Source organism: Staphylococcus caeli (genome assembly GCF_051413795.1).
Classification (GTDB): Bacteria; Bacillota; Bacilli; order Staphylococcales; family Staphylococcaceae; genus Staphylococcus; species Staphylococcus caeli_A.
Genome location: NZ_JBOIRQ010000001.1, coordinates 57,672 through 115,342, shown reverse-complemented (window position 1 = coordinate 115,342; position 57,671 = coordinate 57,672). Strand labels below are relative to the sequence as shown.

The window sequence follows — 57,671 nt, the reverse complement described above, 5'->3', positions numbered from 1 at the left end:
ACGATGAATGACAACTGGTCTATGTTGTTCACCGTCATTACCAATATAAGTTAACTCAAATTTTTGAGGCAATAAGAAATCAAGTTGTGCTGTAGATAATGTCTCTTCTTTGCCCATAGCAGTTTGAACTTGAACATCTAATTTAGGACCATAAAACGCCGCTTCGCCAATCGCTTCTTCGTATTCTAAGCCAAGTTCATCCACCGCTTCTTTTAACATACTTTCTGCTTTAATCCACATGTCATCATCATCGAAATACTTCTCTTTATCTTCTGGGTCTCTATAGCTTAAACGGAAACTATAATTTTCAAAATTAAAATCATTATAAACATCGATGATTAAATTAACTACACGCTTGAATTCCTCTTTAATTTGATCAGGACGAACGAAAATATGCGCATCATTTAAAGTCATACCACGGACACGTTGTAATCCTGATACAGCACCACTTGCTTCATAACGGTGCATTGTACCTAATTCGGCAATTCTAATTGGCAATTCACGATACGAGTGTGGTTTGTTTGCGTATATCATCATATGGTGTGGACAGTTCATAGGTCTTAACACCATTTCTTCATATTCGTCTAATTTCATAGTTGGGAACATATCTTCTTGATAATGGTCCCAGTGACCAGATGTTTTATACAAATCCACATTGGCCATCACTGGTGTATATACATGATCATAGCCCATGCTCACTTCTTTATCCACGATATAACGTTCAATTTCACGACGAATTGTTGCACCATTTGGCAACCAAAGCGGCAAACCTGCACCTACTAATTGATTGTTCGCAAATAATTCTAAATCTTTACCAATTCTGCGGTGATCACGTTCTTTTCTTTCTTCTAACATTTGTAGATGTGCTTTTAAATCTTTTTTATCAAAGAATGCTGTGCCATAGATACGTTGCAACATTTTATTATTACTATCCCCACGCCAATAAGCTCCTGCAGTTGATAGTAACTTAAACTCTTTAATCTTAGAAGTTGATGGTACATGAACACCACGACATAAATCAGTAAACTCACCTTGCGTATATAAAGTCACATTTTCATCTTCTGGAATTGCATCTATCAATTCTTGTTTGTAAGGATCATCTGCGAAAAACGCCTTAGCTTCATCACGCGAAACAACTTTACGTTCAACCGGATGATTTTCATTTACGATTTGCTTCATTGTTTTTTCTATATTTTCAAAGTCATCAGAAGAAATGCTTTCTTCCATATCAAAATCATAATAAAAGCCGCCATCAATCACTGGGCCTACACCAAAATGGACATTGCCATAAATACGTTTTAGTGCTTGCGCCATTAAATGCGCTGTTGAATGACGTAATACTTCCAATGCTTCTTCGCTACCAGGTGTCACAATTTCAATTTCCCCATCATGCTCGATAGGTCTAGTTAAATCAATAAGTTGACCATTCAATTTACCAGCTACAGCTTTCTTTCTTAAACCAGGGCTAATTGAATGTGCAATCTCTTCAGTTGTTGTCCCTTTATAAAACGCTTTCGAATTACCATCCGGAAATTTAATATTAATTTGATCCATGTAACATTCCTCCTATTTAATCAAGCCTTAAATCATAGCAAACGGATTCGTTATCTTATATAAAATAATACAAAAAGACCCCATCCCTAAAAGGGACGAGGTCTTCGTGGTACCACCCTATATTAAAGTGAATTTATAATCATATAAATTCACTTCACTCTACATAAGATAACGGTCTTGAGCCGGATGTTCATTACAACATCATTTATGAAGGAGTAATAAATAAATATACTTACCAATTCTCAACCTACATTGGCTCTCTGTGAAATAGTGATTTATTCGTCTTATCTTCATTTCATTTCGTATGATTTAGATTTATTTATATTATACAACATTCATCTTAAATTTCAATCATTCCTATAATTTTTTCCTTCTAAATAATAAGGAATAGATAATGTTTTAATGCGTTCCATAATACGTGCTGCCTTAGTTTTTTCTGTGCCATCACGTGTAACAGATAGATGATGCTCTAATTCTTCAAAACTCAGATTTGAACTAAAGAACGTAGGTAATTCTTGTACCATTCTATAATGTAATAATGGACCAATCACTTCATCTCTTGCCCATGGTGTAATCTCCTCAGCACCAATGTCATCCAACATCAATATATTAGCTTCGCGGACACGGGCAAGTTTGCTTTCAAAACTACCATCTTTAAATCCACCTTTAAGTGCACGAATAAATTCTGGTAAATACACAATTGTTGAAGGTATTTTTTCAGTTTTCAATTGATTGGCGATGGCACCTAAAATAAATGACTTGCCTGTACCAAATGGGCCATGCAGATATAGTCCTTTGATTTGCTTATCTTGGTTCGTAATTTTTTCACATATTTGATTTGCTGCCATTGCTACGTCTAAACGATCTCTTCTGTCCATATAGATATCTTCTAATTTTGCATCTAAGGTATCTCGTTGCATATGATGCGAAGTGATTAAATGCGCATTAAATCTCTCTTCATCATGCTTTATCTTACATGGACATGGTAAATAACGTATCTTTATATGCTGATTCTCAACATAAAGCTCTGGTACATGCCCCTTCACAAAATTAGGACAATCTTTAAAAGCATGACCATCATAATGTTTATTCTGATCTTTATATTCTTGTAAAATATTCAAATCTTCGTCAATCATTGCATTTGTTAGTTCTGATTGATGAGATTCTAAAAATTGTTTAACATCAGGATCGCTTACAACATCTTTCTTTATTTTTTCAATCCGTTTTGCCAAATCATTAGACTCACCCATAATGTGGTTAAAAGATTTCAATTATTTATCCTCCTTCCATCTATTTTTCAATTGATTTAAAAATTGTTCTCTATCATTTTTCAGTGTTTCATCGTCTTCTGCTGTCTCAGATGAAGCATCTGCAGATTTATTATCTCGTTCTTCTAACCATTTCGGTGTCATTTCCCTCGATGCTAGTTGTCTCTGTTTATAGTATGGTTTATGTTCATTAGTTTGTTTCTTAGGTTGACTTACCTTCATAGCGTATTCATAAGCTTGCTCCGCTGTTTTTATCCCTTTCTTTTTCCAATTTGATGCAATTTCAAATATGTAAGTTTTAGGTAACTTCATATCTTCTTTTAGCATAACAAACTGTAATAGGATATTGATAACACCAAATGATAGATGCTCTCGTTCAACTAATTCTTCTATCATAAATTTTTGCTGTGTCGTAGGTTCAGATTCTGACCAAGATGCAAGCATATCAATAGGACTAGTCTGTTCTAATTGTTGCAACCAATTATCCTCTTGGTTCACTTGCTCTTGTCCTTTATCTTTCACTGTAGGTTGTGCATCAGTTGATTTAACATTCAATGTAGGTAATTGTTGTTCATGTTCCATTAAATAATAAGTTCTTGCATGTTTCCGCAATTCTTCAAATGAAAGTTCTTGCGCACTCGTAATCGATTTTAAAATAATTCGCTTCATCGACTCGGGTGTTAAGCCATAGAGCGTTGCAATTTGTGTAATCAATGACTTTGCTTCTTTATCGATAATTTTTGTACTAATAAAGTGATTTTGTAATAGATCATACAATGTTTCAAAATCAAAATGAACTTGGCTTAAATCCAAGCCATCGTATGTCGCCTCATCTTGAATAGCATTTGTATTTTCAGTTATAGCTTGATTGGGTACTTTAAAGACATCAGTAAACGTACGCGTCACATCTTGATACTGTGTTAAATCTATATCAACTTTTGTTTCAAAATGGCGTTTTAGCTGTTGATAGCGTTGTTTGCTAACCTCACTATATAAATAAACAGATAACATTGGATCATTGAAAAATTGCTTTGCTGAAGGTGGCTGTATCAATTGATACATAAAATATGAGTGCTGTGCATCATGATTCACATATGTTTTTACTAAGCCAATGCCTTCCAGTAAATCCATAGATTTTCTGAATTCTAACAAATTGATTTTCAGTTCACTCATAATAATATAATGTGTTAACACAACGTCTGTATTCAGCTCTACAAATTGATTTAAATAGTGGTAGAGTCCAGTAGCATTTGCACCAATCATTGGTGTGAATAATCTATTGAGTATTTCTAAATGATTATTATTCAAATAAAAATTACGCACAACATTAAAATTATCATGTGGTCTCAATCCATAATCAGATGATTGTAAACCCATCTATGCATCACTCCGTTTATTTTCTGCTAAAATACCTTGCATTGACTGCAATAGTTGGTCTACATCTTTAAATTCTTTATATACTGATGCAAATCTAACATATGAAACTTGATCGACGTGCATGAGAAGATTCATGACATGTTCTCCAATTTCTCTAGATGATATTTCTGCACGACCTTCATCACGCAATTGCCATTCAACATTATTCGTAATTTCTTCTAATTGCTCATATCTAACCGGTCTTTTTTCACAAGAACGTACAAGACCATTCAATATTTTCTCACGTAAAAATTGTTCGCGTGTGCCATCTTTTTTCACAACGATTAACGGCCTTTTTTCAATGTGTTCAAACGTTGTAAACCTTGTTCCACAATTTTCACATTCTCTTCTACGACGAATCGCATTAACCTCATCTGCATGTCGAGAGTCTACCACACGAGAATGGGTCGAATTACATTTCGGGCATTTCATAAAATAACCACCCTCCCAATTTGATTATCTTTCATTATACTATAAATGCGAGTGTCACAAAAGAATCGCTATTACACTTCAAAAAATTTTCTAATAAATATAAAATTTGGGATTTTTACCTTGTCTATAAATAAAAAAACTTCTTACCAATTCATATCACATGTGATCAATGAACTAGCAAGAAGTTTGAACGTTTAACTATTTAATATATTTTTAGTTATTATGATTTAAGACTGTGCTACTGCTGCAACATTATTTTTTAATAATTCTCCAATTTCAACTGCAACATCTACAACTCGATTTGAATAACCCCATTCATTATCATACCAAGCTACGACTTTCACTTTATTTTCTCCCATAACCATTGTACTTTGTGTATCTATAATGGCTGAATGAGGATTAGTGTTAAAGTCCATTGAAACAAGTGGTGCATCTTCTGTTGAAATAACTCCTTGTAAATCATGATTTTTAAATGCTTGATTTACTTGTTCAGCTGTTACTTTAGTATTTAAATCTACAACTAAGTCAACTAATGAAACATTTTTAGTTGGTACACGTAATGCCATACCATGTAATTTACCTTCCAATTCAGGCAAAACTTCTTTTAATGCTTTAGCTGCTCCAGTAGAAGTAGGAATAATGCTTTCGTTACATGAACGTGCACGTCTTAAATCTTTATGTGGATTATCAATATTATTCTGATCATTAGTAATAGCATGAACTGTAGTCATCAATCCATTTTCAATTCCAAATTGATCATTTAACACTTTGGCAACTGGACCAATACAATTTGTAGTACATGATGCATTACTGAAGATGTCGAATTGCTCGATATCTAATTGATCGTTATTCACACCTTTTACAATCATTTGAACGTCTCCACCCTTAGATGGACCAGTTAACAATACTTTTTTTGCGCCGGCATGTATATGTGCAATTGCCTTATCACCGTGATTAAATTTCCCTGTCGCTTCAATTGCGATATCGACATTTAATTTATGCCATGGTAAATTTTCTGGGTTTCTGTCAGAAACTAATAGTATTTCATGATCATCTACTTTAATACCAGATTCTGTTGGCTCAACTTTTAAATCATATGCACCATGTGTTGTATCATAGTTAATAAGATGTGCAATTGTTTCAGCTGGATAGCTAGCATTTATCGCTACTACGTTTAAATCGCTATTTTTTAGCGCGATTCTTAACACCATTCTACCTATTCTACCCATTCCGTTAATTGCAATATTTGTCGTCATTCGAAGCACCCCTCGTCGTTAGTGTTATACTTTATGGAAATAGTATAACATAAATATTTTTGTAAGAAAGCGTTTTCTTAAATAAAAATAAATATTTTCGAATTACTTTGGTTAAAGTTGCTTATATACGTCGTATAACTCATAAATAATGCTGACAAAACAAAAAACATCACCTATCAAAATAAACACATTTTGATGGTGATGTTTAATCAACTAATTATAGAAAAGTATCATCTGAACTATCTTCAATATAACCTTGTTCGAGAAGTAAATTCTCTAGATTTTGTTTTAATTCTAATTTAGTATCACGGTTATCAATTTCATGATCTGCCATACGGCGTTTTTTATCGATAGAGATTTGACTATATACACGTGCTTTAGCATCTTCAACTGATAAATTATTTCGTTCCATTAATCTATCAATTTGAATACTTTCAGATGTATAAACTAACCAAACTTCATCCACCGTATCTTGCAATTCATTTTCGAACAACAATGGAATATCCATAATAACATTATATCCAGCTTTTAAATATTCATCTTTTTCCGCTTCCATAATATCATGTACGATTGGATGAACAATTTCATTCAACTCTAATCTTTTTTCCGGATGATTAAATACAACTTCACCTACGTAAGCTCTATTCATCTCACCGTTTTCATCAATTGCTTCTTCACCAAACGCGGCTTTTACACGCGCTAAACCTTCTGTACCTTTTGCGACTGCTTTTCTAGATGCAACATCTGCATCAACAACTTTGAAACCATGTGCAGTTAACAATTCTGATACGGTTGATTTACCTGATGCGATACCACCAGTTAATCCTATAACTTTGGGCATAATCTCACTCTTTCTTTATTTTTGACAAGTTGGGCAGAAATGACTATTTCTAGTTGCAATGACTTGTGTTTCTATGTCATTTCCACACACTTGACATACTTTTTGTTTGTATACTTTAAGGTGTTGTTGCATTGTTCCAGTACTACCATCTGCATGTCGATAGTTTGAAATACTTGTCCCACCATATTTTATACCCAATTCTAAGACTTCTCGAACATAATAAAACACAATATTTCGTTCTTGATTCGTTAAATTTTTGGATAATTTAGCTGGATGAATACCTGCTCTGAATAGCGCTTCACAAGCGTAGATATTACCACAACCAGAAATCACACGATGATCTAATATCATTTGTTTAATAGGCTTATTTTGATAAAGTTTTTTATCAAACCAAGATAGATAATGCGGTAAAGCTTCCTTATCAAAAGGTTCAGGCGCAATTTGTAAAAATGATGGATACGCTTCAAACGATGCCACATTTCTAATTTCTCCAAACCTTCTAATATCTGAGTAAACTAATAATTTACCATTATCTAATTTAAAAATAACATGCCAATGCTTACGATAATTACTCACGTGAATATCTTCTAATTTATCTACGACAAAAAATCCACCAGCCATACCTAAATGACTAATCAACTTTCTTTCTTCGCCATCTTTTTCTATATGGAATACAATATACTTACTTCTACGTTCTATATGGGCAATTGTAAATTGTTGTGTGAATTTTTGAAAAGTATCAAGTTCCATACCTTTGATGATTGTTTCACGGCTGCTTGCTTTACCCTCTTTAACTTTATCCGAAAAAATCACACTTTCAATTTTTTGCCCGTTTGCAAACGGCTTAATTCCTCTTTTTACATGTTCTACTTCAGGTAGTTCAGGCATTCAAATACCTTCTTTCTATTTTGCATCATACCATGTTGCACCGTAACTAGATTCAACTTTCAAAGGAACATCTAGTTCAAGTGCATTGTCCATAATATCTTCTATAAATTCACCAAATGCTTCAACTTCTTCTTTAGGTAATTCAAAAATCAATTCATCGTGTACTTGAAGTAATAATTTCGCGTGGAAATTCGTTTTCTTAACTTCATTAGCAAAATGAACCATCGCTAATTTTATAATATCTGCAGCACTACCTTGTATCGGTGTATTCATGGCAGTTCTTTCTGCAAATCCACGTAAATTGAAATTTCTACTTGTAATGTCTGGAATGTAACGACGACGATGTAACAACGTTTCCACATATCCCTGAGCTTTACAGTCTTTAACAATATCTTCCATATATTGTTTAACACCTGGGAAACTATCTAGATAGTCATCAATAAACTGTTTAGCTTGTTTACGTGTGATACCCAAACTTTGACTCAATCCATAATCACTGATACCATAAACAATTCCGAAGTTAACAGCTTTCGCCTGTCTTCTCATTATACTATCTACTTCATCTGGTCCAACATTAAACACTTTCATCGCTGTTGCAGTATGGATATCTTCATTATTAATAAATGCTTGTTTCATACTTTCGTCTTGAGTAATATGTGCAAGTACGCGTAATTCAATTTGTGAATAATCTGCCGCAAAAATCACATTATTTTCATCACTTGATTTAAAGGCTTTTCTAATTCTTCTACCTTCTTCAAGTCTAACAGGAATATTTTGTAAGTTAGGGTCAATAGATGAGAGTCTACCCGTTTGTGCTAATGTTTGATTAAAACGCGTATGAATTCTATTATCATCGCTAATCACTTTTTGCAGACCTTCTACATATGTCGATTGTAATTTGGACAATGTTCTATATTCTAAAATATAGTCAATGATAGGATGCTGACCTTGTAATTGTTCTAACACATCCACAGCGGTCGAATAACCTGTCTTCGTTTTCTTAATAACAGGTAGTTCTAACGTTTCAAACAATACAACGCCTAATTGCTTAGGTGAATTAATATTGAATGGTTCGCCTGCTGCTTCATAGATATTTTCAATTAAAACATCTAGCTTAGCTTGTATTTCTTTTTCCATTTCTTGTAAATCGCCTGCAACAGTATAGATACCAGTTTCTTCCATCTTGCTTAAAATACGTGCCAGTGGCAGCTCTAAATCATCTAATAAATCCGTTTGATTATATTCCTCAAGTTGCGCTTGTAATTCAGGTTTCGCTTTACTTATCGCTTCAATAATAGTTGCGACATGCTGATTTAATACTGCTTCTTCAGGTAAATGTCTCTTTTTACCTTTACCATATATTTCAACACTTGTTTTCACATAATGTTGCCCATAATGTGTCACTACTGAATTCACATCATCAATCGTTCGAGATGGATCAATAATATAATTCGCTAACATTACATCAAATACAATGTGCGCTATTGCAATATTTAATCTGTGAGCCACAATATATGATTTTTTAGCATCATATACCGTTTTCTCTGTTTGGTCATTTTCTAACCATGCCACAAGTTCAGGATATTCATGTATTTTATCGGCATCAATGACAATGTGATGTTCATCATTATAGAAACCGAATTTTAAAATATCATCTTTTAAATAATTAGTACCATCTAATTCGAAATGAATTGTCGCTTTTTTCAAGGACTTAAAGTCTATATTATCAAAATGATGTTCCACATTAAGTTCAATTGCTTCACTGTCATCACTTATGCCATCAACATCTACTTGTTCAAGTAACTGTTTAAATTCAAGTTTTTTAAATAACTCTACTTTAGCAGTCATATCCGGATCATCTGGTAATTTCGTATCTTTTAGTGAGACTTCTAATGGACTCTCGCAATTAATCGTTGCTAATTCCTTACTCATTAGTGCATCATCTTTACTATTTTCAAGTTTTTCTTTTAATTTTTTACCTGAAACTTCATCTAGATGGTTATAAACATTTTCAACTGTATTGAACTGTTTCAATAATTTAATTGCTGTTTTTTCACCAACACCTGCAACACCAGGAATATTATCGGAAGCATCTCCCATAAGCCCCTTCATATCAATAATTTGATTTGGTGTTAAACCATCATATTTCTCTGCAATAAATTCAGGTGTATAACGATCCACATCAGTAACACCTTTTTTTGTATAGTATATTGTAACATCATCAGTTGCTAATTGTGTTAAGTCTCGATCACCAGTTACAATAATCGTTTCAAATTGAGCAGCATTTGCTTCTTTGCTCAACGTACCTATAATATCATCCGCTTCATAATTTTCTAATTCATAACGTTTAATTTTATACGCATCTAATAATTGTCTAACATAAGGAAACTGTTCACTTAATTCTGGTGGTGTCTTCTGACGACCACCTTTATATTCACTATATTTATCATGTCTAAATGTAGTTTTCCCAGCATCAAATGCAACAAGGAAATGTGTCGGCTTTTCTTCTTTAATTATCTTTTCGAGTAGCATTGCAAAACCATATACGGCATTTGTATGTATACCCGCCTTATTTTGTAAAAGTGGCAATGCATAAAAAGCTCTAAAGCTTAGACTATTACCATCAATTAAAATTAATTTACTCAATATTTTAACCTCCAACACATATTTACTTTATATTTTATCATAAAGAACCCTCATATCTATATTGAAACGACACGCTGTTTTGATAAAACTATACAATTCAAAAATAAGCGCGACAAAATTCTAATTCCTCTAAAAAGGTTTCGTAATCTCGCTGTGTAAAGTAAAACTTAGCTTTACAATAATAGAAGCTGAGACATTAAATACGCCTCAGCTTCATAGTTTGATTTTTCTTCTCTTTTTCTATTCAAAGAACGTTACTCTAAAAGTTGAACCCTCATTTGGTTTACTAAGCACATTAATACGTCCATTATGCGCTTCCATAATATGTTTCGTTATGGATAATCCTAAACCTGTACCACCAGAATCTCTACTCCTAGCTTTATCTACACGATAAAATCTTTCGAAAATGTGTTTCTGATCTTCTTTACTTATACCAATACCAAAATCTTGAACTTCCATAATCCGTCTGTTCGCTTCTTTATACACACGAACAATAACTTCACTTGATTCCTTAGAATAACTAACTGCATTCGATAAAAGGTTTAATGCCACTTGTGCAACTTTATCTTTATTGGCATCTATAACGATATCCGGGTCGATTTCATTGACAATAGTTATATTTTTATCTTCAGCTATAGTTTGCATATTCTTTACAGTATTCTCTGCCACTTCTGACAAGCTTATTAATTCTGTAATAATTTCCGTTTGTTGCTCAACATGTGATAGGTCTAACAAATCAAAGACTAATGTTTCAATTCGATCTGACTCTTTTGATATAATTTGTAAAAATTCATTTAATGTTTGCTCATCATCCTTTGCACCGTCTAATAAAGTTTCTGCAAAGCCTTTAATAGATGTAATCGGTGTTTTCAATTCATGAGATACATTTGCTACAAATTCTCTTCTTAAATTTTCGAGTTTCTTCAGATTCGTAATATCGTGAAGTACGACCACCATACCATAAAGATTTTTCTTTGTTTTTGACAGAATTGGAACACAGGCAGTATCAAAGTATTTTTGGTGTACTTGATCAATCGTCAATTCTATTTGATCATATATTGGTTTTTCGACTTTAAATGATTCCGTAATTAGTTTTTGCAATTTACTATCTACGAAACCGACATAGCTTTTATGTACCACAGGTGCTTCAGGTGTAAATACGTTATAAAATGATTTATTAGCAACAACAATCTCACCATACTTATCAATCATAAGAATAGCACTTGGTATATTTTCAACAGTCGTTTTCAAACGATTGGATTGTAATTTCTGTTTATGATTTAATCTTTGTAATTTACGTGCAAGTTCATTTGTTGTGACGAATAATTCTCTAGTTTCTTTAACATTACTTTCAGGCACGCGCACATGATAGTATCCTTCTGCTAGTAAATTCGTTGCATATGTCACTTCATTAATTGGCCTAATATAAGTTCGATTAATGCTTCTTACAACTAAAAAAATGATAATTAAAACGAATAAACCAATCAAAGCAGTATACTTCCAAATTTGAATTTGCAGTTCTAATATTTCATTGTTTAAACCACTTATTAGTACATCTTTATCTTTAATAGATGTTTTAAAAGTAAATCTGCGATCATCATCCACCTTATCATACATCAATTTCGATGGATTGGCTTCATTGTTGATATCATTATTTATTCGTGTTCCTTGTTTTGTGGAAAACAATTCATCGTTACCTTTTTTAATATAAATAGTTAATTTTTCACTTTTAGCAATATCCTGCATTTCACTTTTTTTACCGTCATTTAATAAATTGGTCAGGTGAAGTGCTTGGTGTTCTAAATCGCCTTGTTGACTTGTAGTGACAGTGTTATATATAACATGCGAAATAATTGCACCTAAAGCTAAAAAACTAATAATAACGATCGTACATAATAAAAATAATAGCCTTTGATGAAACTTTAGCATTAGACTTTTGGTCTCTCCAATTTATAACCTAACCCACGAACCGTTTTAATCAGTTTAGGTTGTTTAGGATTTTCTTCTAATTTATCTCTTAAATGACTTATATGTACATCCACAATTCTAGAATCACCAGCAAATTCATAGTTCCATACTGAATTCAACATATGTTCACGTGTAATAACTCTGCCTTGTCTTTCAATAAGGTATAACAATAATTCAAATTCTTTAGGAGTTAACTCTAATAATTCATCTTCTCTGTATACTTCGAAATACTCAGGTCTTATACGAATTGAACCGATAAGTATGTCATCGTCATCATTTTCTATAGGTGTTGCCTCGTTAACAATTGCAGATCTACGAAGAATAGCTTTGACACGCGCTACTACCTCTCTAGGTGAAAATGGTTTCGTCATATAATCATCTGCACCTAACTCAAGTCCTAATACACGATCAAATTCATCATCTTTTGCCGTTAACATTAATATAGGAACTAAATTCTTATCTGAACGTATCGTTTTACAAACTTCTATACCGTCTTTTTTGGGAAGCATAACATCCAACACAATCAATTCAGGGTTTGTCGAAGCCACTTTTTCTAATGCATCTTCACCATCGTAAGCAACTTCAACTATGTATCCAGCTTGTTCTAAATTATATTTTAATAAGGTTACAATTGATTGTTCATCATCTACTACTAGTACTTTTTGTGACATAGTATACCTCCATATTTGTGTTTACAAATTAATTATAACTTAACTTTTAATAAAAATAACATAGTTTAAATTCTTTTAACATAAACTTTACAAAGTGTATAATATCAATCTTTAAATACAATTAACGAATGAATTATCGTAAGGCTATAAAAAGTGTACTGCGCTATTTAAAGTGATTCAGCAATTTATATACAAAATCCGCGTTAATAAAATCTTAACATTAAATTTATAATATGAACACTAAAGTCACACTTAAATGATTTATTTTAACAAATCAGCACTCAAGATAACGTATTAAAAAAAACAAGCTAAGACAACTTTATATGTCTCAGCTTGTTTGAATATGTTAGAGCATCACTACTTAAAGATTCTTAATAAGCTCATCACCAAAGTCTGATGTAGAAACTTCTTTTGCACCATCCATTAATCTAGCAAAATCATAAGTTACAACTTTAGAAGCAATTGTTTTCTCGATTGAAGCAGTAATTTTGTCTGCTGCTTCTTGCCATCCTAAGTGTTCTAACATTAAAACTGCACTCAAGATTTCTGATGATGGATTAACTTTATTTAATCCAGCATATTTTGGAGCAGTACCGTGTGTTGCTTCGAAAATAGCATGTCCAGTTTCATAGTTAATATTAGCACCAGGTGCAATACCAATACCACCTACTTGTGCTGCTAATGCATCTGAAATGTAGTCACCATTTAGATTCATTGTCGCTACAACATCATGATCTGCAGGACGCGTTAAAATTTGTTGTAAGAAGATATCTGCAATAGAATCTTTCACGATAATTTTTCCATCTTTTTCAGCTTGTTCTTGTGCAGCATTTGCTTGATCTTTACCTTCTTTTTCAACAATTTCATCATATTGCTGCCAAGTGAATACTTTATCTCCAAATTCGTTATGTGCTAAATCGTAACCCCATTGTTTAAATGCACCTTCAGTAAATTTCATAATATTACCTTTATGCACTAATGTTAATGATTTACGATTGTTATCAATTGCATATTGAATCGCTGCGCGTACTAAACGTTCAGTTCCTTCTTTTGAAACAGGTTTCACGCCGATACCAGATGTTTCTGGGAATCTAATATTTTTAGCACCCATTTCATCTTGTAAGAAATCAATTAATTTTTTAGCTTCAGGTGTACCCTCTTTAAATTCAATACCAGCATAAATATCTTCTGTATTTTCACGGAAAATAACCATATCTGTATCTTCAGGGCGTTTTACTGGTGATGGAACACCTTGGAACCAACGTACTGGACGCAAACAAGTGAATAGGTCTAATTCTTGACGTAAAGCCACGTTTAATGAACGGATACCGCCACCGATTGGTGTAGTTAAAGGTCCTTTAATTGCGATTAAATACTCTTCAATAGTATCCAAAGTTTCTTTTGGTAACCATTCGCCAGTTTCATCGTAAGCTTTTTGACCAGCTAATACTTCTTTCCATTCAATTTTCTTTTCACCATTATATGCTTTTTCTACTGCAGCATCGATAACTCTACTCGCTGCTTTCCAGATATCTGGTCCAATACCATCCCCAATAATAAATGGAATAATTGGATTATTTGGTACTGTTAAACCTTCATTTGTTTTTACTACTTTTTCGCCTGCCATGTAAAAAACCTCCGTGTTTTTATTTCATATTTACAATACGATTGTTGCCGATATAGACTACTTTAACTTATCTTTTTTCTATTGGTTCGTATGTTCTATCTGTTTCACCGATGTATTGAGCTCTTGGACGCATAATTCTATTATCTCTATATTGCTCTAAGATGTGTGCAATCCAACCAGAAGTTCTACTTACAGCGAAGATAGGTGTGAATAGGTCATGTTCAATATTCATGCTGTGATAAACGGTCGCACTAAAGAAGTCGACATTAGCAATAAGTCCTTTTTCTGCTTTCATTTTATCAGCAATTTTAACTGAAATATCAAACAATTGACTTTGTCCCGTTTCAGCTGTGATTTTTCTACTCATTTCTTTTAGATATTTCGCACGCGGATCACCATCTTTGTATACGCGGTGTCCGAATCCCATGATTTTTTCTTTGTTTTTAATTTTATTATCAATGTATGAATCAACTTCATGAATAGATTTCACTTCTGATAACATACTCATAACACGTTCGTTAGCACCGCCATGTAATGGCCCTTTAAGTGAGCCAACAGCTGCAACAATACCTGAATACATATCTGATAATGATGAAACTGCACATCTTGCTGTAAATGTAGATGCATTTAATTCATGGTCTGCATGCAATACAAGGGCTTTGTTAAATGCTTCAACTTCTATATCACTTGGTAATTCACCACGTAACATATACAAGAAATTACCTGCATAATTTAAGTCTTTATTAGGTTTTACTGCTTCTTTGCCTTCCCTAACACGCGCATATGAAGTAACAAGCGAAGCAATCTTAGCTTGAATTCTGATTGCACGTTCTAATGTTTGACTTTCATCTTCATCTTCTGCATGTTCATCAAAATGTGCAATATAAGATACAGAAGTTCTTAATGCTGTCATTGGATGTACATTACCCGTCGCATATTCTTTAAAATGATTATAGACTCTTGGGTTCAAAGTCATATATTCGAATAATTTTTGTTTAAGTTCTTTTAATTCTGATTCGTTAGGTAATCGATAATGCCATAATAAGAAGATAACTTCTTCAAATTCAGCATTTTGTGCTAAGTCATCAATATCGTAACCAGCATAAGTTAATTGGCTGTCGATGATGGAACTTACTTTCGTTTCAGCTGCAATTACCCCTTCTAAACCTTTTTGTAACTCTGCCATATATAAATTCCCCTTTTCTATTTCATTATGAAATGGCTTTCATAGACCATTATATCCAACTTTGACGCTTTTGTGAATATTTTGGTTTCACTTTCCTTACCAGTTCAATAAGAAATATTTATTTGTTTATATGCCCTTAAACACGCATTTACCTATTACGTTGTTATACATTCATTTTAATATGTAAGTTCCCTTTCTTCAATTTTTTATAGCTTTTCAATTGGTTATCAAGATTAATAACAAATTATTAATGTATTATTCTACCGGTGTTAAAGAAACGTACTTTAAGAAAATAGTTGTTTTATTTTATATTGCATAGCATAATAATAAATAACTAAATAAAGGAGTAATATTATATGGCTAATCAACAGTTACAAAGAGAACTAAGTAATCGACACATTCAGCTAATTGCAATCGGGGGAGCAATTGGTACTGGATTATTCTTAGGTGCTGGTCAAACCATAGCTTTAACTGGCCCATCTATTTTACTTACATATATTATCATCGGATTCATGCTATTTATGTTTATGCGTGGTTTGGGAGAAATTTTAGTTACAAATACTAACTTCAAATCATTCGCTGACGTGACCAATCACTATATTGGTCCCTTTGCCGGATTTGTTACCGGTTGGACATATTGGTTATGTTGGATTATTACTGGAATGGCTGAAGTTACAGCTGTTGCAAAATATGTAAGTTTTTGGTTCCCAGAAATTCCCAATTGGTTAAGCGCATTGTTTTGTGTACTAGTATTAATGACACTTAATTTATTAAGCGCGAAACTATTTGGAGAACTAGAATTTTGGTTTTCACTTATTAAAATTATAACAATCATCGCTTTAATCATTGTAGGTGTTGTTATGATCGCAATGGCTTATAATACACAATTTGGCCAAGCATCACTAACAAATCTTTATAATGATGGTATTTTCCCTAAAGGTATGAGCGGTTTCGTCATGTCGTTCCAAATGGCGCTATTCTCATTTGTCGGTATAGAATTAATAGGTGTAACGGCTGGGGAAACTAAAGATCCTACTAAGACATTGCCGAAAGCGATTAACAGTGTACCTATTCGTATCTTAGTATTTTACGTTGGTGCTTTAGCAGTTATTATGTCAATCATTCCATGGAATCAAATAAACCCAGAAGAAAGTCCATTTGTAAGATTATTTGCACTTATCGGTATCCCATTTGCTGCTGGAATTATTAATTTCGTTGTATTAACAGCTGCAGCTTCATCATGTAATAGTGGTATCTTTTCAAATAGTCGTATGTTATTTGGATTATCATCGAAAAAGCAAGCACCACCATTTTTCAATAAAACGAATAAAAATGGTGTACCACACATCGCAATCTTTGTTTCATGTGGTTTGCTTATGATTGCAGCATTATTAAACTATATCATTCCAAATGCAACACTAGTATTCACATATATCACAACAGTATCAACTGTACTCTTCTTAGTAGTATGGGCATTAATTATCGTCGCATATATTAATTATCATCGTAGAAATCCTGAAAATCATAAAAATGCATCATTTAAATTACCTGGTGGAAAAATCATGGGCTATGTTATCTTAGTGTTCTTCGTACTTATATTTTGTTTATTATTTGTAAATACAGATACTAGAATTGCAGTATTTTTAACACCTATTTGGTTTATTATCTTAGCGCTAATGTATCTACGCTATAAACAAATGTCAAAAACTCAAAACTAGATTTGAATTTACTATTAAAGAATCAATATATAAGTGGTATAAGCGTCTATTATGATGCTTATACCACTATTTTTCTTTTCTATATTTCTATAAATGAAAAAGCACTCATCTATCACATTGATAAGATGAGTGCTTTTATTTAATATATTCATTTAATGATAACTACTTCAATTCAAAAACTATAGTACGTTAGCATAACCTTCGAAGATTTTACCTTGGTTTGAATCAACAGTTACTAATACATCATTTTGAATGTTTTTCGTAGCATTTTCAACGCCAACAACTGTTGGAATGCCTTTTTCAAGTCCAATAATTGCACTTGGTGAAGTAATGCCGCTTTCTTCAGTAATTAGACCTACTGCTTTTTCAATATAAGGTACAAGTGATTCATCTACTGAAGTAGTTACGATGATTGAATCAGATAAGTCTTTACCTTCTAATTCACTTGCGTTATTGACAACTAGTGTGTGCCCAACAACTGAGCTTCTACCAATACCTTGTCCTTTCGCAAGCTCATCACCAACTAAATGTAGTTTCATCATATTTGTAGTACCTTTTTCACCAGTAGGTACACCTGCAGTGATAATTATTAAATCACCATTTTGTACTCTTTCCGTTTCAACAGCTGTTGCAACTGCATTATTAAGCAATGCATCTGTTGTTTTACGTCCTTCTTTAACTACAGGATAAATACCCCATACTAACGCACATTGACGTGCTGTTTCTGCACTAGGCGTCACTGCAATGATATCTGACTTAGGACGGTATTTAGAGATTGTACGTGCCGTTGAACCACTTTCAGTTGCTGCAACGATAGCTTTGACATTTAAGTTTAGCGCAGTATGAGCTACTGATACACCAATAGCATTAACTAATGACGTTTCAACTAATTTCGTACGATCTGATAAAAGCTTTTTGTAATCTTGCGCTGCTTCTGCAGAAACTGCGATATTACGCATTGTTTTTACTGCTTCTTCTGGATATTGTCCAGCAGCTGTTTCGCCTGAAAGCATTACTGCATCTGTACCATCATAAATCGCATTTGCAACATCACTTGCTTCTGCACGAGTCGCACGAGGGTTACGTTGCATAGAATCTAGCATTTGAGTTGCTGTAATAACAGGTTTGCCTAATTTATTACATTGTCTGATTAAATCTTTTTGAACCATTGGTACAGATTCAGGTGGAATTTCAACACCCATATCACCACGAGCAACCATTAAACCATCTGAAACTTCAAGAATTTCTTTGATATTATCAATACCTTCTTGGTTTTCAATTTTTGGAATAATGCTGATATTTGTATTCTTTTTAGCTTCTAACAATTTACGAATGTCTAACACGTCACTTGGACGACGTACAAAGCTTGCTGCGATAAAGTCTACACCTTCGCTAATACCAAAGTTAATATCTTCAGCATCCTTATCTGTAATACCTGGTAAACTTACTTTAACACCTGGTAAGTTAACACCTTTTTTATTTTTTAATTCACCTGTATTTAATACATCGCAAAGTACTTCGCCTTTTGCTTTATCAATTGATTTAACCTGTAACTCAATTAAACCATCGTCTAATAAAATATATGAACCTTCATCTACATCATTAATAAGGTTGTCATACGTTACTGAGAATTTATCTGGAGTACCTTCAACTTCAGACATGCTAACGATTACTTCTGTACCTTTTTCAAGTACAATTAAACCGTCTTTCATATTGTGCGTACGGATTTCTGGTCCTTTTGTATCAAGTAAGATCGCAACTGTTTTTCCTAATTTCTTAGAAACTTTACGAATTGTGTCGATTCTTGCTTTATGTTCTGCGTGATCACCATGTGAAAAATTTAAGCGGGCAACATTCATTCCAGCTTTAATTAATTTTTCAAGCATTTCTTCAGATTCAGACGCAGGTCCAATCGTACAAACAATTTTTGTTTTTCTCATTATAATTTCCTCCCAGTATTTTATATAGATAGTTCTTTAGTTAATTCATATGTTTCGAAATCAAATTCATGCTCTTGTGATTTGAAAATTTCTTCGAATGGTGTATCAGTAAGTTCATTATTGCGAATACCTACACCAATCGCACTCTTACCTGCTAAAAGCAAGTCAACTGCGTGGCCGCCTAACCTTGAAGCTAGTACTCTGTCAGCACCACTTGGACTACCTCCACGTTGAATATGCCCTAACACAGAGATACGTGCATCGACATTAATGTATTTCGTTAATTCTGCTGCACAAGCCTCACCAGACATACAACCTTCAGCAACCATAACGATTGAGTGCTTTTTACCACGCTTGATACCATTATCAATCTTTTCAGCGATATCTTTGATGTCTGTTTTAACTTCAGGAACAATAATTGTTTCAGCACCTACAGATAATCCTGCCCAAAGTGCTAAATCACCACAATCACGTCCCATTACTTCAATGATAAATGTTCTAGCATGGCTAGAAGCAGTATCTCGAATTTTGTCGACACAGTCAATGATAGTATTTAATGCTGTATCAAATCCAATTGTGAAATCTGAACCATTAATATCATTATCAATCGTTCCAGGTACACCAATTGTTAGTATTTCATCACATTCTTCACTTATGCGTTGGGCGCCTCGGTAACTTCCATCTCCACCAATAACGACAAGCCCTTCAATGCCTCTTTTACGTAAATTTTCAATACCCTTTTTACGCACAGAAGCATCTTTGAATTCAGGACATCTTGCAGAATATAAAAATGTACCTCCACGTTGAATTGTGTCTCCCACTGATCCAAGCTCAAGTTTCTCAATATCATCGTTTAATAAACCTTGATAGCCTTGATAAACACCATAAACTTCAATATTATTGTAAATCGCTTTTCTAACTACAGCTCTTACTGCTGCATTCATGCCTGGAGAATCTCCACCACTTGTCAACACTGCAATTTTTTTCATGACGACATACCTTTCTAACTTGTATTCTTATTCTAAAAATACCATAAAATTTAAGCTGTTGCCATTAAAATAAGGCTTAGCAACAAATGTAAACGTTTTACAGACAACTATTCAATAATTTTACAATTAGTAAGCGTTTCCTTATAAAATATCTAATACCTCAATTTATACTTTAATACTATTACCTTAAAACAAAAATCATTAAACAAGCTAGTATATGAATTTAATATTTGGTTACATAAAAAAGAAGCCTCAAATTAATGAAACTTCTTAGTAATTTATAACATTATTCTTTATAAGAACCAATTGTTCTGAATTTTTGATAGCGATCTTCTACGAGTTGCTCGTCACTTAGTTGCTGAAGTTCTGCTAAATGCTTCTCAAATGTTTGCTTAATGTTCTGTGCTTGTATTTCTACATCGTGATGTGCACCACCAAGTGGTTCTTTTACCACTTCATCAGCAATGTTTAATTCATGTAGGTCATCTGCAGTAATCTTCATTGTTTCAGCAGCAATCTTAGCTAAGTTACTATCTTTCCACAATAGCGCAGACGCACCCTCTGGTGAAATTACCGAATATGTACTATTTTCAAGCATCAATATTCTATTGGTAATGCCTAAACCAAGTGCACCACCACTTCCACCTTCTCCGATAACAATGGAAATAACCGGTACAGTTAGTGAAGCCATTTCGACTAAGTTTCTCGCGATTGACTCACTTTGACCACGTTCTTCAGCCGCTTTACCAGGATATGCACCTTTTGTATCGATAAAAGTAAATATCGGGCGGTTGAATTTTTCTGCTTGTTTCATCAATCTTAATGCTTTTCTATAACCTTCAGGATGTGCCATACCAAAATTGCGGTAAATATTATCTTTCGTATCTTTACCTCTTTGTTGACCAACAACAGTTACAGCTTGTCCATTAAGATAACCAATACCACCAATCATAGCAGGGTCATCTCTATAATTACGGTCACCATGTAATTCGATAAAAGAATCAAAGATATGTGGGATGTAATCTAAAGACGTTGGACGTTCTTGTAAACGTGCCAATTGCACTCGATCCCATGGCTTTAAATTAGTATAAACTTTTTCAGTTTCACGTGCCAATGATGCCTCAAGCATTTCTATTTCTTCTTGAAGGTCAACATCATTTTTCTCTTGGGATTCTTTTAGAGATTCAATTTTATTTTTTATTTCAAATAGTGGCTTTTCAAAATCAAGCATTTGTTTTCACCTCTTGGTGCATTTTTAGAATATCAGATAGAGTCGCACGCATATCTTTTCTATGAACTACTTTATCTAACTGACCGTGTTCCAATAAGAATTCTGCCGTTTGGAAATCTTCTGGTAACTTCTCATTGATTGTTTGCTCAATGACACGTCTACCCGCAAACCCAATCAAAGCTTTAGGTTCACTAATATTGATATCACCTACTGAAGCAAAACTTGCTGATACACCGCCAGTTGTAGGATTAGTCAAATAAGAAATATATAACAGTCCTGCATCCGCATGTCTTTTCAATGACACACTTGTTTTACCCATTTGCATAAGTGAAATGATACCCTCTTGCATTCTGGCACCACCACTTGCTGAAAACAGGATAAATGGCATACGGTTTTCCGTACAATGCTCAATAATTCGGCAAATTTTCTCGCCTAATACAGAACCCATACTTCCCATTCTGAAGCGCGCATCCATAACTGCTATTCCATAAGGCATACCATCAAGTTTAGCAGTACCAGTTACTACTGCTTCATTTAAACCAGTTTTTTGTTGATCTTTTTGAATTTTTTCCTCATAACTTGGAAAATCCAATGGATTCGCAGAGGTCATGCCTTTATCAAATTCTGTGAATGTCCCTTCATCTGAAATAGCTTCAATACGCTTATGTGCCGTTAATGCGATATGGTGATCACAATTGAAACACACATTTAAATTTTCAGCTAATTCTTTTGTGTACATAATTTTTTTACATTTTGGACATTTCGTCATAATGCCCGCTGGCACATCACTTTGTTTTGAATCAGATACCGTTACATACTTTTTCTTTTTACTACTTCTATTGAAAAAATCTTTAAACATTGGTAAACCTCCACTTAACCATCGCTATCAAGTTCAATACTAAAATATAGTTATCAAAATGAGCGTTAATGAATATTATTTATCTAAATCTGTTAATTTCATTGTTTTGTTATATATGTCTTCTGGGTCAACGTCGATACGTGCAACGCCTGATTCCATTGCTGCTTTTGCAACTTCTCTCGCTACAGATGGTGCAACACGTTTATCAAATGGACCAGGGATACAATAATCTGGATTTAATTCTTCTGGTTTGATTAAATCTGCAATTGCTTCAACAGCTGCCTGCTTCATTTCTTCATTGATATGAGTTGCTTCTACATCTAACGCGCCTCTAAAAATACCAGGGAATGCCAATACATTATTTATTTGGTTAGGATAGTCTGAACGTCCAGTCCCAATTACTTTTGCACCTGCTGCTTTAGCATCATCGGGTTTAATCTCTGGGTTCGGATTTGCCATTGCAAATATAATTGGATCATCTGCCATTGTTTCAACCATCTCTTTTGATAATAAATCTGCTACAGAAACACCTATGAATACATCCGCATCCTTAATAACATCTTCTAAACTACCATCAATTTTTTCTCTATTCGTCCATTTCGCAACGTATGATTTTGTATCATTCATACCAAATGCTCGACCTTCATAAATCGCACCTTTAGAATCACACATAATCATATTTCGAACACCATAAGAATAAAGTAGTTTAACAATCGCAATACCTGCTGCTCCAGCACCATTTAATACTACTTTAATATCTGATAAATCTTTATCTACAATTCTTAACGCATTAATCATCCCTGCAACCGTTACAATAGCAGTACCATGTTGATCGTCATGAAATACAGGAATTTTCGTTTCCTTCTTCAGTCTTTCTTCAATTTCAAAGCAACGAGGCGCTGAAATATCTTCTAAGTTAATGCCACCATAATTGGGTTCTAATAGCTTTACTGTATTGATAATTTCTTCAGTGTCCGTTGTTTTCAATGCAATTGGAACACCATCTATTCCAGAAAAACTCTTGAAAAGTACTGCTTTACCTTCCATTACAGGGATACTCGCCTCAGCACCAATATTCCCTAAACCTAATACTGCTGTTCCATCTGTAACAACCGCAACAGTATTACCTTTCATTGTGTATTCAAAGACTTTACGAGGGTCTTCATGGATTTCTTTACATGGCTCTGCAACACCAGGTGAATAAGCTAAGCTAAGTTCTTCTTTATTGGTAACTTTTACCTTAGGTGCAACTTCTAATTTTCCTTGATTTCTTCTGTGCATTTCTAGTGCGTCGTCTCTCAAAGTCACTTCAATCTACCCCTAACATTAAATTAATTTAAAATAGCATTTCATATACATTTTTATTACAATATAACCTAAATTACAAATGATATCGATAACATTATGGATAAAATGCTTTCACATGTTAATAGTTGTAATAAAAACATATAGACTTTCTTGCTATTATATTTATTTTATATTCAATTTTACAAAAATTAAAACTGATGGCAAGTTTATGCTTTACCATCAGTTAACTATATCATAGTTTATAAGTTGATTAAAGTTAAATTATTCTGATATCCCATGGCGAAAATAACTGAGTGAGCTCGCTCAAGACGCGGTTTTCTCTCGTTACATATCCAATTGTTTTGGTATTTCTATTGTTTTCATTGAAATATTGAACTGGTATTTGATGTTCATTATTAGACTGCGATAAATATGGCTGCAATTCTAACTCGTTATCTAAATGTCTAATTACTATTTGTTTCGCTTGCTCAAACTTACTTTTTTCAAATTCATCAATAGTTTCTATCTGATTTAATATAAGTTGTTGTTTGTTATTGCGTTGTTCAAACTTACCTTTAACAATGAGCATCTGGTCTTCATTTAGCATTGTTTCAAAACGCTTGAATGCATCGGGAAACACAACACCATCCAAGTTATTCAATCCATCATTTAATGTTACAAACGCCATATGTTGTCCATTCTTAGTTCGTATTTTCTTAATATTATCAATTTGTATAAAAATCGGGTGATTATCTCTAGCATTAGTTAATTTATAAATACCTAAATATTGCTTTTGTTCAAAAACTTTTTCTACTGGATGTGTAGAGACATAGAATCCTAAATATTCTTTTTCATAATCACTTAATATTTTATCTGGAAGCTCCTCTTTTTCTTCATAAGTAGCTTTAGGTGTTAACATATCAAAAATAAAATCATCTTGCTCAATATCTGATACTCCGTCAAGCACTTGATCTATAGATTGTAGCAAGGTCGCTCTATTTTTTCCAAAATCATCAAATGCCCCCACTAATATGAGAGCTTCTAATAATTTGCGTGTTTTAATTCTTTTTGGAATACGACGTGTAAAATCAAAAAAGTCTTTATAAAGGCCATTTGCTTTTCTTTCGTCAACGATTAATTTAACACTTTGATAACCTACACCTTTTATTGCCCCAATAGATAAATAGATACCCTTATCTGTTGCCTTATAAAACCAATGACTATAATTAATATTAGGTGCTAAAATAGTTAGTTTTTGATGTTTCGCTTCATCGATCATTAGCGCAGTTTTCTTATCACTACCAATTGCATTACTCAAAATATTTGCATAAAAATAGTTAGGATAGTGAACTTTTAAATATCCCATGATATAAGCAATTTTAGAATAACTTACAGCATGCGCACGTGCGAATCCATAATCGGCGAATTTTAAAATCAAGTCGAAAATTTGTTTACTTAAATCTTCATCATAACCATTGTCAGTTGCCCCTTTTACAAAATGTTGACGTTCGCTCTCCAATACCGCACGATTCTTTTTACTCATGGCACGCCTTAAAATATCCGCTTCTCCATAATCAAAGCCCGCAAATTTACTAGCAATTTGCATGATTTGTTCTTGATAGATGATAACGCCATAAGTACGTTTTAGGATGGGTTCCAAATCAGAATGCAAATACTGAACTTTATCAGGATTATGCCGCCTAGATATATAAGTTGGAATTTCTTCCATTGGTCCCGGTCTATAGAGTGATGTCACAGCCACAATATCTTCAAAATGTTTAGGCTGTAATTTCTTCAACACATTTCTTATACCTTCAGATTCTAATTGGAATATCCCTGTTGTGTCGCCCTGAGATAGCAAATCAAACACTTCTTTATCATCAAATGGGATTTGTTCTATATTAATCGTTTTATTTAAATCATATTTTACTTGTTTTATGATTTGGTGAATAATTGATAGATTTCGGAGCCCTAAGAAATCAATTTTTAACAAACCAATTCTTTCTGCTTCCGTCATCGTCCATTGAGTTAATAAACCTGTATCTCCAAGTGTTAAGGGTGCATATTCATATAAAGGATGATCATTAATTATAATACCAGCAGCATGGGTTGATGTATGCCTAGGAAGGCCTTCTAACTTTTTACAAATTTCAAACCAACGTTCATGTCTGTGGTTACGATGTACAAATTGTTTAAAGTCCTCTTGTTCATATGCTTCATCTAAGGTAATACCAAGTTTATGTGGGATTAATTTCGAAATTTCATTTAATGTTATATCGTCAAACCCCATGATTCTACCGACATCTCTTGCTACGGCACGTGCTAATAAATGTCCAAATGTTACTATACCCGCTACATGATTATCACCATATTTTTCTTGCACATATTGAATGACTTTTTCACGATGCGTATCTTCGAAGTCAATATCGATATCCGGCATAGTTACACGCTCTGGATTTAAAAAACGTTCAAACAGTAAATTATATTGAATAGGATCGATTGTCGTAATATTTAATAAATAACTAACGAGTGACCCAGCAGCTGAGCCACGCCCAGGACCTACCAGTACATCATGTGTCTTTGCGTAGTTGATCAAATCACTTACTATTAAAAAGTAATCTTCAAACCCCATATTTGTGATGACATTATATTCGTGTACTAAACGTTTGTGATAATGTACATGTTGTTCATTTGAAAGCGCTAATTCAGTTAAATTGCGTTCGAGTAATTGCCATAAATAATCTTTAGAAACCTGACCATCTGGTGTTATGAACTTTGGTAGTAGTGATTGATGATAGCTTATTTCAGCTTGACAACGTTTAGCAATTTGGCTGGTATTATGCCAAACTTCTTCACTCGCTGCAATACTTTGTAAATCTGTTTGAGTATAAAAATGAGCATTATAATCGTAGGGTTCATTAACTAAATCTAGTTTGCTATTATCCTTGATTGCTGCTAATGCCGCAATCGTATCTGCATCTTGTTGATTTAAATAACAAGTACTTTGTGCCCAAACAACTGGCAACCCATATGTATCTTGACTTGTGTGATTTACATAGACATCTTCATACGTTTGAAATGATGAAATAATAGCGTCATGACTTGTTGTGACATTTTTAAAAATTACAACAAAATGCTCAATATATTTTTTTAACCATTCAACCGGGGTTTCTGTTTTATCTTTCATTTTTATTGCAGAAGATAATTTAAACAAATCTTTAAGACCTTGGTTGTCTTGAGCCAACACGATTGTTTCAATTTCATTTAAACCATCAGTTACATATAGAGTCATACCAAAAATAGGATGAATATTTGCTGAGATACATGCATCATAAAACTGCGGAAGCCCATATAACACGTTTGTATCTGTGATAGCTAGTGCTGTATAGCCTTCTTTTGCAGCTTTAGTAACAACATCATTAATTCTTAAACTTGAATTGAGCAAATCATATGTTGTATGTATATTTAAATGCGTAACCATTCGCAAATACCTCCTATCTTTTATAATTTATTGTTAAGTGTTTCAGCTAATATTTCAAAATGCTCCCAATCTTTAACAGAAACGCCTGAAGCATTTGGATGACCACCGCCACCAAAGTCACTTGCGACATCATTAATAACGATGCCTTTAGAACGAATTCGACATCTAATTTCAGTTCCTTCATCCACTGCAAATACCCATATTTTTAATCCTTTAATATCTGCAATTGTATTAACAAATAAAGAGGCTTCGTTTGATGCAATATCAAACTGTTCAAGTACGTCTTTAGTAATTTTCACCTTGCAAAAGCCTTTGTCATTCAAATCAAAATGTTGTAATACATATCCTTGAAACGGTAATAGTTTAGGGTCTTTCTCACCCATTTTATTAAGTTCTTCATTATGATTAAATGGAAATTCTAGTAATTGACTTGCGGCTTGCATCGTATGTGCAGTTGTATTATTAAATAAAAATCGTCCAGTATCACCAACAATACCTAAATAAAGTACACGTGCTACTGAAGCATCTATGATAGATAAGTCATTAAAATGTACAATGAAGTCAAAGATAATTTCACTCGTTGATGACGCATGGTCATTCACATAGTTTATATCCCCATATTGATCCACTGCTGGATGGTGATCAATTTTTACTAATTTATTACCTGATGCATAACGTGCGTCACTAATGCGTGGCGAATTGGCTGTATCACATACAATAACCAATGCATTTTCATATTGCTCATCATTGATATCATCAAATGTCCCTATGAAGTCTAGTGATGGTTCTGCTTCACCAACTGCATATACATTTTTATTCGGGAATTTTAATTTTAAGTATTGTTTTAAGCCTAATTGTGAGCCATACGCATCTGGATCTGGTCTGACATGTCTATGGATAATTATCGTTTCTGTATTTTTAATTTCTTGCATAATTTGATTAAACACTTCAGTCATTTTTTATCTTCCTTTTCAATTATGATATTGGTTCTTTAAATTAATCAATCATCTGACAAATAATCATGGCTTTGGCAACATTTTGACCGTTGCTTGTCATTGTTACTTCTAATTTTGAAAAGTTTCTACCAACATCTAACATATCATATTGAACGTCAATTTCTGATTCGATTTGCACTGTTTTAATATATATAATGTTTAAACTTTCAATCATTACTTCAAGTTTTTTTAACTTTCTCATTTCATAACGTACTGTTTCTTCAATGATTGCAACAAACACTGCTTTACTTAACGTACCAAATTGATTTGTTAATAATGGGGATGTTTGTACCTGAATGCCTTCATTAGTTATCGTAATATGTTTAGCAATTTGATCATTAATCGTTTCACCAACTTGTGGTTGTCTACTCAATAATTGCATCGCTGTTAATACATCTTTTCTAGTGATGACACCTATTAATTTCTTACTGGGTGTCGTTACTGGCAATAATTCAATGCCTTCCCAAATCATCATGTGCGCACAATTCGCAACCGTCGTTGACAATTGTACATTTATTGGTGAACGTGTCATAAATTGTGCTAATGTATCAATTTCGCTCATTTTAATAATTTCTTTACTTGTCACAATACCTACTAATCTCCAATGTTCGTCGATAACCGGAAATCTGGAGTGACCTGTTTCACTTGCTTTATCTTTGTAATCAGTTAGATTCATGTGATCAAATAAAACAGTATCATCTGTCACAGGTTTAACGATATCTTCAACGACTAAGATCTCTTTACGAATCATTTGATTATACATAGCTCTATTAATAATATTTGCAACTAAATATGTGTCATAATTCGATGATAATATCGGTAAATCATGTGCATCGGCATATTTGATAATTTCATCTGATGTATTGAATCCACCTGTAATCAATACGGCGCTACCTCTTTTTAGTGCTGCTAATTGAACATCTTTACGATTCCCAACTATCAGTAACGTATGTGCACTCAAATATTTTACAACATCCTCTATTTCCATGGCGCCTATTGCAAACTTCGATAATGTTTTGATTAAGCCATTACGTCCACCTAAAACTTGTCCATCTATGATTTTAACGATTTCTGCAAAGGTTAGTTGCTCAATTTGTTCACGAGATTTCTTTTCAATACGTACCGTTCCTACTCGATCAATCGTTGCGACCAATCCAATTTGACCAGCGTCTTTTATCGCTCTATAGGCTGTACCCTCTGATACACTTAAATCTTTCGCTATTTTCCTGACAGATATCTTTTGACCTATTGCAAGAGATTCTATATAAGATAAAATTTGTTCATGCTTTGTCATTACAATAACCTCATTTATTTTTGACAGTTTCTATAACATTATAACTTTTTATCAGGAAAAATGCGAAGTAACGAAACAAATTATTTAATAGAAACATTTATCACGAGAGTAAATATCAAAAAAATTATATTTTAGTTTCCTTTAACTAAAGTATTAAGTAAAATATAAAAATTTAGTTGGCTTTATTAATAAAATTTTATTAGAATGAAATTAAGGAGGGATGAACAATGTTCAAAAATATTTTACTTGGTGTTGATACAACACTTAAAAATGAAAAAGCACTGGAAGCAGTATCTAAATTAGCTGGTGAAGGTTCAACAGTCACTATTTTGAATGCAATCAGCGAACAAGATGCACAAGCGTCAATCAAATCTGGTGTTCACTTGGATAAACTAGTTCAAAAACGTAGTGAAGGCTTAGCGAGTACACGAGATAGTCTAGATGAATATGGTATTCAGTATGATGAAATCATTGTCCGCGGTAATGCAAAAGAACAATTAGTTAAAGAAGCAAATAGCGGCAAATATGAAATTGTTGTTCTAAGTAACCGAAAAGCTGAAGACAAGAAAAAATTTGTCTTAGGTAGTGTAAGTCATAAAGTTGCTAAAAGAGCACACATCCCAGTATTAATCGTAAAATAATTAAAGACCCGAAATGCTATATTGCATTTCGGGTCTTTATTATAAACTAACAAGAATTACATATTAGAATTGTACTGCTTCACCTGGTTTTAAGATTTGCACATCTCCAACCTCAACAGCTTCTTTAAATTCATTTGGATTTTGTTCTATTAATTCAAATGTATCATAGTGAACTGGAACTGAAATTTTCGGTTTAATAAAGTTATTAATAGCGTAACTTGCATCATCAATACCCATAGTAAAATTGTCGCCAATTGGTATGAAACATACGTCTACTGGGTGACGATCTGCAATTAATTTCATATCGCTGAATAATCCAGTATCACCAGTATGATAAATTGTTTTCCCTTCTATTTCTAAAACAATTCCCATAGGCATACCTAAGTATACTGGAATGCCATTATCATCAGTTAAACTTGAACTATGGAATGCTTGTACATACTTCACGCTTCCAAATTCAAAATTTGCTTTCCCTCCAATATTCATTGGTCTTACATTTTCAACATTGTGGTAAGTCGTTAAATAATCTCCTAATTCTGCAGAACCAATTACTGTCGCATGGTTTCTGTTAGCTAATGCTACTGTATCTCCAAAATGATCTGCATGGCCATGTGTCAAAATAATATAATCCACTTTTAAAGTTGATGCATCTAAATCTGATAATTCATTACCTGTTATAAATGGATCTACAATGACCTTCTTGCCATTCGCTTCAAAATATATTGTTGATTGTCCATGAAATGAAAGTTTCATTTGTTGTATTCCTCCCATAAAACGATTTACTTTACTTATACCACAATTCTTTAATGCTATAACACTTTTCTTCCATACAATTTAAGATTAAGTCCATAATCCAAACTTTATTTGCATGAAATACCTTTTTTATAATATGTAACTTTTGAATTATTTTACAAAGTAACCTAAAATTAGGTTATTGAAGCACTTAGGAGGATGAACGACAATGAAAATAGAACAAATTACAGATGCAATTCAATCACAACAGGCAGACGCTGCTTGGATTACTACACCACTTAACATTTTTTATTTTACTGGTTATTTAAGTGATCCTCATGAACGTTTATTAGCACTTTTAATTAAAGAAAATGGTGAACAAGTATTATTTTGTCCACAATTAGAAGTTGAAGAAGTAAAGGCATCCCCTTTTACAGGAGAAGTTATCGGTTATTTAGATACTGAAAATGCTTTAGCAAAATATCCAATTAATATTGAAAAATTATTAGTAGAAGCCGCTCACTTAACACTTCATCGTCAACGTGAACTTATCGAAGCATTTAATGTACAAACGTTTGGTGATATTGATCAAACAATCAAAGATTTAAGAAATGTAAAAAGTGCAAGTGAAATTGAAAAAATCAAAAAAGCATGTGCCCTTGCAGATAAATGTATTGAACTAGGCGTTGCGTTCTTAAAAGAAGGCGTTACAGAACGTGAAGTAGTGAATCACATAGAATATGAAATTAAAGCATATGGCGTTAATGAAATGAGCTTTGATACGATGGTATTATTTGGAGATCATGCTGCTTCTCCACATGGTACCCCTGGCGAGCGTCAATTACAAAAAGATGAATTTGTATTGTTCGACCTAGGTGTTATTTATGAAAATTATTGTAGTGATATGACAAGAACTGTTAAATTTGGTACGCCAAATGCTAAAGCTCAAGAAATCTATGATGTTGTACTAAAAGCAGAACAAGCTGCAATTGCAGCGATTAAACCAGGCGTGACAATTAAAGAGGTTGATGATATCGCACGTAATATTATTAGCGATGCAGGTTATGGTGATTACTTCCCTCACCGTCTTGGTCACGGTTTAGGTCTCGAAGAACACGAATACCAAGATGTTTCTAGTACCAATACAAATCAATTTGTCGCAGGTATGGTTGTCACAGTCGAACCAGGTATTTACGTTCCAGGTGTAGCTGGTGTCAGAATTGAAGATGATATCTTAGTCACTGAACATGGCAATGAAAGTTTAACAGGTTATGAAAAATGATAAAAGAAGCGGTCGTTGAAACAATTCAACAAGTAGAACAAGCTATACAAAATGGCGCAGATCGCATTGAACTGTGCGACAATCTTACAGTTGGCGGTACAACACCTAGCTATGGCATGGTAGAAATTGCAGCTGAAATTTGTAAAGCACATGAAGTTGAAATCGCGGTAATGATTAGACCTCGTGGCGGTGACTTTGTCTATAATTTATACGATTTTGAGATTATGCAACGTGACATTAAAGCAATGCAATCATTAGATATTGATTATTTTGTATTTGGTTGTTTAACTGAAGATTCCATTTTAAACAAGTGGCAAATGCAAACATTAAAGCAATTAGCAGAACCTACTAACGTGGTATGCCATATGGCATTTGACCAAATTCACAAAGAAGGACAAGTAAAAGCATTACATCAGCTTATAGAATTAGGATTTACTCGCCTACTTACTCATGGTGGCCCAAGTGACACCAATTTATTTGATAATTTAAATCAGTTAGGTAAATTAGTTGTTAATTCTGGTGGACATATCGAAATTATGCCTGGTGGTGGCTTGAATAAAGATAATTTGCAACAATTACTTGATGCTTTTCCATTCCAAGAAGTACATGGTACTAAAATAGTATAGATAAAAAAACTGGTAGTGAACCCTTATGATTACACATCATATAGGATTCCTACCAGTTTTTAATTTATAATGATATTTACTTCAATGCACCCTCAATGTCTGAATATGGTAATTTCAATGCTTCTGAAACACCTTTATTTGTCAATTCACCATTGATAGTGTTTAAACCTAATGCTAAAGCTGGATTATCTTGTAATGCTTTTAAATAACCTTTATTTGCAAGTTGTAGCGCATAAGGTAATGTCGCATTGTTTAGTGCAATGGTTGATGTACGAGGCACTGCACCAGGCATGTTTGCTACTGCATAATGTACAACACCATGTTTTTTGTATGTTGGATCATCGTGAGTTGAGATACGATCAGTCGTTTCAAAAATACCACCTTGGTCGATTGCAATGTCAACGATTACAGCACCGTCTCTCATTTCCTTCACCATATCTTCAGTAACTAGATTTGGCGCTTTAGCACCTGGAATTAATACAGCTCCAATAACTAAGTCACTATCTTTCACACATTGTGCAATGTTTAACGGATTAGACATAATCGTGTGTACACGACCATCGAATAAATCTTCTAATTCTTGTAAACGTTTTGGATTAACATCTAAAATTGTAACGTCTGCACCTAAGCCAAGTGCAATTTTCGCAGCATTTGTACCTGCTTGACCGCCACCGATAATAGACACACGTCCTTTTGAAACGCCCGGTACGCCACCAAGAAGAATACCCATACCGCCTTTATATTTCTGTAAGAATTCTGCACCGATTTGTGAAGACATACGTCCAGCAACTTCACTCATTGGAGTTAATAATGGTAACGAACGGTCAGGTAGTTGTACTGTCTCATACGCAATACCTACAACTTTATTATCTAATAATGCTTGTGTTAATTTAGCTTCATTTGCTAAATGTAAATAAGTAAATAGGATTAAACCTTCTTTGAAATATTGGAACTCTTCTTCTAATGGTTCTTTAACTTTCATAACCATATCAACATTCCACACATCAGCTTGCTCATTCACAATGCGTGCGCCAGCCTCAGTGTAATCTACATCTTCAAAATAAGAACCTAAACCAGCAGTCGTTTCAACAACAACTGTATGCCCTTGCTCTACTAACGCATGAACACCACTTGGTGATAAACTCACTCTATTTTCATTATTCTTTATCTCTTTTGGAATACCTATAATCATTTACATCCACCTCCAAAACTATAGTAACGTGTATTTTATGAAAGCGCAATCAAAGTTTCGGGTAGTTTTACAACATCTTAATTATGTTAATATTCTGTAAACGGTGGTATAATATAAGTAAGAAAAATAAGGAGGTAATTACGATGCTAACTTATAAAAATATTTTAATAGCCGTCGATGGATCACATGAAGCTGAATGGGCTTTCAACAAAGCAGTGGATGTGGCAAAACGTAATGATGCAAAACTCACAGTGGTAAATGTAATCGATTCCAGAACATATTCTTCTTATGAAGTGTATGATGCACAATTCACTGAGAAATCTAAAAATTTCTCTGAAGATTTATTAAAAGGATACAAAGAAGTTGCTACTAACGCTGGCGTTACAAATGTTGAAACACGTTTAGAGTTTGGTTCTCCTAAAGCAATTATTCCGAAAAAACTCGCAACAGACGTTAATGCAGATTTAATCATGTGTGGTACTTCAGGCTTAAATGCCGTTGAAAGATTTATCGTTGGATCTGTTTCAGAAGCTATTGTACGTCATTCACCATGTGATGTATTAGTTGTTCGTACTGAAGAACTTCCTGAAGATTTCCAACCACAAGTTGCTACAGACGAATTTAGATCTCAGTATCAAGCTTAATCTCACTTATTTAAAACGTAATTATTTATGAATGTGTGTTATAAATTGGGCATTAAGTTCACTTACCGTGAATTTAATGCCCCTTTTGTTTCACAATTTTTAGTCAAACTGCATCCTTTTACATTTACAATATAGTCATTGAATCTTTAATTTAATTTCATACCTATACGCTATAATGACTTTAATGTATTTTTCAAAGGAGCGCTCTAATTATGAATATTTTTAATAAAAAGCTTACTATTGGTTTATTAGCAATAACTGTACTAAATCCAGTAATTGGTGCACAATCAGCACTAGCAAGCGGTTCTGGTTCGCCATCTGCATCAACTGCACCATCTGAAGAACATTCTGTAAAAGACTTAAAATATATCGATAGTCAGACCATTCCATATAATAAACAATTTAAAAAAACTAAAGTTGGTGGTATTTCTGGTATTACATATAACCCTAACAATAACAAATGGTTATTATTGAGCGATGATCGTTCAGAACAGAATGCATCACGGTTTTATGAAGCACAACTTAATTATAATCAAAAGCAGTTTAAACACGTAAAGTTAAAAAATGTGCATACTTTAAAACAACCAAATGGTGAACCTTACACAGATAAAAAACATTTTAAAAATAATAAAAATGATATTGTAGCAGATCCAGAATCTATTCGTTTCGATCCCCTGTATAATCAAATCTTATACACTAGTGAAGGTGATCGTACTTTAGGCCTTAATCCGTTCATACGCTTTGCCACAACTAATGGAGATTTCATTTCAGATACCCCTATTAATCCAATACACAAAATGGATAAACAGAATAAGCAAGGCTTTAGAAATAACTTAGCATTAGAAGGTAGTACTTTTTCTACAGATGGTCAATCATTATGGACATCAATGGAAGCACCATTACTGCAAGATGGCGCTGAACCAACGCCAAAATCCGGAGGACAATCACGCATTACTCAATATGATAGAGCCGGTAACTTATTAACTGAATTTGCTTACCCATTAGATGACATTCCAAAGACACCTGGTAAAGGTAAACATGCTGAAAATGGCGTTTCAGAAATATTAGCTATCAACAATCATGAATTCTTAGCTTTGGAACGTGCCAGTGTACAAGCTGCTGACGATTCTTTTAAAAATTATGTGCGTATATATAAAATCAATACACAAAATGCCACTGATATTAAAAATTTAAAATCAATCAAAAATAGCAATATAAAGCCTGTCAAAAAACAATTAATTGCAAACTTAAATAGCAAAGATATAGCACATATCGACAATATTGAAGGTATGAGTTTTGGTAAAAAATTACCAAACGGTCATGACAGTCTAGTCATAGCATCAGATGATAACTTTAACAAAGCACAAAAATCACAATTTTTAGCCTTTGAGGTTATTCCAGAATCATAAGCAAATCTTAATATCATAAATTTAAAAGCGAGCTAATCCGTTATCTTTGGATTAACTCGCTTTTTAAAAATATAGCTAGTAAATTTTCAACTTTATAAGTGAAGAAAAATATTATTTAACATCTCCGAATTCAATAACATCACGTGCAATCATTACTTCTTCGTTTGTTGGAATAACAATTACTTTAACTGGAGAATGTGGGTAATTGATGAAGCCTTCTTCACCATGAATGCTTTCATTTTTCTTAGCATCCCAATAAACACCCATGAATTCTAAACCTTCTAATACTTTAGCTCTCACAGCATCAGAATTTTCACCAACACCAGCAGTGAAGACGATAACATCTACGCCATGCATACGTGTTGCATAAGAACCAATATATTTGTGAATACGTGAAGCAAATACATCAAGTGCTAATTGCGCTCTTTCTTTACCTGATTCTGCTTCTTCTTGAATATCACGTAAATCACTTGAAGTACCAGAAATCCCTAATAATCCTGATTCTTTATTCAACGTGTTCAATACTTCCTCAGCATTTTTACCTGTTTTTTCCATGATAAATGGAATTAAGGCTGGGTCAATATTACCAGAACGAGTTCCCATTGTTACACCCGCTAATGGTGTGAAGCCCATTGAAGTATCGACAGATTCTCCACCATCAATCGCTGCAATAGAAGCACCGTTACCTATGTGGCATGAAATAATTCTTAACTCTTCAATTGGTTTACCAAGAATATCAGCCGCACGTTGAGACACATACTTATGACTCGTACCATGGAATCCATACTTACGAATGCCATATTCTTTATAATATTGGTAAGGTAAGCTATAAAGATATGCTTGTTCTGGCATTGTTTGGTGGAATGATGTATCGAATACTGCAACATGTGGTATTTCTGGTAATAATTTACGGAATGCACGAATTCCCATTAAGTTAGCTGGGTTGTGTAATGGTGCTAACTCACTTAATGATTCAATTTGTTGTTCTACTTCATCCGTAATAAATGCTGATTTAGGGAATAATTCTCCACCGTGAACAACACGATGTCCTGTACCATCAATATCATAAATACTGTCGATAATACCATGTTTTTTAAAGCTTTCTAACATAATATTAACGGCTTCTTCATGATCTTGAATATCATTCGTTTCTTTAATTTTTTCCCCATTAACTTCAATAGTGAAAACAGAATCTTTTAATCCAATACGTTCGATAAGTCCCTTTGTTACAATTTTTTCTTCCGGCATTTCAATAAGTTGAAATTTCAAAGATGAACTACCAGCGTTTATAGCCAAAATCAATTTTGACATGAGCATAATGCCTCCATTTTCAAATAAGTTTTATATCCAATACTATTTAATCATTAATACAGCATGAATTCAAGGATATTACAGTTTAATTTTCAGGATGATTTTCTTCCATCCATACATTCAAATCTTGTAAAAATGCTTGGAATTGTTGGGGATTTTTAAAATCTGGTATATTTGCCAACAAGACTTCAACGGGTTTAGTTACATTCGTTTCTTTTTTCTGCAATACCAATATAGATTTACGTGCTTTTTCATTTTTAAATAATGTTGATGGTAAATTTAAAAATGCTTGCATTTCAGTTTCTGTAGCAATGAAATTTTGTAACTGTTTCACATTATTGCCTTCAAATATATTACTTGGCACTACTAGAAATGCAAATCCAGAAGGACGCATTGCTGTGATCGCTTGTTCTATTAATAAGAAATGAGAGTAACTATGACCCTCTTCAAAGCCGAGTGCCATTTCCTTACTTCTGTCATCTACTGGATAATATCCAATTGGTAAATCACCAATCACTACATCCGCATCTTCAAATGGTAAAGGCATGATTGCATCTTGCGGATATACATCGAAAGGAATTTCCAAAAAGTTTGCTAAATGTACACTAACTCTTGATAATACTGGATCAACTTCTACCAAATGATGCATTAACGTATGATTAGCTAGTACTTCGTGTACAGATGCACTTAAATGCCCTGCACCACTGGCAATATCAGCAACATGCATAGATTCATTATTCTTTAAGAAGCGTTCTGCTAAAAATCCTAAAATTAAACCAATTGAATCGGGTGTGATTTGGTGATTTGCTTGAATGTCTTCTTTTTGCATTAAGCTAAGGTATGCGAATTGGAAGGCTTTTCTTCTATCTTGCAACGTTGCACGTTCCAATAAATCTCGCTTACTTGTATAAATATATTCCATAGCCAACCCTAAATTTTCTATAAAGCTTTGTCCGTTGTCATCATTTAAAGTTTTGGCTTTTTCATCTAATGTCTTAAACAATTGTTCCATTACTGTTTCTTCTTGTGTCATCTAAAAGTCCTCTCTAAAAAAACTGCCCATAATTTGATTGAAACTAAGTCAGTCTATACTAACTCATTTTACCAAATAATTATGGACAGTAATGTTTATAATGTCAATCATACTGTTCACTGTTGTGACAATATCTTCAACTTATAAAAATTATATATATAAAACGTAATTAAATACTGCGATATGCTTCTAAAGCAGATTCAAAATCAGGGAAATCTGTACCTTCTGATACAATTTCTGAATATACTACTTTGTTATTTTTATCTAATACAAACACTGAACGTGCAAGTAAACGTAAACCTTCCATTACCACACCATAATTTTTACCAAAAGATAAATCTCTATGGTCGCTTAAAGTAATGACATTTTCTAAGCCGTTTGAAGCACACCATCTTTTTTGAGCAAATGGTAAATCAACTGAAACTGTTAAAACAACGCCTTCTTCTTGAGATGCCTCTTCGTTGAATTTACGCGTTTGTTGATCACAAACACCAGTATCAATAGACGGTACTACACTAATCAATTTCTTTTGACCATCATAAGTTGATAAATTTACTTCATTTAAATTGTTATCTAGCAATGTAAAATCAGGCGCTGTTTGTCCTTCTTTTACTTGTGAACCTAGTAATGTAACTGGATCTTGTTTAAATGTAATTTGCGCCATTTGAACGCCTCCTAAATTATTAGTGCTTACAACTGTAATTATAACGCTTTGTTAATTTGAAAGATAGCATGCAATTTGAAAATGGTGTCAATCTACTTTAAATAAAACAATTTGCTAAACTTATTTTTGATAACAACTGTGTCTGCAAAGTAATCATGAATACCTCTATGTTTATTAGTAAATATAACAACCAAATAAGGTAAACTACCTAGCACACCATTGATAATTCTGCCTATCCATTCTCTAAATAAGACATCTGACCATGTAAGTTGTTGTCTATCTATTCGTTCTACTCTGATGTTGCAAATCATTTTCCCTAGTGTTTGTTTATAATATTTCGTTAACAGGACAAAATATAAATAAAATAATAATGCACCCAATATATGATCTACACTAAAATAATCAATCCACAATTTAGCGGAATCTATATTTGTAAAGTGATATATTGGTTTGAAAATGATGCTATGCACACCAAACACGATGAGACAATCAATGACAAATGCGCAAAACCTTATACCGAAACCAGCATAAAGTGCTTTTTGCATTTGTTGTTGATAGAGTTCGTCTTTTTCTGATTCAGGCATCTGTGTGTGTGCTTGATTTAATGATTGTGTATTGTCATTTTCTATATTATCCATAGATATCACCTAACCTTCGTAAAGATACATCGGTTCAGCTTTAGTATCGTTTTTGAGTATTGATTTTACATCTTTTAGTTCATTAGTAAATTGTGAAATATTTGTTTTAGCACTATATACTGATGAGAACCAACCACCATCTTCACTATATTCAAAGACTTCTGCATCTTTTGCATTCATGTCTTTTTTCATAGCTTTCAATGTACTATCTTCATAACCAATTTCATCGATTAAGCCATTACTTTTTGCTTGTTGCGCACTGTAAATACGACCATCTGCCAATTTTCTTACTTTACTCTCTGACATATGTCTACCATCTTTAACAATGTTCACAAAACGATCAAAGCTGTCATCAAGCACTGATTGCAAGATATCCTTTTCCTCGCCTGTCATTTCTCTTGAGCTACTTAATATATCTTTATGTTTGCCAGATTTTATTACATTCTGTTTGATGCCAAGATTTTTTTGTAATCCTGAATAATCAATACTAGACATAATCACACCTATTGATCCAGTCATTGATTGTGGACCGGCATAGATTTTATCTGCAGGTGCCGAAATATAGTAGCCACCTGAAGCCGCCATGCTACCCATATGTACATAAACTTTTTTACCTTTTTGCTTGATTTGCTTTATTTTCTGATATATTTCATCACTAGGATATGTTCCGCCACCAGGTGTATTCACAGTAAGTAACATGCCTTTGACTGAATCATCTTTTTTTACTTTATCCAATTGCTTTAGAAAAGCTGTATGATTATAGCCTTCTTCACCAAACATGCCTCCACCCGTACCTTCTGCAATTTCACCATTTAAGGTTAAATGTGCAATACGTTTACTTGAATCTCCTTCTTTTTCAACTTCTTCAGTAAAAGGATCCATGTCCGTCGTAGTTGACTCATTAAAAATAGACGACACAACTGCGGATATTGAACTCATAATAATACCACCGAGTACGATTACAACCGCAAGGACTATAGCGATAATACGCTTTTTCGACATTTTCAGTCACTCCTATATATTTTTATTGACTCCTACTTCATTAAAACACAATTAATTCACGTGTGTATACCATATTTATTATAATAGTTTTAAAAAAACAGACATATGAATGAATCGTTTTCATATGTCTGTTCTCTTTAATATTTAATTTTATCTCGCATTTAGTTTTGCAACAGTTGCATTACATAATCATATGTATTTTTCAATATAAGTATTGCTGTCACAATAATAAATAAAGTTTTGACGTAACCCACACCTTTTTTAATCGCAAACATTGCGCCTATGTATGAACCACAAACCATACTAGCTGCCATAATTAAGCCATAAAAATAATCCACCTGACCTAAACACATAAACAAAAGTAATGCGCCTAAATTAGAGGCAAAGTTTAACACTTTTGCATTACCTGCGGCTCCTAAGAAATCAAATCCAAACATTAATAGAATGAATAACATAAACGAACCCGTGCCACCGCCTAAGAAACCATCATAGAAACCTATCAAACTCATCAATACAGCAAATAGAATCGCTTTTCCTAGTGTAAGTTTGGTGAAAGTTCGTACATTACCCCAGTCTTTTTTCATAATTGTATAAATCATTACCAGTGTTAAAATCACGATAACAATTGGTTTTAACAGTTCTGATGGTAAAAAGGTAGCTAAACTTGCACCGCCGATTGACAGCAAAAACACAAACGGAAATAGTTTTCCAACAATTTTTAAATCAACATTACCCGATCTTAGAAAACGTAATGCACTTGTTAACGAGCCAAAAGCACTTGCTAATTTATTCGTCCCTAATGCTATTGATGGTGGCATACCAACTGCAAGTAATGCTGGAATTGAAATTAACCCACCGCCACCTACGACAGCATCTATAAATGCCGCTAAAAACCCAAGTAATACAATAATGATTACTATTGATATATCCCATTCCAACATATTAAAGTCCCCTTTTTCATCTCTTGATGCACATGTAGTGTCGTAGTACTAATCCCAGAGCACTATATCTACAACAACTTCATATTACGTAAATTTGTACTATCAATACAGCTATATAAGAAGTTATGTCCTGAATTCTGTTTAAATTCATTGCTTATTTTGTCTTTTTAGCTAAATTTAAAAAGAGCGCACAATAAACTGCTTAATAAAATCTTTCCCCGCTCTACTTCCTAGCTATATTAAAACAAATCGTCCGCTAATGCTTGTGTCGTTGTATCTTTTTCACTTTGATAATCATTTGTAATAACAATTGTTTCTATTTGGTCTACTGCTTGTTGCACAAGTGGTTCGAAATCATAACCAACTTCATATTTTTCAACTTTTTCAATATCTGGCTCTGTTATAGGATTTTTTGGCGGAAATATAGTACAACAATCTTCATATGGTTGAATTGAAACATCAAATGTACCAATTGATTTCGCTTTTTTCACTATATCCTCTTTATCTAACGTTAATAATGGGCGTAACACTGGTGTAGAAGTCACATGATTGATGGCATACATACTCTTCAATGTTTGGCTGGCAACTTGTCCTAAATTCTCTCCATTGACAATTGCATGTGCACCTATTTGATGTACGAGTTTGTCTGCAACGCGCATCATCATACGACGTGTCGATGTCATTGTATAACGTTCATGTACTACTTTATTAACTTGTTTTTGTAAATCAGTAAAAGGCACGATATGCAATGTAATTGGTCCTACATGTGCTGACAAAATTCGTGTTAGTTCGATGACTTTTTCCTTCGCTTTTTCACTTGTGAATGGTGGACTATGAAAATGAATTGCTTCTACAGTTACACCTCTACGCATCACTTCCATACCTGCGACAGGAGAATCAATGCCTCCAGATAACATAAGTAATGTCTTACCGCCTGTTCCTACTGGTAAACCACCTGCTCCTGGAAGTACTTTGTCATACATATAGATTGCATCTAAACGTACTTCGACCTTGATATTATGGTCAGGTTTATGAACATCAACAGTAAGGTGATCCGTCGCGTTTAGTACTGCGCCACCTATAGTTCTTTGTAATTCGTATGTGTCATAAGGAAATTGCTTGTCTGAACGCTTGACATCAATTTTAAATGTATCGTTTTGTGCATAACCTTCAGCAAATCTTACTGCAAGCGCATTGGCCGCTTCAACCGTTTTTTCAATTTTTAGCACTGGACTGATTGAATATATGCCAAATACTTTTTGAAGTCTACTACACATCTCTTCGATGTCTGCACCTTCTGCTAGTTCAATATACATTCTGTCACGATTTGCCTTCACAGTATAACCTTGTAATGGCATCAAGGCACGTTTAACATTAGAACGTAATTTATTCACAAATATTTTACGGTTTGCGCCCTTTAAGGTTAATTCACCATATCGTACTAATATGTGATCATATATCATTTCAATAACTCCTTCACTTCTTCGTATACAAATTTGAATTTATCTTTAAATGTTGCGATTTCATCTGGCGTCGTATAACTCCCCATAGAAATCCTGATACTGCCTTCTATTTGTTGTTTTGGAATATCCATAGCCAATAATACTTCGTTGAGGCTTGCTTTTTTAGACGAACAAGCACTAGTCGTTGAAAGCATGACACCTTCTTTAGAAAATGCATTAACAAGGACTTCACCTTTCACGCCAGGTAGTCCAATGTTCAAAATGTGTGGCGCTGATCCTTCAGGCGAATTGATTTTGACACCTTTAAAACCAGTAAAAAATTGCTTCAAATCTTCAGTCATTGCAGTAAGTTTTTCATTTAATTCAGTCGTATTATTGACAGCAGTTTTTAGCGCTTTAATAATCGCTATATCAATCGGCAAATTAACTGTACCACTTCTTACACCAAATTCTTGACCACCACCATGAATAATAGGTTCAATTTGATGTATATTTCGAACAAAGAGTACACCCTGACCTTTTAAGCCATGGAATTTATGTCCACTTAAACTCAAGGTATCCACACCATTAAAGATAAGCGGTATTTTACCGATAGCTTGCACTGCATCGACATGTAAATGCGCTTTAGGGTATTGATGCACTATCTCCGCCACTGCTTCAATAGGTTGTATCTGTCCCATAATATTATTCACGTGCATACATGTTACCAAGCCAACTTGATCCGTCATCAATTCTTGTAAATGTGCTAGATCGATTTTACCTTCTTTTGTAACATCCACATACTTTATGATAAAACCATCAGCTTCCAGTGCTCTAACGACTTCTAATACGGATGGATGCTCCAATACAGATGTAATGATTTCATTTGCAAAATTCTTTTTCTTATATGCAATGCCCTTAAGAGCAATGTTATTAGATTCAGTTGCACCACTTGTATAGATAATATCAAATAATCGACCTAATTTAAATAAGTCTTTAATTTGATCTTTGGATTGTTGTAACAATTGATCTGCTTGCAAACCAGCTTGATGTGGACTATTCGGATTATAATAAAGCGATTGGTTCACTTTAATATATGTATCTAGCACATCTTGATTAGGCATGGTCGTCGCAGCGTTATCAAAATATATCAAATTGTTCCCTCCGTTCAATTGATTTAAATATTGGAATATGGTTGATTCATCTAGCCTTCTATTCCATTAATAGATATCATTTATAATTGATTTTAAATACATATTTAAATGCTACACTGTTAGCATTATACGCGCTTTTAATAAAAAGAAAAGATACCAAACTAGAAAAAATAAATCCATGCACTTGTATTTGAGTGAATGAATACTAACAATGTCTACATCTTAGTATTACTCATAAAACACAAAATACGTTACACATATAAAGCTTATGACTACGACTATATGTAATCAAAAAAACAAGTCGAGTACATGTGCACCCGACTTGTTTCCATTCATTTCTAGTGTAAAACATTACTATTGATTGTATTACACTTAACCAATAACTTGTGATTCAATTTGCTTAGTAATACCTGGTTCCACACTTTCCAATGCTTGTTCAGATATTTCAATTGAACGTTTATATCTATTATTTTTAAACAGACGTTCAGCTTCATTAAGACTCTTATCAATGTTTGAACTATCTTTACGATAACGGTTCCCATATTCAATTAATTTTTCTGCATACACAGCATTAACAAGTACATCCGTAGCTTCATCTTCAAATTCATTCATTTGTAGCACTACTTTAGAAACCTTATCTTTAAGTTGTTTAACATGAATAGGACGTACACTGAATTTTTTATTCACTTCTCTGACTTCATAATCAATTTCATTCTTCATAATAATGAAGCGCTCAGGAACACTAGGTAAGTTAGAGGCCAATAATTTTCTGTAAACCTCTTCTTTCTTCGCTTGAACACGCAAGATATTTTCTTCCGCTTCTGCTTCATCTTCTCTAAGTTGAATTAAATGATTTTGTAGTTTTTCTTGTTTGTCATTGATGACAGCCACATGCTCTTCGATATACGCTAAATTATCTTGCACTTCACTGTAACGAACGGCTGATTTTGCCATTTCTCTTAAAATTTCATCGTATACAGCAATTAAGTTTTGAATTTCATTTTCAAACTGTCTTACATTCTGTACATCACTTTCGTTAATGTAATAATTTTCTCGAACGTATTCAATTTCAGTTTGTAACGTATAATTCATTTCTTTTGCTTTAAACAAGTTGTCAGTTATAACTTCTTTCGTTTCCTCAACTTCATTTTTAGCTTTAACCTCGTGTTCGATAAGTTCATACATTTCATCTAAATGATCATTAATGCTATTTAACTTTTCATTGGCTTCATCAAGTTCCAATCTACTAATCATTGGCTCAACAAAACTCAACTCAGTTTTCAACGTTTGAAGTGTGCTATCAATTTTCACATGATCTAAATCATAACCTTCAACTTTTAAGTCTCTACAGCCATATTTTAAATCTTGAAATTGTCCTGGTAATTCTTTTTGTGCTTCTCTAATCAAGTCAGGAATTTCTTCCATATCCCTTTTCAAATAATTCATATCATCATTTAATGTTTTGATATGTTCGTGAGCTTGGATATAGTTCCCTTCTGATTTAAGAGATTCAAAAGTTTCCATTTCTGGCACAAACGATTCAATTTCGTGTTCTAGTGGTGCTGCTGCTTCACCAAATTGATGTCTATTTGCCAATACATCACGCTTCATTTCACGATAATCTGTCTTACATGCATCGTATAAATGATCGCTTTCCTTATGTAATGCTATAACCTCTTCTATTTTAGTAGTAAGATCATTATAGTTGGCTTCATATTGATCCATCATTTCGTGTGATTCATCCACTTCGGTTTGTGCTTGTGTAAATTTAAATTTATCTAACAAGCCTTCCGCATTATGAATTTTTTCTTCAACTGGTAACAAATGTTGGTTTTTACTGTCTAACGATGACTGTTTTAATCTGTCATAAGTTGATTTTGTCTCACCTTTTAAATTTAATTTTGTTAATTGAGACAAACTGTCATCATAAGGTAACTGTTCTACTTTAATTTTTCGTTCTTCTGCCCCTTCAATTAATTGGCTTTTATTTGAACGCATATAGAACAATACACCAACAATAATGAGTATAATAACTATAATTGCTAAAATGATATACAACACCATATGTTTTCTCCTCCTATTTTATCACTGTTCATTATAACGTAATTCACCTATCTATTAAAAGAGTAAATGAATTAATTCCTATGAATATTTCTATATTTATTTTAAATTTGTAACTATTATTCATATGTAACATGTTATTCCTTGTAATTTTTACGAATCATTTAATTGATTACTATTAAAACAATCTTTATACTAAATGAAAAATAAAAAGTGAGGTTATGCTATACTATGACACCGATTAAAGAAACAAATTATCCATTGTTAGAAAAGCAAATTGCAAGTTTAATAGAAGGTGAATCTAACTTAATCGCGATTTTAAGTAATGTATCTGCCATTCTAAATGATTCAATAGATCAAATTAACTGGGTTGGCTTCTATTTAATGGAAAATGATGAATTAATACTCGGACCATTCCAAGGACATCCAGCTTGTGTACATATTCCAATTGGAAAAGGTGTCTGTGGAACAGCAGTATCGGAAAATAAAACACAATTAGTTGAAGACGTTCATGCATTCCCTGGTCATATCGCCTGTGACGCAAACAGTAAATCAGAAATTGTAGTGCCACTTCATAAAAATGGAACAATTATCGGTGTCTTGGATATTGATGCACCGATTACCAATCGTTTTACCGATTCTGATAAAATTGCATTAGAAAGCATTGTTAACGTAATTGAACGACAACTCTCGCATTCATAAATTACCAGGATATAATGCATGTAGCAACATTTTACTGTTGACAGTTACGCATATCGTGTTACAATGTACTTTGTGTGAATAAACGAAATTAGCAGTTGTATATTAGTTGGCTCTATGTTGTTCCCAACGCGGACGTGCCGTGTAACCGTAGCTATGAGGCGAGGACACATAAAACAATATATCCAAATAAGCATACAACACTCTTTTTTGTTTTTTCATAACAACAAAAGAGAAAAAGGAGGAGTCTTATTATGGCTCGATTCAGAGGTTCAAATTGGAAAAAATCACGTCGCTTAGGTATCTCACTTAGTGGAACTGGTAAGGAATTAGAAAAACGTCCTTATGCTCCAGGTCAACATGGTCCTAACCAACGTAAAAAATTATCAGAATATGCATTACAATTACGTGAAAAACAAAAGTTACGTTACTTATATGGAATGACTGAAAGACAATTCCGTAACACTTTTGAAATCGCTGGTAACCAACACGGTGTCCACGGTGAAAACTTCATGCAATTATTAGCTGCTCGTTTAGATGCAGTTGTATATTCATTAGGTTTAGCGCGTACACGTCGTCAAGCACGTCAAATCGTTAACCACGGTCACATCGAAGTTGATGGTAAACGTGTTGATATCCCATCATACACTTTAAAACCTGGTCAAGAAATTTCAGTTCGTGAAAAATCTTTAAAATTAGATATCATTGCTGAATCAGTTGAAATCAACAACTTTGTACCAGATTACTTAGAATTTGATGCTGATAACCTTAAAGGTAAATATATCCGCGTTCCAGAACGCAGTGAATTACCTGCTGAAATCAACGAACAACTTATCGTTGAGTACTACTCAAGATAAGACAATCGTCGCAACCAAGAAGTCCTTTTGGATTTCTTGGTTTTTTTATGTCTTAAATATTTTTATCTAGTCCCCTCTTCCAATCGTTCATCTGAATTTACAAACACAATTTTATTCCGTATCCTTATAGTTACAGAGGAGTGTTAATTGTGATTATTAGAGCATTAGAAGAAACTGATCTAGATTTTGTACATCATTTAAATAATGAATATTCCATCATGTCGTATTGGTTTGAAGAACCTTATCAATCTCTTAGTGAACTTCAAACACTATATAAAAAACATATTTTAGATGAAGCTGAGCGTCGTTTCATTATTGAACATGACCAAATTCGTATTGGCGTAGTTGAATTAGTTGAAATTAATTTCATACACAGTAATTGTGAAATTCAAATTATTATTGATCCCAAATATAGTGGTAAAGGTTATGCCAAAAATGCTTTTAAAATGGCAATCGATTATGCCTTTTTAGTATTAAACTTACATAAAATCTATTTATTTGTGGATGTTAACAATGAAAAAGCTGTCCATATTTATAAAAGCCAGAACTTTTCAATAGAAGGCACATTGCAAGAACATTTCTTCACACGCGGTGAATACAGTGATTGCCATGTAATGGGATTATTAAAGAAGCATTGGGTTAACCAAAATGATAATGATTTATCACATATTCGTTAAGTAAAATCAATAGCGCTACCAAATATCAAAGTCTGACAAGCCCTATTATATAAGGTGAGTCAGACTTTTTTGTATTCTAGTATTTTTGGTAAACTCACATCAACTTTTCTGGATTATCTGAAATTAAACCATCAACACCTAGTTCAATCAGTTTTGCTGATACATGTTTTTGATTTACCGTATACGGCAGCACTAACAATCCATAATCATTAGCGTTTTTTATAAATCGTCTATTTATTAATGTATATTGCGGATTAATATACTTGGCATAAGTAGATATTTTCTTAAAATTAGGCATTCTATACCAAAATTTTCTTTTACTAATTAATACGCCTAACTCATAGCCTAAATCCATAGAGGCTATGTTCTGTATACACTGCGCATCAAAAGATTGGATGATGACCTTTTCTGTCGGCATCCCGTGAACTTTTAACTGCTCAATAAGTTTATTTTCAATCTCTGAATACAGGTGTGGTTTTTTAATTTCAATGAGTAATTTTTGAGGATAATTTTTAATTAATTCAAGTACTTCTGCCAATAATAATATCCGCTGTCCTTTAAAAGCTTCACCTTTATGTATACCAAAATCAAACTGCCTCAATGCTTCCAATGTAAGACTACCAACATGCCCACTACCATTTGAAGTGCGGTCAATCGTCTCATCATGAATCACAACAAGGTTACCATCTGCCGTACAATGAATATCAATTTCTAGTATATCAACTCCGGACTTTAATGCCGCTTCAAATGCTATGTATGTATTTTCTGGATATGCAGTTGCTAAACCTCTATGTGCAACATACAATAATTCTTTTTGTTTATGCTTTTGAACTTGCATCGACACACCCTACTTTCCTTATGACTCATTTTCATCTAAACTTAAGTTAACACATTATCTCGGGAGGTCAATCTTTATGGTACAACATGAATTTAAAGTGCAAACAAAATGGGAAGGCGGCCGAGAATCGGTTGGGCAATTAAATGGTGATATCATTGACGAGCAAATGTCTATTCCAGCCGGGCTTGGAGGCAACGGTACTGGTACAAATCCAGATGAGTTACTCGTTTCTGCAGCATCTTCATGCTACATTATTTCTTTAGCTGCTGTATTAGAGCGTGCAGGTTTCACTGATATTCAAATTAGTCAGTCATCTATTGGATTAGCTATATTTGAAAATGCAAAGTTTAGAATGGACACAATCACACATTATCCAGAAATTACCATAGCATCTGATCAAAAAGAACGCTTAAACAAACGCCTACCACAATTGTTAAAAGTTGCAGACAACAATTGCATGATATCTAATTCACTTAGAGGAAATGTAGCTATTAAAATTTCGCCCAAAATAAAATAATTTCGAAAAATTTTATGTATGACGGAATATGATTAAAACCACATTGAATACCCTTACATTTAATATAATAGTCTTTTTATTTCGTCTTTTTAATACTTTTGCGCTTTTATATTTTCAGAAAATTTGCTAAACTTATAAAATCTTAAGCATTGGGGGAATTAGAAATGAATTATTATCATCCATTGTTACTTACTCCTGGACCAACACCTGTCCCGGATGAAATATTACAAGCAACACAATTGCCAATGGTCGGTCATCGGTCAAGCGATTTTGAACAAATTGCAGAAGAAGCATTTCGCGTTATTAGACCCGTTTTCGGTACTACAAATGATGTTATTATTCTCACATCAAGCGGTACAAGTGCTTTGGAATCAAGCATGCTCAATATCGCAAATCCTGAAGATGATATTGTAATTATTGTATCTGGTGCATTTGGTAATCGTTTCAAACAAATTGCTGAAACTTATTATGATAATGTACATATTTTCGAAGTGGCCTGGGGAGAAGCAGTCAATGTTCCCGATTTTATTGATTTCTTAAAATCATTAAATAGACCTGTGGCAGCTGTATTCACACAATACTGCGAAACATCAACAACTGTGCTGCATCCAATTTATGAATTAGGAAACGCACTTAAGGCATACGATTCTGCTATTTATTATGTAGTCGATGGCGTTAGCTGTATTGGTGCAGTAGATGCAAATATGGAACGAGATCAAATTGATGTGCTAATCTCTGGAAGTCAGAAAGCCATCATGTTACCACCCGGGCTTGCATTTGTAGCTTATAATGATCGAGCAAAAGCACGTTTCAAAGAAGTAACAACCCCACGCTTTTACTTAGATTTTAATAAGTATTTAACATCAATGGCGGGTCATTCTACACCTTTCACACCTAATGTGTCACTTTTCAGAGGGGTAAATGCATATGCACAATTAGTTGAACGAGAAGGATTAGACCAAGTGATTCAGCGTCATTATGCAATTCGTGATGCATTAAGACAAGCACTTGTAGCTCTAGACTTTGAATTACTTGTGGAAGCAACATATGCTTCCCCTACTGTTACCGCATTTATTCCTAATACAAAGGATGAATTGAGTTTTATTAAAAATGAATTAAAGCAACGTTTTGCTATAACAATAGCTGGTGGACAAGGTCATTTAAAAGGACAAATATTACGTATTGGCCATATGGGTCAGATATCACCGTTTGATATTTTACAAGTCGTATCTGCATTAGAAATAATTTTATCAGAATATAGAAATCAAAATTATATCGGCACAGCTATTACAAAATACATGGAGGTCGTCAAAGCTTATGTATAAAATATTAGTTTCAGATCCAATTTCACCAGAAGGTTTAAAAAGCCTCATTGATCATCAAGATTTTGAAGTAGTAATTGATACAGATCTCAATGAGCAACAACTTATTGAAGCAATTGCGCAATATCAAGGACTCATCGTTCGCAGTCAAACACAAGTAACTCAAGCAGTAATAGAAGCAGCACCACAATTAAAAGTTATCGCTCGTGCAGGTGTAGGTGTCGATAATATCGATGTGGATGCAGCAACTAAAAATGGTGTTATCGTTATTAATGCTCCAGATGGTAATACCATTTCTGCAACAGAACATTCTATGGCGATGATCTTATCAATGGCTAGAAATATCCCTCAAGCGCATCAATCACTGAAAAATGGTGAATGGGACCGCAAAACATATCGTGGTACAGAGCTTTATAATAAAACATTAGGTGTCATTGGTGCAGGTAGAATTGGGCTCGGTGTCGCAAAACGTGCGCAAAGTTTTGGAATGCATATCCTAGCTTTTGACCCTTATTTATCTGAAGATAAAGCCAAAGAATTAAACGTTACACGTGCGAGTGTAGATGAAATTGCTGAAAAGGCAGATTTTGTTACCGTACATACACCTTTGACACCTAAAACCAAGGGTATTGTCGGTAAAACATTTTTCGAAAAAGCAAAACCAACGCTACAAATTATCAATGTGGCTCGTGGTGGAATTATTGATGAAGCAGCACTCGTTGAGGCACTCAATGAAGGACAAATTCAAAGTGCTGCCATCGATGTTTTTGAAAGTGAACCTGCTACCAACTCACCTCTTGTTGCGCATGATGATATCATAGTTACACCTCACTTAGGTGCGTCTACAGTTGAAGCACAAGAAAAAGTCGCAGTATCTGTTGCAAATGAAATTGTAGATATTTTCGAAAATGGTAATGTTTTAAATGCAATTAACGCACCTAAGATGACTTATAGTGAAATTAATGAGGAATTAAAGCCATATATAGAATTAAGCCAAATTACAGGTGAAGTTGGAATTCAATTACTCGAAAAAGCCCCACGTGAACTTCATATTAAATACGAAGGTGATATCGCATTAGATGATACAAGCTTGTTAACAAGAACACTTGTATCAGGTGTACTAAAACAAGACCTTGCCGAACGTGTAAACCTAATAAACGCACTCGTATTACTTAATGAGCAAGGCGTATCTTACAATATTGAAAAAAATACAAAACATCGTGGCTTTAGTAACTATATTGAACTCACTTTGATTAATAAAGATACACAAATTAAAATAGGCGCAACTGTATTAAATGGCTATGGTCCACGCATTGTCCGTATCAATGACTATCCTGTAGACTTTAAACCTGAACGACACCAACTTGTTATTAATCATAACGATAGACCTGGGATTGTTGGACGTACTGGCCAAATTTTAGGTGAATATGAGATAAATATTGCTTCAATGCACCTTGGCCGTATTCATCAAGGTGGCAATGCATTAATGATATTATCCATTGATCACCCTGCCACAGAAGAAGTGATTGATGCGTTATATGCTATTGAAGGATTTAACTTAATCAGAAGTGTTGAATTGGAATTACCACAGCAATCAAACTATTCTATTTAAAACAGAAGAAATATAAGCAGATACAACCATTGCGTTGTCTCTGCTTATTATTTTTTGTCACTTAGATGTTGACAGAAAGACAGTCTTTGTTCAAATCATTTTTTTAAATTTATAGGTACTCCACCCTTAACGAAACAATATTTGTCACCGACAAGTTCATATACACAATCCAATCCTAATATTGTATTCAATTTGCATCATAAACAAAGTAAAGTGCAGATTTTTAATTAGACATTATTTTATATTACTCTTTTTGATTAATTGATTTAATTAATGCATGAAATATCATCACTGTTTAACTTATAGTTATTATAATATTATAGGCAGTTTTTAATGCCGACTCCTGCGGGAATAGCACTAGCCGAAGACTACAGGCTAAGGCAGTACCCGCGGAAAGCGCGCATAAAAAACTGCCAACAAAGTCAAAGACTTTGTCGACAGTATAAAGCAGAGACAACAATTCCGTCGTCTCTGCTTTGTCATGTTTTAATTACAATAAAATATTTCTAATATCTCCCACATGATCAACAATGTAATCTGCGCCATTTGCTTCTAACTCTGCTCTTGCAGCTTGACCTTTAAGCCCTGTTAATGGACCTATAAATGTTGCACCTATTGTCTTGGCACTTAGTAAATCTGCTAGTGAGTCACCGACGATAAACACTTCATTCTTTTTAACACGTTGTGTTTGATTTGTAGCATAATGTTTATAATTATTTTGATCATTACCATCCAAAGCAATTAAATAACTAAATGGATTAGGTTTACCTAATGGCTTAAGTTCTGGATATATATCTTCGGCAATCAATACTTCACTTGCAGTTCCTATGTAATGCTCATCAAATAATGATTTAATCCCTAACGCTTCAAAAGGTACGATTGTTTCTGTGCGTGGTCTTCCCGTAGCAATTGCAATATGATAATCTGCTGCTTTCAAATCGATGAGTAATTGCTTAATTTCTACTACAGGTCTTAACACGACTTCATTATAGATATAACCTTCTTTAAATGTTGTGCGATTCGCTTTTTGTTCTACTTCACTATATAATTGATGCCCTAGATACCATTCCTGATAAATTTCCTGTGATAATAACCAAAATGGACTTTTCAGTTCAAATAAAGCGCCTTGTTGTGTGTCTAATTGCTCATTCGCATGTGCTACTAACGCTTGATAAATATTATCTTTACCCACTTTCACTCCATCTAAGAATGTTAATGGCGCGCTAAAATCTAAAGAAACATCCGTTGCATGCGCACCAACATTTTGTAATGTTTGTTGATTGAAAAGTTTATCATCAAGTACAGTTTCCTGTAATTCTCTGGGCAATGACTTACAAATCTCAATAAAGTGAAGTGCGATGACAATAAATAACATATCCCAATTCGAATTAAGCCCTAGTGATTTTAAACGTGTTAAAATATCATCATGATAAAAAACAATCGCTCTTATCTCTTTAATCTGTTTATCACTCAACTTATCGAATTGAATTGACGGGTCTAAACCTAAGTATGATTGACTCATAAGCATTTCATAAACTGTAAGCGCAGATACATCGAAGCATCTTTCTTCACTTAAAAATACACCATCCACATCAAATAATACTGACTTCATCATCTATGCACTCCTTTAATCAGAAAATTCTGATACTATTATATCCTACTATCTAAAGCTAAAAAGAGCAATCCATTTTCACCGATATAATCGCAAAATTACTATCTTACATAAATATAAAAAAGACACCTAACAACACATGAAATAATATATCTCACATTGCTAGATGTCCATAAATTAAAATTATTTTTCCATTTGTGCTTCAATCTCGTCAGCAACTTGCTGAACTTGTGTTCCAATAATTACTTGCGTATTATGCTTACCACTTTGCGTAACACCGACGGCACCTGCACCTTTAATTTTTGCTTCATCGATTTTACTATTATCATGCAATTCCATTCTTAAACGTGTTGCACAATTGGTTAAAGTCATAATATTAGCTTTCCCGCCTAAGCCTTCTAAGATTTGACTTGCTGTATTCGAATACTTATTCGTAGTACCTGTTTCACCATCAGGCACATCTCCAGTCGTAGCATTATCTGATGTTGGATCAGGTAATAAATTATCCCCACGACCAGGCGTATTTAATTTCAAGAATCTAATAGCTAGTCTAAATACAACATAATAAATCACAAAGAAGACGAGTCCTTGTACAAGTAACATATAAGGTTGGTTCGCAACTGGATTAATCAGTGACAACACATAGTCAATCAATCCTGCACTGAATGAAAATCCTGCAGTCCAATGGAACAAGGCAGCTATAAACATAGATAAACCAGTTAAAAATGCATGAATGACAAATAATACAGGCGCAACAAACATGAATGAAAATTCAATCGGCTCTGTCACACCTACGAAAAATGCAGAAATTGCGCCACCAAACATCAAACCATAGACACGTTTTTTCTGCTTTGTTTCAGCAGTATGATACATCGCCAATGCTGCTGCAGGGATACCAAACATCATTACTGGGAAGAAACCAGCCATATAACGTCCAGTCACACCATGTACTGCGCCATCGCCTGTTTGGAATTTTGCAATATCATTAATACCTGCTAAATCAAACCAAAATACAGAATTCAATGCATGGTGTAAACCAGTAGGTATTAATAAACGGTTAAAGAATCCGTATAAGAATGCACCAAATGGTCCTAAATCTAAAATCCATGTCCCAAATATGACAATCGCTGCATAAATATATGGCCATACAAATAACATAACCACTGCTAAAATAATACTAAAAAATGCAGTTAAAATAGGTACTAAACGTTTACCACTAAAAAATGATAATGCAGTTGGTAATTCTGTCTTACTAAATTTGTTATACGTATATGCTGCAATTAATCCAATAATTAACCCTATAAAAACATTTGAATTATTCATCTGAATAAATGCATCATCTACACCTGTTTCTTTAACACCTAATAATGGCGCTAGTTTCTCAGGACTTAATACGACTGTTGTTAGAAAGAAACCGACTGCTGCAGCTAAGACAACTGCACCGTCATTCTTCTTAGCCATCCCAAGGGCTACCCCAATCGCAAACAGTATACCCAATTGTTCCAATATTGTAGAACCAGCTGATGAGAAAAATGCTGCTACCGTAGGCAAGACACCCATAGCGGTTAATGCATTCCCAATTCCTGTAATAATTGCTGCTGCAGGTAATACAGCTACTGGTAGCATCAATGACCTACCTAGTCTTTGAAAAAAACTAAACATAAACATCCCTCTTTTCAAGATCATTAGTCATACGAAAAAACATCACATGCACAATATTGTCCACGTGATGTTGGTAACGTATACTAACTGTTATTGTACAGTTAAATAATACCATAATTTTTAAATAACTCGTATACTTTTTTAAAATACAAAAATATGAATTTGCAATTTAATTCTTGTTATTCATATATTCATTTAATTCTGTTTGTAATTGAATTGTTTTGCGCTCAAGTTCTTTCGTTAAAAATTCTAATTTCTCATTACGTTTCATCGTTTTTGGTAAATTTTTCGTTTCAATTGGTTCACCAAATTTGATGACAGCTTTGCCAGTCACTAAACCTTTGATCTTATTCGGACCAACATATGCTGCTGGCAAAATCGGAGCCCCAGCCATTAACGCAATTGTTACAGCACCACGTTTCATTGGGGCACCTTCATTATATTTCATTCGCTGACCAGTTGGAAAAATTCCAACCGTTTTGTTTTCTTTCAATAATTTAATTGGCTTTTTTAATGTACTTGGACCTGGATTTTCTCTATCAACAGGAAACGCATTTAATGACGTTAAGAATTTTCCAAACCATTTATTATTGAACAATTCTTTCTTAGCCATATAATGAATTTGATTAGGATAAATAGCAGTTCCTAACATTATCACTTCATTATAACTCTCATGCGTACATGTCACTAAATATCTATGTAGTTGAGGTATATTTTCTTTCCCTTGTACTTCCAATGATTTGCTCGTGTTAATGATGATTAATTTTAACAAACCGCTTATAAATTTATACATGTTCTCACCTGCTTCGTTTGGCTTATATTTACTCATTGATTTTATCATTTAGTGACTTTATGGACAAGGACATTTACATTTCAGTCTAAAGTCGTATAGTGATATACTAGAAAAAGTTGTAATAAACTTTCATAATAGTATATATAGTAAACAATGGAGGTAGCAAATGTCAGAATATAACAATGAAAATTACACAAACGAACAACACAATAACCAACACTCACCACACGCAGCGCCTTCTCAGCAAACGCAGACTCGATTAAAACCCAAGTTCCCTTGGTTTAAAACAATTATTGTCGCTTTAGCTGCTGGAATTATCGGTGCATTATTTGTGTTAGGCATTGGTAAAATTATCGAAAGCACCATGTTTGATGAAGGTGGCTCATCCGTAAATGAAGCTTCCAATAATAGTCATGGTGGTAATACACTTGATGGAAAAAGTGAAAAATATGATTCAGTCAATCAGATGATTAATGATGTGTCCCCTGCTATCGTTGGTGTCATAAACATGCAGAAAGCACAAAATTTAGATGACCTATTAAAAGGTAAATCTTCTAAATCTCAAGAAGCTGGTGTCGGATCAGGTGTTATTTATCAAAAAAATAATGGTTCTGCTTATATCGTCACGAATAACCACGTCATTGATGGTGCAAGTGAAATAAAAGTACAGTTACATAATTCTAAACAAGTAGATGCCAAAGTTATTGGGAAAGATGCGTTAACAGATATTGCCGTACTTAAAATCAATGATGCTAAAGGTACG

General features: G+C 33.6%; 48 protein-coding genes (2 of these 48 cut by a window edge). 13 read left to right on the top strand and 35 right to left on the bottom strand.

Features of this window, described 5'->3' with window-relative positions; all coding sequences use genetic code 11:
• From thrS to ACSULM_RS00450, 12 genes are all read right to left on the bottom strand, one after another.
• Positions 1 to 1,554: the 5' portion of a threonine--tRNA ligase gene (gene thrS / locus ACSULM_RS00505; RefSeq protein ID WP_436859812.1), read on the bottom strand. The gene continues 384 nt to the left of window position 1, outside the view; the window shows 1,554 of its 1,938 coding nt (coding positions 1–1,554); the start codon lies at positions 1,552 to 1,554; its stop codon lies beyond the left edge, outside the window.
• A gap of 347 nt (positions 1,555 to 1,901) precedes the next feature.
• Positions 1,902 to 2,825 carry a primosomal protein DnaI gene (gene dnaI, locus ACSULM_RS00500; protein ID WP_436859811.1) on the bottom strand — a complete coding sequence of 308 codons (924 nt, stop codon included), beginning with the start codon at positions 2,823 to 2,825 and terminating at the stop codon, positions 1,902 to 1,904.
• Positions 2,826 to 4,199: a replication initiation and membrane attachment family protein gene (locus ACSULM_RS00495; RefSeq protein WP_436859810.1), complete on the bottom strand. Its 1,374-nt coding sequence runs from the start codon at positions 4,197 to 4,199 to the stop codon at positions 2,826 to 2,828.
• Positions 4,200 to 4,670 carry a transcriptional regulator NrdR gene (gene nrdR / locus ACSULM_RS00490; RefSeq protein ID WP_436854084.1) on the bottom strand — a complete coding sequence of 157 codons (471 nt, stop codon included), beginning with the start codon at positions 4,668 to 4,670 and terminating at the stop codon, positions 4,200 to 4,202.
• 227 nt (positions 4,671 to 4,897) lie between these two features.
• Positions 4,898 to 5,926, bottom strand: coding sequence for a type I glyceraldehyde-3-phosphate dehydrogenase (gene gap, locus ACSULM_RS00485; RefSeq protein WP_436859809.1), 1,029 nt, complete (start codon positions 5,924 to 5,926; stop codon positions 4,898 to 4,900).
• Between the two features lie 217 nt (positions 5,927 to 6,143).
• Positions 6,144 to 6,767 carry a dephospho-CoA kinase gene (gene coaE / locus ACSULM_RS00480; protein ID WP_436859808.1) on the bottom strand — a complete coding sequence of 208 codons (624 nt, stop codon included), beginning with the start codon at positions 6,765 to 6,767 and terminating at the stop codon, positions 6,144 to 6,146.
• 15 nt (positions 6,768 to 6,782) lie between these two features.
• Positions 6,783 to 7,655 carry a bifunctional DNA-formamidopyrimidine glycosylase/DNA-(apurinic or apyrimidinic site) lyase gene (mutM, locus tag ACSULM_RS00475; protein ID WP_436859807.1) on the bottom strand — a complete coding sequence of 291 codons (873 nt, stop codon included), beginning with the start codon at positions 7,653 to 7,655 and terminating at the stop codon, positions 6,783 to 6,785.
• Positions 7,656 to 7,670: 15 nt separating this feature from the next.
• Positions 7,671 to 10,301 carry a DNA polymerase I gene (polA, locus tag ACSULM_RS00470; RefSeq protein WP_436859806.1) on the bottom strand — a complete coding sequence of 877 codons (2,631 nt, stop codon included), beginning with the start codon at positions 10,299 to 10,301 and terminating at the stop codon, positions 7,671 to 7,673.
• Positions 10,302 to 10,541: 240 nt separating this feature from the next.
• Positions 10,542 to 12,230 carry a two-component system histidine kinase PnpS gene (gene pnpS, locus ACSULM_RS00465; protein ID WP_436859805.1) on the bottom strand — a complete coding sequence of 563 codons (1,689 nt, stop codon included), beginning with the start codon at positions 12,228 to 12,230 and terminating at the stop codon, positions 10,542 to 10,544.
• Entirely contained in the window at positions 12,230 to 12,940 is a 711-nt protein-coding gene (locus tag ACSULM_RS00460) for a response regulator (RefSeq protein ID WP_436859804.1), read from the bottom strand. Before ACSULM_RS00460 ends, pnpS begins: the two co-directional genes overlap by 1 nt.
• A 361-nt stretch (positions 12,941 to 13,301) precedes the next feature.
• Positions 13,302 to 14,567 carry an NADP-dependent isocitrate dehydrogenase gene (gene icd / locus ACSULM_RS00455; protein WP_436854091.1) on the bottom strand — a complete coding sequence of 422 codons (1,266 nt, stop codon included), beginning with the start codon at positions 14,565 to 14,567 and terminating at the stop codon, positions 13,302 to 13,304.
• Between the two features lie 67 nt (positions 14,568 to 14,634).
• On the bottom strand, positions 14,635 to 15,753 hold the full coding sequence (locus ACSULM_RS00450) for a citrate synthase (protein ID WP_436859803.1): 1,119 nt from the start codon (positions 15,751 to 15,753) through the stop codon (positions 14,635 to 14,637).
• Between the two features lie 356 nt (positions 15,754 to 16,109).
• Between ACSULM_RS00450 and ACSULM_RS00445 the strand changes: the two genes are divergently transcribed.
• Positions 16,110 to 17,471, top strand: a complete 1,362-nt coding sequence (locus tag ACSULM_RS00445) for an amino acid permease (RefSeq protein ID WP_436859802.1) — start codon at positions 16,110 to 16,112, stop codon at positions 17,469 to 17,471.
• A 179-nt stretch (positions 17,472 to 17,650) separates the two neighbouring features.
• Here ACSULM_RS00445 and pyk read toward each other — a convergent pair whose 3' ends face one another.
• The 8 genes from pyk to ACSULM_RS00405 all read right to left on the bottom strand — a co-directional run bounded on the left by pyk (position 17,651) and on the right by ACSULM_RS00405 (position 29,547).
• Positions 17,651 to 19,411: a pyruvate kinase gene (gene pyk, locus ACSULM_RS00440; protein WP_436859801.1), complete on the bottom strand. Its 1,761-nt coding sequence runs from the start codon at positions 19,409 to 19,411 to the stop codon at positions 17,651 to 17,653.
• Between the two features lie 20 nt (positions 19,412 to 19,431).
• Positions 19,432 to 20,400: a 6-phosphofructokinase gene (pfkA, locus tag ACSULM_RS00435; RefSeq protein WP_436859800.1), complete on the bottom strand. Its 969-nt coding sequence runs from the start codon at positions 20,398 to 20,400 to the stop codon at positions 19,432 to 19,434.
• Between the two features lie 286 nt (positions 20,401 to 20,686).
• Positions 20,687 to 21,631, bottom strand: a complete 945-nt coding sequence (locus ACSULM_RS00430; protein WP_436854096.1) for an acetyl-CoA carboxylase carboxyltransferase subunit alpha — start codon at positions 21,629 to 21,631, stop codon at positions 20,687 to 20,689.
• Positions 21,624 to 22,490 carry an acetyl-CoA carboxylase, carboxyltransferase subunit beta gene (gene accD, locus ACSULM_RS00425; RefSeq protein ID WP_436859799.1) on the bottom strand — a complete coding sequence of 289 codons (867 nt, stop codon included), beginning with the start codon at positions 22,488 to 22,490 and terminating at the stop codon, positions 21,624 to 21,626. The genes ACSULM_RS00430 and accD overlap by 8 nt, the downstream gene beginning before the upstream one ends.
• A 75-nt stretch (positions 22,491 to 22,565) precedes the next feature.
• Positions 22,566 to 23,798 (bottom strand): NAD(P)-dependent malic enzyme, encoded by a 1,233-nt coding sequence (locus ACSULM_RS00420; protein ID WP_436854098.1) that lies wholly within the window; start codon positions 23,796 to 23,798, stop codon positions 22,566 to 22,568.
• Positions 23,799 to 24,054: 256 nt separating this feature from the next.
• Entirely contained in the window at positions 24,055 to 27,258 is a 3,204-nt protein-coding gene (locus tag ACSULM_RS00415) for a DNA polymerase III subunit alpha (protein WP_436859798.1), read from the bottom strand.
• Positions 27,259 to 27,278: 20 nt separating this feature from the next.
• A complete protein-coding gene (locus ACSULM_RS00410) occupies positions 27,279 to 28,214 on the bottom strand; it encodes a DHH family phosphoesterase (protein WP_436859797.1) in 936 nt (311 codons plus the stop codon).
• A 40-nt stretch (positions 28,215 to 28,254) separates the two neighbouring features.
• A complete protein-coding gene (locus tag ACSULM_RS00405) occupies positions 28,255 to 29,547 on the bottom strand; it encodes a DRTGG domain-containing protein (RefSeq protein WP_436859796.1) in 1,293 nt (430 codons plus the stop codon).
• Positions 29,548 to 29,774: 227 nt separating this feature from the next.
• Between ACSULM_RS00405 and ACSULM_RS00400 the strand changes: the two genes are divergently transcribed.
• Entirely contained in the window at positions 29,775 to 30,188 is a 414-nt protein-coding gene (locus tag ACSULM_RS00400) for a universal stress protein (RefSeq protein ID WP_436859795.1), read from the top strand.
• Positions 30,189 to 30,251: 63 nt separating this feature from the next.
• On the opposite strand, the gene ACSULM_RS00395 is transcribed toward ACSULM_RS00400, so the two are convergent.
• A complete protein-coding gene (locus ACSULM_RS00395; RefSeq protein ID WP_436859794.1) occupies positions 30,252 to 30,941 on the bottom strand; it encodes a metal-dependent hydrolase in 690 nt (229 codons plus the stop codon).
• Positions 30,942 to 31,149: 208 nt separating this feature from the next.
• Here ACSULM_RS00395 and ACSULM_RS00390 point away from each other — a divergent pair, with 208 nt between their 5' ends.
• Positions 31,150 to 32,202: a M24 family metallopeptidase gene (locus ACSULM_RS00390; RefSeq protein WP_436859793.1), complete on the top strand. Its 1,053-nt coding sequence runs from the start codon at positions 31,150 to 31,152 to the stop codon at positions 32,200 to 32,202.
• A complete protein-coding gene (locus ACSULM_RS00385) occupies positions 32,199 to 32,828 on the top strand; it encodes a copper homeostasis protein CutC (protein ID WP_436859792.1) in 630 nt (209 codons plus the stop codon). The genes ACSULM_RS00390 and ACSULM_RS00385 overlap by 4 nt, the downstream gene beginning before the upstream one ends.
• Before the next feature lie 76 nt (positions 32,829 to 32,904).
• Here the strand turns inward: ACSULM_RS00385 and ald are convergent, their stop codons facing one another.
• Positions 32,905 to 34,020, bottom strand: a complete 1,116-nt coding sequence (ald, locus tag ACSULM_RS00380) for an alanine dehydrogenase (RefSeq protein WP_436854106.1) — start codon at positions 34,018 to 34,020, stop codon at positions 32,905 to 32,907.
• A 143-nt stretch (positions 34,021 to 34,163) separates the two neighbouring features.
• Between ald and ACSULM_RS00375 the strand changes: the two genes are divergently transcribed.
• Positions 34,164 to 34,664 (top strand): universal stress protein, encoded by a 501-nt coding sequence (locus ACSULM_RS00375; protein WP_069995105.1) that lies wholly within the window; start codon positions 34,164 to 34,166, stop codon positions 34,662 to 34,664.
• Between the two features lie 212 nt (positions 34,665 to 34,876).
• Entirely contained in the window at positions 34,877 to 36,073 is a 1,197-nt protein-coding gene (locus ACSULM_RS00370; protein WP_436859791.1) for an esterase-like activity of phytase family protein, read from the top strand.
• Positions 36,074 to 36,184: 111 nt separating this feature from the next.
• Here ACSULM_RS00370 and ACSULM_RS00365 read toward each other — a convergent pair whose 3' ends face one another.
• The 9 genes from ACSULM_RS00365 to ezrA all read right to left on the bottom strand — a co-directional run bounded on the left by ACSULM_RS00365 (position 36,185) and on the right by ezrA (position 46,322).
• Positions 36,185 to 37,384: an acetate kinase gene (locus ACSULM_RS00365; RefSeq protein WP_436859790.1), complete on the bottom strand. Its 1,200-nt coding sequence runs from the start codon at positions 37,382 to 37,384 to the stop codon at positions 36,185 to 36,187.
• An 85-nt stretch (positions 37,385 to 37,469) separates the two neighbouring features.
• Entirely contained in the window at positions 37,470 to 38,417 is a 948-nt protein-coding gene (locus ACSULM_RS00360; protein WP_436859789.1) for a class I SAM-dependent methyltransferase, read from the bottom strand.
• Positions 38,418 to 38,586: 169 nt separating this feature from the next.
• On the bottom strand, positions 38,587 to 39,081 hold the full coding sequence (gene tpx, locus ACSULM_RS00355; protein WP_436859788.1) for a thiol peroxidase: 495 nt from the start codon (positions 39,079 to 39,081) through the stop codon (positions 38,587 to 38,589).
• Between the two features lie 92 nt (positions 39,082 to 39,173).
• Positions 39,174 to 39,719: an RDD family protein gene (locus tag ACSULM_RS00350; RefSeq protein WP_436859787.1), complete on the bottom strand. Its 546-nt coding sequence runs from the start codon at positions 39,717 to 39,719 to the stop codon at positions 39,174 to 39,176.
• Positions 39,720 to 39,728: 9 nt separating this feature from the next.
• A complete protein-coding gene (gene sppA / locus ACSULM_RS00345) occupies positions 39,729 to 40,721 on the bottom strand; it encodes a signal peptide peptidase SppA (protein WP_436854111.1) in 993 nt (330 codons plus the stop codon).
• A gap of 161 nt (positions 40,722 to 40,882) precedes the next feature.
• Positions 40,883 to 41,662, bottom strand: coding sequence for a sulfite exporter TauE/SafE family protein (locus ACSULM_RS00340; RefSeq protein WP_069995098.1), 780 nt, complete (start codon positions 41,660 to 41,662; stop codon positions 40,883 to 40,885).
• Positions 41,663 to 41,901: 239 nt separating this feature from the next.
• The gene (thiI, locus tag ACSULM_RS00335; RefSeq protein WP_436859786.1) at positions 41,902 to 43,125 is read right to left on the bottom strand and encodes a tRNA uracil 4-sulfurtransferase ThiI; all 1,224 of its coding nucleotides are present in this window, start codon (positions 43,123 to 43,125) and stop codon (positions 41,902 to 41,904) included.
• The gene (locus ACSULM_RS00330) at positions 43,122 to 44,258 is read right to left on the bottom strand and encodes a cysteine desulfurase family protein (RefSeq protein ID WP_436859785.1); all 1,137 of its coding nucleotides are present in this window, start codon (positions 44,256 to 44,258) and stop codon (positions 43,122 to 43,124) included. The genes thiI and ACSULM_RS00330 overlap by 4 nt, the downstream gene beginning before the upstream one ends.
• A gap of 372 nt (positions 44,259 to 44,630) precedes the next feature.
• Positions 44,631 to 46,322 (bottom strand): septation ring formation regulator EzrA, encoded by a 1,692-nt coding sequence (ezrA, locus tag ACSULM_RS00325; RefSeq protein ID WP_436859784.1) that lies wholly within the window; start codon positions 46,320 to 46,322, stop codon positions 44,631 to 44,633.
• A 228-nt stretch (positions 46,323 to 46,550) separates the two neighbouring features.
• Between ezrA and ACSULM_RS00320 the strand changes: the two genes are divergently transcribed.
• The 3 genes from ACSULM_RS00320 (at position 46,551) to ACSULM_RS00310 (ending at position 48,552) form a co-directional block, all read left to right on the top strand.
• Positions 46,551 to 47,021: a GAF domain-containing protein gene (locus ACSULM_RS00320; protein WP_436859783.1), complete on the top strand. Its 471-nt coding sequence runs from the start codon at positions 46,551 to 46,553 to the stop codon at positions 47,019 to 47,021.
• A gap of 251 nt (positions 47,022 to 47,272) precedes the next feature.
• The gene (rpsD, locus tag ACSULM_RS00315; RefSeq protein ID WP_002483023.1) at positions 47,273 to 47,875 is read left to right on the top strand and encodes a 30S ribosomal protein S4; all 603 of its coding nucleotides are present in this window, start codon (positions 47,273 to 47,275) and stop codon (positions 47,873 to 47,875) included.
• A gap of 149 nt (positions 47,876 to 48,024) precedes the next feature.
• Positions 48,025 to 48,552 carry a GNAT family N-acetyltransferase gene (locus ACSULM_RS00310; protein WP_436854117.1) on the top strand — a complete coding sequence of 176 codons (528 nt, stop codon included), beginning with the start codon at positions 48,025 to 48,027 and terminating at the stop codon, positions 48,550 to 48,552.
• Positions 48,553 to 48,646: 94 nt separating this feature from the next.
• Here ACSULM_RS00310 and ACSULM_RS00305 read toward each other — a convergent pair whose 3' ends face one another.
• Positions 48,647 to 49,390 (bottom strand): glycerophosphodiester phosphodiesterase, encoded by a 744-nt coding sequence (locus ACSULM_RS00305; RefSeq protein WP_436859782.1) that lies wholly within the window; start codon positions 49,388 to 49,390, stop codon positions 48,647 to 48,649.
• A 76-nt stretch (positions 49,391 to 49,466) separates the two neighbouring features.
• Between ACSULM_RS00305 and ACSULM_RS00300 the strand changes: the two genes are divergently transcribed.
• From ACSULM_RS00300 to serA, 3 genes are all read left to right on the top strand, one after another.
• Positions 49,467 to 49,907, top strand: a complete 441-nt coding sequence (locus ACSULM_RS00300) for an SACOL1771 family peroxiredoxin (protein WP_436859781.1) — start codon at positions 49,467 to 49,469, stop codon at positions 49,905 to 49,907.
• Positions 49,908 to 50,071: 164 nt separating this feature from the next.
• Positions 50,072 to 51,232: a pyridoxal-phosphate-dependent aminotransferase family protein gene (locus ACSULM_RS00295; RefSeq protein WP_436859780.1), complete on the top strand. Its 1,161-nt coding sequence runs from the start codon at positions 50,072 to 50,074 to the stop codon at positions 51,230 to 51,232.
• Positions 51,225 to 52,841 carry a phosphoglycerate dehydrogenase gene (gene serA / locus ACSULM_RS00290; protein ID WP_436859779.1) on the top strand — a complete coding sequence of 539 codons (1,617 nt, stop codon included), beginning with the start codon at positions 51,225 to 51,227 and terminating at the stop codon, positions 52,839 to 52,841. Before ACSULM_RS00295 ends, serA begins: the two co-directional genes overlap by 8 nt.
• Positions 52,842 to 53,331: 490 nt before the next feature.
• Here the strand turns inward: serA and ACSULM_RS00285 are convergent, their stop codons facing one another.
• The 3 genes from ACSULM_RS00285 to ACSULM_RS00275 all read right to left on the bottom strand — a co-directional run bounded on the left by ACSULM_RS00285 (position 53,332) and on the right by ACSULM_RS00275 (position 56,908).
• Complete coding sequence (locus ACSULM_RS00285) at positions 53,332 to 54,453, bottom strand: HAD family hydrolase (protein ID WP_436859778.1); 1,122 nt, start codon at positions 54,451 to 54,453, stop codon at positions 53,332 to 53,334.
• A gap of 183 nt (positions 54,454 to 54,636) precedes the next feature.
• Positions 54,637 to 56,115 (bottom strand): N-acetylglucosamine-specific PTS transporter subunit IIBC, encoded by a 1,479-nt coding sequence (nagE, locus tag ACSULM_RS00280; protein WP_436859777.1) that lies wholly within the window; start codon positions 56,113 to 56,115, stop codon positions 54,637 to 54,639.
• Between the two features lie 169 nt (positions 56,116 to 56,284).
• Positions 56,285 to 56,908 (bottom strand): lysophospholipid acyltransferase family protein, encoded by a 624-nt coding sequence (locus ACSULM_RS00275; RefSeq protein WP_436854251.1) that lies wholly within the window; start codon positions 56,906 to 56,908, stop codon positions 56,285 to 56,287.
• A 166-nt stretch (positions 56,909 to 57,074) separates the two neighbouring features.
• Here ACSULM_RS00275 and ACSULM_RS00270 point away from each other — a divergent pair, with 166 nt between their 5' ends.
• Positions 57,075 to 57,671 carry the 5' portion of a S1C family serine protease gene (locus ACSULM_RS00270; protein WP_436859776.1) on the top strand. It continues 705 nt past the right edge of the window, so only the first 597 of its 1,302 coding nucleotides appear in the window; it begins with the start codon at positions 57,075 to 57,077; its stop codon lies beyond the right edge, outside the window.

Bases quoted from the DNA above. Each gene is read 5' to 3' on its own strand.
- sppA (WP_436854111.1), bottom strand. From the start codon at position 40,721: ATGTCGAAAAAGCGTATTATCGCTATAGTCCTTGCGGTTGTAATCGTA.
- ACSULM_RS00385 (WP_436859792.1), top strand. From the start codon at position 32,199: ATGATAAAAGAAGCGGTCGTTGAAACAATTCAACAAGTAGAACAAGCT.
- ACSULM_RS00405 (WP_436859796.1), bottom strand. From the start codon at position 29,547: ATGACAAAGCATGAACAAATTTTATCTTATATAGAATCTCTTGCAATA.
- serA (WP_436859779.1), top strand. From the start codon at position 51,225: ATGTATAAAATATTAGTTTCAGATCCAATTTCACCAGAAGGTTTAAAA.
- rpsD (WP_002483023.1), top strand. From the start codon at position 47,273: ATGGCTCGATTCAGAGGTTCAAATTGGAAAAAATCACGTCGCTTAGGT.
- ACSULM_RS00300 (WP_436859781.1), top strand. From the start codon at position 49,467: ATGGTACAACATGAATTTAAAGTGCAAACAAAATGGGAAGGCGGCCGA.
- ACSULM_RS00495 (WP_436859810.1), bottom strand. From the start codon at position 4,199: ATGGGTTTACAATCATCTGATTATGGATTGAGACCACATGATAATTTT.
- ACSULM_RS00390 (WP_436859793.1), top strand. From the start codon at position 31,150: ATGAAAATAGAACAAATTACAGATGCAATTCAATCACAACAGGCAGAC.
- thiI (WP_436859786.1), bottom strand. From the start codon at position 43,125: ATGATATATGATCACATATTAGTACGATATGGTGAATTAACCTTAAAG.
- ACSULM_RS00285 (WP_436859778.1), bottom strand. From the start codon at position 54,453: ATGAAGTCAGTATTATTTGATGTGGATGGTGTATTTTTAAGTGAAGAA.
- ACSULM_RS00400 (WP_436859795.1), top strand. From the start codon at position 29,775: ATGTTCAAAAATATTTTACTTGGTGTTGATACAACACTTAAAAATGAA.
- ACSULM_RS00360 (WP_436859789.1), bottom strand. From the start codon at position 38,417: ATGACACAAGAAGAAACAGTAATGGAACAATTGTTTAAGACATTAGAT.
- gap (WP_436859809.1), bottom strand. From the start codon at position 5,926: ATGACGACAAATATTGCAATTAACGGAATGGGTAGAATAGGTAGAATG.
- tpx (WP_436859788.1), bottom strand. From the start codon at position 39,081: ATGGCGCAAATTACATTTAAACAAGATCCAGTTACATTACTAGGTTCA.
- accD (WP_436859799.1), bottom strand. From the start codon at position 22,490: ATGTTTAAAGATTTTTTCAATAGAAGTAGTAAAAAGAAAAAGTATGTA.
- pnpS (WP_436859805.1), bottom strand. From the start codon at position 12,230: ATGCTAAAGTTTCATCAAAGGCTATTATTTTTATTATGTACGATCGTT.
- mutM (WP_436859807.1), bottom strand. From the start codon at position 7,655: ATGCCTGAACTACCTGAAGTAGAACATGTAAAAAGAGGAATTAAGCCG.
- ACSULM_RS00375 (WP_069995105.1), top strand. From the start codon at position 34,164: ATGCTAACTTATAAAAATATTTTAATAGCCGTCGATGGATCACATGAA.
- ACSULM_RS00450 (WP_436859803.1), bottom strand. From the start codon at position 15,753: ATGGCAGAGTTACAAAAAGGTTTAGAAGGGGTAATTGCAGCTGAAACG.
- ACSULM_RS00410 (WP_436859797.1), bottom strand. From the start codon at position 28,214: ATGACTGAAGTGTTTAATCAAATTATGCAAGAAATTAAAAATACAGAA.
- ACSULM_RS00350 (WP_436859787.1), bottom strand. From the start codon at position 39,719: ATGGATAATATAGAAAATGACAATACACAATCATTAAATCAAGCACAC.
- ACSULM_RS00370 (WP_436859791.1), top strand. From the start codon at position 34,877: ATGAATATTTTTAATAAAAAGCTTACTATTGGTTTATTAGCAATAACT.
- coaE (WP_436859808.1), bottom strand. From the start codon at position 6,767: ATGCCCAAAGTTATAGGATTAACTGGTGGTATCGCATCAGGTAAATCA.
- ACSULM_RS00415 (WP_436859798.1), bottom strand. From the start codon at position 27,258: ATGGTTACGCATTTAAATATACATACAACATATGATTTGCTCAATTCA.
- pfkA (WP_436859800.1), bottom strand. From the start codon at position 20,400: ATGAAAAAAATTGCAGTGTTGACAAGTGGTGGAGATTCTCCAGGCATG.
- ACSULM_RS00320 (WP_436859783.1), top strand. From the start codon at position 46,551: ATGACACCGATTAAAGAAACAAATTATCCATTGTTAGAAAAGCAAATT.
- ACSULM_RS00340 (WP_069995098.1), bottom strand. From the start codon at position 41,662: ATGTTGGAATGGGATATATCAATAGTAATCATTATTGTATTACTTGGG.
- icd (WP_436854091.1), bottom strand. From the start codon at position 14,567: ATGGCAGGCGAAAAAGTAGTAAAAACAAATGAAGGTTTAACAGTACCA.
- ACSULM_RS00305 (WP_436859782.1), bottom strand. From the start codon at position 49,390: ATGCAAGTTCAAAAGCATAAACAAAAAGAATTATTGTATGTTGCACAT.
- ACSULM_RS00460 (WP_436859804.1), bottom strand. From the start codon at position 12,940: ATGTCACAAAAAGTACTAGTAGTAGATGATGAACAATCAATTGTAACC.
- nagE (WP_436859777.1), bottom strand. From the start codon at position 56,115: ATGTTTAGTTTTTTTCAAAGACTAGGTAGGTCATTGATGCTACCAGTA.
- ACSULM_RS00395 (WP_436859794.1), bottom strand. From the start codon at position 30,941: ATGAAACTTTCATTTCATGGACAATCAACAATATATTTTGAAGCGAAT.
- pyk (WP_436859801.1), bottom strand. From the start codon at position 19,411: ATGAGAAAAACAAAAATTGTTTGTACGATTGGACCTGCGTCTGAATCT.
- ACSULM_RS00430 (WP_436854096.1), bottom strand. From the start codon at position 21,631: ATGCTTGATTTTGAAAAGCCACTATTTGAAATAAAAAATAAAATTGAA.
- ACSULM_RS00275 (WP_436854251.1), bottom strand. From the start codon at position 56,908: ATGTATAAATTTATAAGCGGTTTGTTAAAATTAATCATCATTAACACG.
- ACSULM_RS00365 (WP_436859790.1), bottom strand. From the start codon at position 37,384: ATGTCAAAATTGATTTTGGCTATAAACGCTGGTAGTTCATCTTTGAAA.
- ald (WP_436854106.1), bottom strand. From the start codon at position 34,020: ATGATTATAGGTATTCCAAAAGAGATAAAGAATAATGAAAATAGAGTG.
- ACSULM_RS00445 (WP_436859802.1), top strand. From the start codon at position 16,110: ATGGCTAATCAACAGTTACAAAGAGAACTAAGTAATCGACACATTCAG.
- nrdR (WP_436854084.1), bottom strand. From the start codon at position 4,670: ATGAAATGCCCGAAATGTAATTCGACCCATTCTCGTGTGGTAGACTCT.
- ACSULM_RS00295 (WP_436859780.1), top strand. From the start codon at position 50,072: ATGAATTATTATCATCCATTGTTACTTACTCCTGGACCAACACCTGTC.
- ezrA (WP_436859784.1), bottom strand. From the start codon at position 46,322: ATGGTGTTGTATATCATTTTAGCAATTATAGTTATTATACTCATTATT.